Origin of the sequence: Psychrobacter maritimus (genome assembly GCF_904846345.1) — a bacterium.
Taxonomy (GTDB): Bacteria; Pseudomonadota; Gammaproteobacteria; order Pseudomonadales; family Moraxellaceae; genus Psychrobacter; species Psychrobacter maritimus.
The window spans coordinates 403,700-461,370 of record NZ_CAJHAJ010000001.1; the positions used below are offsets into that span (position 1 = coordinate 403,700).

Here is a 57,671-nt window from a genome sequence, read left to right on the forward strand (position 1 = left end):
AAAGCCGATATTATACGCTCTTAGTGCGTAAGCTATCAAAGCGTACGAATTATTCATAAAACACTGAGCATCATAAGCGATTTTAGCGCAGCAAGGCCCAAACCCCACATCCAATTAGCGATGACAATACTTACAACCCTTAGGAGTCTTCCGTGGCAAGTTTTTCTACTAACGAATTTAAAGCTGGTCTCAAAGTCATGCTCGATGGCAACCCTTGTGCCATTCTTGAAAACGAGTTCGTCAAACCTGGTAAAGGCCAAGCTTTTAACCGCGTTAAGCTGCGCAACCTTCGTAGCGGCAAGGTATTAGAGCAAACGTTTAAATCAGGCGAGAGCTTGGAAGCGGCTGATGTGCTAGACACTGAAATGAACTATCTATACAACGATGGTGAATTTTGGCACTTTATGCACCCTGAAAGTTTTGAGCAGTTACAAGCTGACAAAACCGCGATTGGTGATGCGATAAAATGGCTAAAAGACAACAGTAACGCCCTTTGCACCATTACCTTATTTAATGGTGTGCCATTATCTGTAACGCCGCCTAACTTTGTTGAGTTGCAAATCACTGAAACTGATCCTGGTCTCCGCGGTGATACGTCAGGCGGCGGCGGTAAACCTGCCAAGCTAGAGACAGGCGCGGTGGTACGCGTGCCATTATTTGTTCAGCAAGGTGAAGTGGTTCGTGTTGATACGCGTACCGGCGATTACCAAACGCGCGTTAGCTAAGCGTTTTTATGCCTGACATGTTTTATTAAATAAAAAAAGCTTAACCGCTCATAAGTGGTTAAGCTTTTTTAGTGCTGAATGCTTTAACATCTATTCTTTTTTAGAATGCTCTACCCTTAAATATTATTCTTCCATCGACTGTTTATGCATCAGCCAGTACTGCACTAGAGCATTAAGTTGCTCTTGTTTAAATGGTTTGGTGCAATAGTCCTGCATCCCCACATCAAGGTACTTTTTGCGCTCGCCATCCATCGCATTGGCGGTCAAGGCGATGATAGGTGGCAGTGCTTGTGGGTCATAAAGCTCATGCAGCTTAATGGTTGCCTGTACGCCATCCATAATGGGCATATGATGGTCCATCAAAATGACATCATAGAGCTCAGGATTTAAAGCAAAAATCTCAATCGCTTGTTGCCCATCCCCAACATGAGTGACGGTATGACCGCTATTATTAAGCGCTTTTTTGGCAATCATGGCATTAACGCTGTCATCTTCGACTAACAAGATATGTCCGACAAGCTCATGACTTGGCGTTGCCATGGTAAAGTCATTTTCGTCTTGCCATGTCTCGTAACGGGCCTCATCGATAGTCGGTAACGGCAGTAATACAGTAAAGGTTGTGCCGATACCGACGGCGCTGTCCACTTCAATATAGCCGCCCATCAAGTCTACCAACGACTTGCAGACAGACAAACCAAGTCCCGTACCGCCATACAGGCGATGCGTATATTTATTGGCTTGATCATAAGCGTCAAATATCGCTTCTAACGATTCAGGTTTAATGCCGACACCCGTATCTGTGACCTCAATACAAAGCGTCATATCTTGATGATTGACCACACCACTATTATCGGTATCATAATGAGAAGCCTGTTCTTCCTGGTTTTCTAATACGTGGTTTTCTAATACCTGACTTCCTAAATAACTATCTTCATAACAGCCAGAGTTATAACCGCCCTGTCTATCATCACAAGGATTGTTTTCCATGTGCTTAACGTCAATCGTCACTCGACCGCCTTCGCGGGTAAATTTGATGGCATTATTGACCAGATTAACCATGATTTGCTTAAGTCGTACGGGGTCGCCTTTGACATACGGCGATAATGACTCGGTGTAATGGTAATCTAGAATCAAGCCACGCTGACGGGCTTTGACCGCAAACAAACTCACCACTTCATTACATAAACTCGATAAGTTCATCGGAATAGAATCGATAGTCATCTTGCCCGATTCAACTTTTGATAAATCCAAAATACCGTTAATAATCGCCAGCAAATGCTCATTTGAGACTTTGATATTATCAATATACTCTTGCTGCTCAGCGCTCAGCTCGGTTTCGCTTAACATCTCAACCATACCGATAATACCATTCATCGGCGTGCGTATTTCATGGCTCATATTGGCCAAAAACTCAGACTTCATCTCATTGGCATGTTTGGCATGACGCTGCTGGTTTTGTAGCTGCAAGGCATCGGCGGCCATCATCGCAAACTGTGCCAATAGCTCGGCGTGCTTGTCCGTAAACTCATGATGCGGCTGTACATCCATCAAACATAAAGAGCCTAAACGGTATGTTTTACCGTCCTCATTCATGATAATGGGCGCGCCAGCATAAAAACGCAGATGCGGCGATTCTGTGACTAAAGGGTTTTGATTAAAGCGGCTGTCAGCTGCTAAATCAGGGACGACAAAAACCTCATCTGAGAGTACAGTATAATTGCAAATCGCCACTTCACGCGTTGTCGTACAAACACCGCCAAGCCCATGACCTGATTTTAAGTATTGGGTGTCTTCATCCATAAAAGTGATGGTGACTATCGGCATATTAAAAAACAGTTTGGCAAGCTCTGTTAAGCGCGCAAAAGCAGGTTCCTCATTATTATTCATTACCTGATATTTTTTGAGTCGATTAATACGCTCAGCGTCATCTGCTGCGATGGGATAATCGTTCTTTGGCAAGTTGGATGTAGACAAGATGGACTCCATTAATTCATATCAGACGCTTGGCTTAACCGCTGCCTGCTTGAGCAATAATTGTAATGCCTCGCTGACCATCAGCATCGCCACTACCGAGGTGACGACTACCGCCGAGCCATAACCGCCGCAGTGCAAGCCACCTGTTTGACAGCTTTTATCGACGCGCGGTGGTTCTGTTGAGTAGACGCACTTAATACCGAATTTTTCTTTCAGCGTGCTATTGATGCCTTTTTCGTGGCGCAGCTTATTGCGCAGCTTAGCCAATAGCGGGTCTTGATAACTGTCACGTAAATCACTTACCTTAATCTGGCTTGGGTCTATTTTACCGCCTGCCCCGCCCGCACAAACCAATTTTAACTTGTTAAAGCGACAATGTAATGAAATCGCAAGCTTGGCATTCATATCATCAACACAGTCTAAAATCACAATCGGATTGTTTTGCGCCGCCGCTTTCGCTTGTGCGCGACTGGGCAATAACTCAGCGACGTTCTCAGGGGTCAAAAAATCATCTATCAAATGTAGCGTGACTTTTGGATTAATCTCACGGATACGGGTCGCCATCGCTGCAATCTTACTTTGCCCAAAGGTACTGTCTAACGCCGGCAGCTGGCGATTGACGTTAGAAGCCACCAACACATCTAAATCAATCAAAGTAATGGTGCCCACTGCTGTACGCGCCAATGCTTCTGCTGCCCACGAACCTACTCCACCGACACCAATCACATAAACATGCGCTGCGGCAAAGGTATCGACTGCCGATGCGCCATAGAGAGTTTGCGTACCTTTAAAGCGGCGCTCGTATTGCTCATCTGCATCGTCCGCCATATCTGCGCTTGCAGAAGCAAGTTGCTGTTCATTATGATGTTCATTAGTAGCAATGATATCTAGATTAGCTAAAGTATCTGTTTGGGTTGTCGTTTGCTGCAATTGCGCCTCTTCAGTCATAACAAGTTAAAGCTCTTTTAAAAGGTGATTTATTATTCAATTATTTATTACTAAACTGGGTATTATTAAGCAGTTTCTTTATCATTATCAGGCTGGATAACGCCAATCAGCCTGCAAAGCGTTGCAACTGTTGTGCCACAATTGCTCAGCAAGAATCGCTGGCGGCACATCGAGTAGCTCACTTAAACTCAGTAATACCCATGGCAAATTGGCAGGGACATTTCTATTATGAGCGGGCGCATTACCCCATTCATTATCTGGGCTTTGCCCGAGCGCCGACTGACTATTGCCCGACTCTTGACACATGATGGGCGTCATATCTGGACAGTCCGTCTCAATCACCAAACACTCAATACCATAACTAGCGACAGCTGCTTGAATAGCGCGGCGTAGCTTTTTGGCGTTTGGATTGGTCACTTGACCGGTTACCCCAAGCTTAAAGCCCAGCTTTACAAATGCTTTCGCCTCTTGCTCACCACCACTAAAACTATGGGCGATACCGCCAAGCTCATGAGCATCATAGTCATGCGCTTTTAATAACGCCAATGCTTCAGCGTGCGCTTTACGAATATGCAGCATCACGGGTAACTTATGGCGCACAGCCATGTCTAATTGAGCATTAAAAAAATACTGTTGCTTTGCGAACATCTCAGGCTGTTTCATCTCATCAGTAAAAGTATCGAAACCAATCTCACCGATGGCCAATGGACGCTTTTTATCCAGCATCTGCGCCATACTCTCTAGGTGCGCCTCAGTATGCTGCTCAATATAAAATGGATGTAAACCTAAGGCAATATGCGCCTTTAAATGGGGCTGTTGCGGCGTATCTGCTTGACCGGCAATAGACGATGGATACCGCTCATTGATTAAGCGCTCAGTATCATACAAGCGCTGAAAATGACGCTGCAAATACCCTACCAACACCAGATGGCGTATCCCTTGCTGATACGCTTGCTGTATCTGCTCGTCTCTATCAGCATCAAATACCGGTGCATCAAAATGAGTATGGGTATCGATTAAAGGAAGAGTCGTAGGTAATTCCTTATTAGCGTTAAATGATGCGCCAATGACCGTCATCAATAAACTCCAAATTTCTTAATGGTTAAAGCAATTTATTTCAATAGCATTTTTTATCGGCAATAAAGCCATTATTAATCACCGCTTCTATTTTAGCGCTGATTCATCTTCTTTAGTGAATTTATTAGCAACTTTATTATTCACTTCATTTTCAGCGTTAGCCGCTAGTTTGCTATCTGCTTTGAGACTACTACGGCGCGGGATAAGCAATAGCGCTAAGCCAACTGCCCCTAAACGCAACCACTTCTTTTTACGATTATTGCTATTGCTATTAATATTACTACTGTTAAGATTGCGCATCATTTTCACCAAAGTATTTTTACAAAGACATCAAGACACTTTCACCAAGACACTTTCACCAAGACATACTATACGTTTGTTAATCGCTGTTTATGCATACTAGATTTATTAAAACAGGCGTCATTCAAAAGAAAGGTCATAAAAATTACTAATGAAAGCAATAAGTTATTATCCTAGGTTGCATTATACGCGCATCATAGAGGCGCTATGTATATCTGTGTTATGAATACGCAAACTAATGTACGGCGTCACTATCGTGCCGTACATTTAAGTATGCTTGTTATTGAGTATGAGCTTAAGAACTGAAGCTATTGGGGCTATCGAGGCTTAGGACAGTATCTGAAAACTTATCTATTATGAGCGTTTAGCGCTTTAACGGATAAGTTGTGATACCGCTGCTGCTTGGGCTATCTACTTTGGTAAAGCCTTGAGAAGTCGTTTTTGGCGTTTGGTCACGTTTAGGCACCAGTGGGTTAAGTGGCATCAATTCATAGTCGGCACTGATATTGCCATTCCAACCTTCTGTACCACTAAGGGGTAACTGTTTAATCGTGCCGTTTTTATCGATAACCAGTTGCAGGACGCGCATCTGATTGTATTTACGCTCGGTCACACTGGCCACAGCCCCGCCATCACGTAAGATAGTCGGCTGTAAAAATATGATTAAGTTACTCTTCTGGTTACTGTCGTTATCAGAGCGGAACAGTCGACCAAACAAGGGCATATTACCCAAGCCCGGTACTTTTTGCTGGCGCGTGGTGGTGTTATCGCGCATCAAACCACCTAAGGCGATGGTTTGCTGATCGTCGGCTAAAATCGTGGTATTAATCAGGCTTTTATTAGTAATAAGACCGCTGGCATTGCCGGCGCTGCCCGGTACAACTGAGGAGACTTCTTGCGAAACCTCCAAACGTACGGTGCCATTATCACCAATATGAGGAATGACGTTTAGGTTGATACCGATATCTTGCCGGTCGATGGTCTGGAAAGGGTTGGTCGAAGAATCGCTGCCTGTGGTATAAGAGCCGGTGACAAAAGGCACGTTTTGACCAACTAAAATGCTCGCCTTTTCATTATCCAAGGTCAGAATCGAGGGCATCGACAGTAGATTGGCACTGGTCGATGAGTCAAGTGCCTGTAAGATAGCGCCATAAAACTGAGTATTGCCTTGGCTGTCTTTTTTACTATCGCCGATTCCAATCAAAGCACCCGCAATCGAGCCTGCTGCCGCACTGATACCTGCTCCACCCGATAAGGCGGCTGCTGCAAGCGAAACCGCACTCGCGCCAACGTTATTAAAGTTGACGACGCCATAACCACTATTGGCATTACCGAGCGCCCATTGCACGCCAAGTTGGGTAGCATCATCGCCTGACACTTCGACAATTGCCGCTTGAATCAAGACCTGAGCACGGCGGCTATCAAGCTGATTGACAGCGTCTTCAATCTCAAACATCAGCTCTGGCGCGGCATTAACGATGACAGCATTTTGGGTTTCATCGGCGATAATACTAAAAGGTCGACCACCGATACCAGTACTTGTGCCACCCGAGCTGCTAGTCGATAAAGCGGCCGCACCGCTATTGCCAGTAGTATTGTTGCTAGCACCATTACCCACACTTGTATTAGCACCGCTATTGAGTGTTGAGCCAGTACCACTGGCACCGTTTAAAGAGGCAGACTCTAAGGTTGACGTCGCACCAGAGCTATTAATAGATTGACTGGCAAGTAAGCCGCGCAGCATCTCTGCAATATGACCGGCGCTGGCATACTTTAAGCGAAAGACCCGCAAACCACTTAAACGTCTGGTTGGCGTAGTATCAAGCTGATTGACCATTTCTTGTACTTTAGCAATCATCTCCGGACTGCCTTTGACCAATAATCTATCGCTAGACGTATCGGCGATGACTTTTAGCTGATTATTACCACCTTGGGCCTGCCCGCTACCCGCGCTTGTGACCAAAGCACTGATCAGCTCCATCATGCGTTCAGCATCGACATGACGTAGCGGTATCACTTGCAAACTGTCATTAACGTTGCTGTCTAAATCACGGATAAGCGCCGTCAACTGATTAAGACTATCAGCGCGATCAGACAATACCAAAGCATTGACGCCCGGTACCGCTGCTGCATGAGCTGACTGCGGCATCAGTGGTCGAATCACGCCGAGCACTTCTGCTGCTTGGGTATTAGTCAAATAAATCACCCGAGTCGCTAGCGCTTCACCGACGCTATTACCCTGTAAATCTACCGCAACACCAGATTGTTTGGCGACGTTATCAGGCACCAGCTTAATCGTCGTACCCGAGTCGATAGCAGCAATACCATTGACCTGCATGACACTTAAGAACAGCTGATAAATCTCGTCACGCGACAATGCTTTGTTAGAAATGACGGTAACATTACCATTGATACGCGGATCAAGGACAAAGTTTTGATCGGTAATGGTCGCCACTTCATTAATAAAAGCTTTGATATCGGCATCTTGTAGATTGACCTTCCAGCTTTCTGCACTCACTAGCCCCGTACTCGCTGCCCATAGCGGAATAGCTAGGCACAGCGGACGGCACAGACGCATCAAACGCTGCAAAATATGGTGTAAAGGCGTGACCGAGAAATTTTGAGAACTGACCATATTGATAATTACCTACAGTGATGTCGCGGATATACTAAGTTTCATGAGTGCTAAGTGTCGTGTTCTAAGTGTCGTGTTCTAAGTGTCGTGTTCTAAGTGTCGTGTTCTAAATACAATATGTGCTGAATGTAATATGAACTGAAGCTGAATTGGATAGCTAATTAACGTTCTTTAGCGACTTGCCAACTATAAGAACAAGCAAGTCTATATCTAAAAAATCAGCGCTAAATTCTAAGCTAGAACTGCTGGCGAATGGTAATCACTTGATCGCCACGCTGTACTTCTATTTGTGCTTCACCGGCTTGCTTTACTTGCTGTAAGACGCTGGCATCTTGCCCGGGGTTACTGCCCACGCTTTGACCATTAACGGTCAGTACCTTATCACCAGGTTCCAGCCCTAACCGATTACGCAATTTAGCCGGCATAGCGGCTGTGACCTGATAGCTCTCACCTGACGCCATGACGCCCATTCGACTTAAATAACTGGCGGGATTGGATTGTAATTCGGTAACGGCTTCATCAATTGCTGACTTTGGCTCGCCCTCGCTGCTTGCTTCCCCGTTTGGCCCCGTTTCAGGATTAACTTGGTCTGGTGATGGTGTATTAGGCGAGTTAGGCAACATAGCATTCTCTGGCAAACGCTGATTACTCACCGCACCCGCAAGCATAGCGCTTTGGTCGAGCGGCATAGCTTCTGCCATTCTGATGACGGTTTCTTTATCATAAGCATCAGCGATAATGACTTCATTCCAATCGACAGCAACCAGCGTATAGTCACTGTCTTTTAAGGTGTCACCGATACGGTAGTTTTTCACTTCACCATTGACATCCAATAGGGCCGAAGAAAGACTCTCTGGTATCGCAATAAGTACGCCCTTTAGCCCAATATTAGGCGGCGGTTGTACTGCGGCAGCGATAGGATCAGGGTCAGCAAAAATGGCAAATAAACCACTATAATCGGTATTTGAGTTCGCTGTATTCTGTAAAGGCGCAAGCGGTAACGCGGGCGCTAATGGAGCAGCTAGCAGCAGCCACAGTAACCGCGCTGCTGTCCAACATAACCAAATAATGGCCAATAATAACAACCACGCTGAAAAGCGATTGAGCGTATTGATAATAGGTTTTATTCGGCTAGAGATATCGGTAGCATTCATCATCTAGCGCGCCCCCAAGCCATTGAGCAGCGGCTGCCGCACACTAACCACAGGTGTATCTTGCGGTGCTTGTCCTTTATATTCTGGCATATTTTCTAATAGACGCTGGGTTAAGCTGACGTCTAACATATTATCGCCATCGATATACAGATCGCCCAAGCGCTTATCTTGATTGTTTACCAGATTGATATGCAGCAGATTTTTATTGTTCTTTTGCTCGGCACTGAGCTCAGCACGCAGCGCTGGCATGGTGATATAAAAAACCTTACCACCGCTAGGGTAGCCTACTTCTCCGCCCACCCAAGTCAGCTGACCACTTGCCTCACTAAAGCCGGTCGCCTTGGTAGCTGAGCCACTATTATTCGGACCACTATTATTCGAACCACCAATAGTCGAACCATTAGCTGAATTACTTGCAGCAGACTGACGTTTTAATGAGACGTTATTAACCTGAATCGGCGCATTAGGCAACTGCCAATCGACCACACTCGCCAAAGTTTCAGGGGCAATTTTACCGCTCATGTTTTGAATTTGCCATGAGCTGGTGCCTACTTTAACCTGACCATTTAAACGGGTTTGCTCTGAGCTGATATCAACTTCAGCCCCTAGTTTGCCTAATAATAAATGCCACGGCTGCCACGACCATTCAGCGGCGCCTGTAAGCGGTGTTGCTGACACGGGCAGCTGCCAAATCGCCGAGCCTTGCCATAAGTTGCCCGACACATGTTGTACATACGGCGTATCTGGGGCGTATTTTTCAAGTAGCCATGCCGCTGGCATTTGCAAGACGGCAAATAGCGCAAATAGGATAAAGCCAAATAGCCACCAGAGCTTGCGGGGACGCTTGTAAGACGATGTGGATACTTGAGGCACAGTTACCTAACTCTTATATAAGACAAAAACGTCATTATCATAGCAAACAATGGCATACAGATGACAGAAAAAAAGCCAGTATCTTTGCACCAAAATACTGGTGCTAAAGATACTGGCTTTTATCTATCCACTTGCTTATTAAGCAATCATTATCAATGACGCATGAAAGCAAAGTAAAATCAGAGAATCGTAAAGGCGTTTAACTGATTAAATAGCAAAATCTTCCAATTTACGACCTGCGGCTAGGGCGTCTACCAACCAAGTTGGTTTGCGTCCACGACCGGTCCAGGTTTCTTCGTTATTAGTGGTATTGCGATACTTAATGCTGCGTTTTTTCTCAAGTTTCTCGCCCGCTTGTAAAATCTCTTCAATGCTGGCTTCACTTTCTTCAGCAATTTTTTCAAACTGCATATAAGCATCATATAAACGCTGATGTTGTTTTTGGGCAATAAGTTGTTGGGCATTTTCGGTAATGGCGCGTAGCTCATCAACGTTGAGGTTATTTAAATCAATCACGTTATTTCTGCTCATCATAATCTCCACTTTTATATCAAGGTTATAAATCAAATAGCATGATTGCTAATGACTTATGAATAATAAAAATCGTAAGTAGCAGTAATATAAACAAAAATATAATCCATCACAAGTATTGATTGGTATTCAATGATAAAGGGCTACGCATAAATACCATTAAAGCAAAAACGGTTTTAAACGTTAGTTGGTTTTATAGTAGTATTTATAATGTTGTTTATATTTTTAATCATCAACATTCACAAAAGCCAATAGCATAAAAAAAGAGCCTGTATTCACAGGCTCTTCATTTTTTAATCAACATTCTTTATTCATGTATAAATTAGAACGGAATATCATCATCTACAGGACCATCAGGCATCGCTGTCGGCTTCGACTGTGCTGGTGCTTGAGCGGGCTTATTAAATTGATTTTGCGCTGGCGCATTTTGATTATTAAAGCTGTTTTGATTGCTGTTTTGGTTATTGCCTTGTGACATACCTTGAGAAGCTAGAGCGCCGCCTTGGTTATAGCCACTTTGCTGGTTATTGGCTGGTTGACCATAATTATTTTGGTTAGCTTGACCCTGATTTTGATTTGAGCTTTGACCGCCTTGATTGCTATAGCCGCCGCCCTGATTACCGTAACCACCCTGACTTTGACCTGAGTTTTGACCACCAAAACTACCAGCGTCACCACTACCACCGGTCGCGCCGTCTAGCATTTGCATTTGCTCAGCACGAATCTCAGTAATATAACGGTCTTGGCCATTGGGATCTTGATATTTACGCGTACGCAAGCTGCCTTCGATATAGACCTTGCTACCTTTACGAAGATACTGTGCCGCGATTTCACCTAAACGATTAAACAATGAAATGCGATGCCATTCCGTTGCTTCTCTTTTTTCACCGCTTTGCTTGTCAGTCCACTGCTCTGAGGTCGCAACCGAAATATTGGTCACGCTACCGCCGTTACTGAATTGACGTGCCTCGGGGTCTGCTCCAAGGTTACCGATGATGATAACTTTATTAACTCCGCGCATAATGTTGTCCTTTTATTGACAAATTGTTTTATGAATATTTTAATAACTATTAAATGAAACTGATTAATAATATCAGTAATATGAATTTACTTTAACCAATTTTTGTTTAAATATCTAGGGGGCTTTGTGCCAGATGCGACAGCTCTTGTCGCGAAGAATCGGTCAGCTGGGTTTTGTCTAATTTTAAATAAGCGACCTGCTCTTTTGCCATCACGACCAACTCATCAACGCCTTCTACCGCCAGCATTTGCCGTGACCAATCTTGAATATTGATATCTTTAGGAATGGTAACGGTGGTACTCGATAAATAAGGCGGCTGTGCAATCGGGATAATCAGCAGTAACGCCGCGGCCATAATGGCGGCCAATATACCCCACGCCAATAGATTAGGCTGGGTCAATAACAAACCACCCATTGCCCCACCGACAAAAGCACCAAAAAATTGACTTGATGAATTCAGTCCCATTGCCGTCGCTTTATTGGCAACTGGGGCACGCTTCGATATCCACGATGGGATGGTCGCTTCGAGCAAGTTAAAGCCCATAAAATACAGCAATAAGCCTAAAATAATACCCACGCCGACCTGACTACCAATGGCCAACAACGCTAGAGCAGCGGTCATTAACGCAATTGCGCCCAAAAATACTTGGCGCATTTTGCGTTTCTTTTCAGCGATAATGATAAAAGGTATCGCGACGGCAAAACCGATAAACAATAACGGCAAATAAACCAAACCTTGCTGGCGTACCGATAAGCCCAATACCTCATTAAGCTGATGCGGCAAGATAACAAAGATGGCTGTCATCGTTAAATGTAGGGCAAAAATACCAATATGCAAACGGTTTAAATCGCCAATCTTTAGCACTGTCGCTAACTGCTGACCAATCGATTTATTATCAAGGTTGTGCTTGAGTACCCGTAGTGGTGTCGGCACGAACAATAACAATAACATCGCCAAAACAGCGAAACCTGCGGTCAACCAAAATAACCCTGATATACCAAGCGAGCCGACCAATAAAGGACCAAAAGCAAACGCCAGCATAATGGAAGTAGCAATGGTCAAACCCATGGTCGCCATCGCTTTGGTGCGCATCTCTTCGCGCGTAACGTCTGCTAACAGCGCCATCAATACCGCCGAAACCGCGCCACTACCTGCCAGCGCCCGACCGATAATAACCTCGTAAATATCTGTGGCATTGGCAGCGATGATACCGCCAAGCGCAAATAATATCAGACCCAAAAAGATAATCGGCTTACGCGGAAACTTATCAGCGGCAAGGCTCATCGGTATCTGAAAAATAGCCTGCCCTAGCCCATAAATACCGACCGCCAAGCCAATCAGAAACGGTGTCGCATGCGCATAATTATCACCATACACAGAAAATACTGGCACAATCATAAACAAGCCAATCATCCGCAAGGCAAATATACCACCGACCCCGAGGATTGCCCGTTTTTCTACGCTATTCATACTTGCCTCACTGGTTCATCATTGCTGTTTAATCACTGCAGCTCTGCTTGTATTATTACGACGCTTCAAGGCTTTAGCCTACAAATTAAGCCCCCTAGTATAAGACATTCGCCGTCTGGATGCCGAAACTTTTATCTAGCTGCCGCAGCCGCAGTGGTAGCACCTACTCACGCTTTTTATAGAGCCGATAATTAGAGCCGATAATTTTGTTACCAAGTGCATCTAATGGGTCATTACACCTTGAATAATCCTGCTGTCATGACAATAAAGTAAGACGTTGAGAACGTTGTGCTCTGAAAAATGGTCTGAAAAAACTTTATGACAAATCTTTTTATAAAACGACGTTATTCTGTCAAATCTATAACAAACCACTCATATTAGTGACCCTTTATTTAGATTACCTTTATCCATTTCAAGTATTAAAGGTATTCTACAAGAGATAACCATTACTATTGCTTTATGAAAACCACATACTTTTATAAAGCCATATTAATTTGAATAGCATTTTTAAAATTATCTACGCTTTCAATGAATCATTTAACTCATATTCATTGACCCTTTTAAATTTTTAAAAAATACCATTTTAGCAAATAGGAAACCTATCACCGATGGCACACGAGTATATTAAGGTTCGCGGCGCACGCACTCATAATCTAAAAAATATCGATTTAGACATTCCACGCGATAAATTTGTGGTAATTACCGGTTTATCAGGTTCTGGTAAATCTTCATTGGCGTTTGATACGCTTTATGCTGAAGGGCAACGCCGTTATGTTGAAAGTCTTTCGGCTTATGCGCGTCAGTTCCTCTCGCAAATGGAAAAGCCCGATGTCGATAGTATCGAAGGCTTGTCACCGGCGATTGCCATCGAGCAAAAATCAACCAACCATAACCCACGCTCAACGGTTGGTACGATTACCGAAATTTATGACTATCTGCGCCTGCTCTATGCGCGTATCGGTACTCCCTTTTGCCCAGAGCATGGCGAGCCAATGGTCGCGCAGTCGGTGACTGAAATGGTCGATCAAGTCATGGCGCTGCCTGATGATACCAAGATCATGATACTTGCACCGGTGATTCGCGAGCGTAAAGGCGAACATACGGTTTTACTTGAGCAACTGATTGGACAAGGATTTGTACGTGTGCGCGTCGATGGCGATGTCTACGATACTGACGAGCTACCAACGCTCGATAAAAAGAAAAAGCATACCATCGAAGTCGTCGTTGACCGCTTTAAAGTCCGTGATGATTTAGGTAACCGCGTCGCTGAAAGTCTAGAGACGGCGCTACGTCTAGGACAAGGTCTGGTCACGCTGCACTTTATGGATGGTAATCCAAAAGAAGGCGGTGACGAAAATCAAGTTATGTCTGCTAAGCACTCTTGCCCTGTTTGTGATCGCGCCGTGTCTGAGCTTGAACCGCGTATGTTTAGTTTTAACAATCCCTACGGTGCCTGCCCAAGCTGTGATGGTCTCGGTAAACGTCAGTATTTCTCAGCCGAAAAGCTGATTACCCATCATGAAAAATCGCTCAATCAAGGGGCGATTAATGGTTGGGATAAGCGTCATGCGTATTACTTTGGTCTGCTATCTACCGTCTGCAATCATTTCAAAATTGATATGGACGCACCGTGGCAAGAGCTACCAAAAGCGCAGCAAGATATCATCATGCAGGGCTCAGGTAAAGAGAAGCTTACCTTTAACTTTACCGATGAGCGCGGTCGCAAGACCAATAAGACGGTGCCATTTGAAGGTGTGCTGCCTTATTTAGAGCGCCGTTATGCCAAAACCCAAAGTAACCTTGTGCGTGACGAGTTGGCAAAATATTTAGCCGATACCACTTGTAACGTCTGTGATGGCGCGCGTCTCAATGAGATATCACGCAATGTCCGCGTAGACGATCAAACCATCGCCCAAATTGTTAAGCTGTCTATCGGTGACGCTGCTGACTATTATAAGACGCTAAAAATTGGCGGTCATAAAGGCGAAGTCGCAGAAAAAATCTTTAAAGAGATTAATGAGCGTCTAAATTTCTTAGTTAGCGTTGGGCTTGATTATCTATCCCTTGCCCGCTCTGCTGAGACGCTATCAGGTGGTGAAGCGCAGCGTATTCGTCTTGCCAGCCAAATTGGCGCAGGTCTGATGGGTGTGATGTATGTACTCGATGAGCCATCCATTGGTTTGCATCAGCGCGATAATGATCGTCTGCTAAAAACCCTAACGCGCTTGCGTGATTTGGGCAATACCGTACTGGTCGTTGAACATGATGAAGATGCGATTCGCCAAGCGGATCACGTTATCGATATCGGTGTCGGTGCAGGCGTCCATGGCGGCCATATCATCGCTCAAGGTACGGTCGATGACATCATGGCCAATAAAGAATCGCTGACTGGACAATATATGTCTGGTAAGAAGAAAATCGAGATTCCAAGCATTCGTCATAAAGCCAAAACGATCGATATGGAAGTCAAAGGTAAAGCCAAACCGAAACAAGTTCCGATGACCATCGAGCTCAAAGGTGCATCCGGTAACAACTTACATGATGTTGATTTGATCTTGCCAATCGGTATCATGACTTGTATCACTGGGGTTTCGGGTTCTGGTAAATCTACCCTCATCAACCGTACTTTGATGCCATTAGCCGCAACGCAATTAAATAATGCCTCAACACTTATCGCGGATAAGCATGACAGCATCACTGGTCTTGAGCATTTGGATAAAATGGTCGATATCGATCAAAGCCCGATTGGTCGTACGCCGCGCTCAAACCCAGCGACCTATACAGGCGTCTTTACGCCAGTCCGTGAGATGTTTGCACAAACGCAAGAAGCACGTGCTCGTGGTTATAAAGCGGGTCGCTTTAGCTTTAACGTCAAAGGCGGACGCTGTGAGATGTGCCAAGGCGATGGTCTTATCAAAGTTGAGATGCACTTTTTGCCAGATATGTATGTGCCGTGTGATACCTGTGAAGGCAAGCGCTATAACCGCGAGACCTTAGAGATTCATTATAAAGGTAAAAACATCGCCGACGTGCTTGATATGACCGTTGAAGATGCGACTGAGTTCTTCTCAGCCATTCCAGCGATTTATCGTCGCCTACAAGCCTTGATGGATGTCGGTCTGAGTTATATCCGCTTGGGTCAGTCTGCACCGACGCTATCTGGCGGTGAAGCGCAACGTGTGAAATTGGCGCGTGAGCTTGCCAAACGGGATACCGGACAGACGCTCTATATCTTGGATGAGCCAACCACTGGTTTGCATTTCCATGATATCGATAAGCTGCTCAATATCTTGCATACTCTACGCGATAAAGGCAATACCATCGTGGTCATCGAGCACAATCTTGACGTCATCAAAACAGCAGACTGGGTGATTGACCTTGGCCCTGAAGGCGGTAAAGGTGGCGGACTTATTATCGCGGAAGGTACGCCTGAGGAAGTGGCGGAAGTGAAAGGCTCGTTTACTGGTGAGTTCTTGAAGCCGATGCTTAAGCAAGGTATGAAAGAAGGGAGTTAATAGAACTTAGGTAACAATTAATGAAAGGCTACTCTTTAGGGAGTGGCCTTTTTTGTTGTGAGAAGGGATAAAGCAAAGTAAGATTCCAACGAAAAAAAATAACTGTGATTGTCGGCAGCTATTTATTGGAGTTAAAAGTTGCACTTAATCTATGGACTCTTAAACATTATTAATAGTAAAAGTAATATGATCAACGCAAGTATCTATATTTAAAAACTCAAATATCGCCTTAGCTTTCTCGGTAAAAGCTTTATCTTCCGACAAAAAATAATTGCAATAGCAGGCATACGCTAAATGCTGTCCATCACTATTTGCACTAACAAGCCTCCTATATTTTTTTTGGAATCCCTTGTCTCTTTTATAACCCAGTATATTTAACATCATGTATACATTCATGACCTTCTCGAATTTATAGAGATTTCTTCCATAGATTTTATTTGAAACTAAATAGAAATCAGATATATGAGAAGTATTACTGATATCAGCATACTTCTCATATATCTTTTCTAAGATTTTAGGAGATTTAATATTGTTTAAGATTTTTCCATCAATTTTTGTCACATCCTCTAATTTCCTAATACCGTTATGTCCATTATTACTGTTTAAATCTATGCCAGTATTACTCATATTTTCCAACATAGAGTTTTGAACAGCATCAAGATGACTACTTTGTTCCTTAAAATCTCGCTTAATAATTTCCTCTAGAAACTGATAATCAGCTTCAGAAATCTCACCTTCTACAGATTTAAATATTTCTAAGGTTTGTTCATGCAGGCTATTGAAATTTTCCCTAGATTCGTTAGCGTAATCAACGATACTATTGCTAGATTCATTTGAGAAAAGACTAAATATAAACTCCATATTATTTATGATCATTTTACTTGCTATCTCATCAATAAAGTCTCTAGAGAGGTATTCTTTATACACGATAAGTGGATTTATATATGGATTGATTATAACAGCACCAGTTATTTTAAAATTTTGATCGACCTCAAATATCATTCTTCTAGCTTTAAGATTTTCTAGTACTTGTAAAAACTTGTCTGGTTCACCTGAGCGTTCAATTTCGTTAAGTGTTTCATTAGAATAGATTACTTGATAGTCGTATCCTAGAAAAGACCCACCCTCAACTAAGGAAGGGTAACTAACAATCTTATCTAGTATATTTTGATCTAAATAAACAGTTGGTTTACCATTATAAATTTTATTAAAATACAATTGACAGAAATCCAAATTCTGAAATTTTGGCGTATTTTTAAGAGCTGGCATAATATTACCTCATAAATTAATCATGTACTAATGTTTGAATTTATATAATTATTACTAAATAAACTCCCTTTCAACATTCATCACTCTTGCATCTACTGTCCGCTCTATCTTCTCCTCGATTTGACTGCATTGCGACTCGACCTCACGTTTAGACAGTCCAACGATCACAAACGTCCACTCGCTAGCATCATGCCGATCACGCTCGCCGCTTTCACATACCGCGACGCTTGGCGTATTGCCAAAACGCGCATGCAAGCCGCCCATGCGTTGGCGCTTTTCTTTTAATGAGCTACATCCGGGTAGCGCAAAAGTCAGGGTTAAGATAGCGATATGCATTTTATTCTCCTTGCGACAGTGGTTTACGCTTTATAATAGTAGCAAATAAGCACGGCAAGTTATGCTATCGTTACCTTGCTGTCTCGATAGCCTATAACCGCTCACACTGTTTATAGTTATACCATTCACAAATCTCACAATAGCCAATATGCGTATCTAATCAATGACCTCTATCAGCTACGTACAGCAACAGCACATTACTCGATTATGCGTGCGCTGCGGATTACTCCTTATGCAATATGGCGCTGAGTCTGCCGTGGTGGTGGACTTATCCAAACGCTTAGGGCTTGCCTTGGGGATGAACAGCGTAGAATGTTCGCTAAACTTCAATGCCATTACCTTGACCACTATCTGTGATGAGCGCTGTATCACCACCACCAGAGACACGATCAATCAAAGCATCAATGTCAATTTATTGGTACAAATCCAGCAAATTGTCAATAAAACCGAAGCCCTCACAGATAATGATAATGACAAACTGAAGCCTGAGCTAACTCAACGCACGACCCTTGCGTTTGATGAGTTAGATAATAAGTCGGTGTATCCAACATGGCTGGTTGGCATATTTGTTGGGGCGTCTTGTGCTGCGTTTGCTTATCTAAACGGTGGCAGTTGGTCAATTACCGCCGTGACCTTTATCGCAGGTATGGTAGCGATGTTTACCCGTATTTATTTGGCCAAGCACCATTTTAATCCCTTTATCACCGTTATCGTGACGGCTTTTATCGCCTCTTTAATTGGGGCAACGACCTATTATTTTGATATTGGTAATAATGCCGATATCGCCGTTGCCTCGAGCGTGCTGTTACTGGTGCCAAGCTTTCCTTTGATTAATTCTTTCTCAGATATCTTGAAAGGCTATGTCAATATTGGCGTTGGGCGTGCCGTTTTTACCTATATGCTCACCTTGTCCGCTTGCGTTGGTATCGTCATGGCGCTGGTTTTACTTAGAATACAGCACTGGGGGTTTTAAGATGTGGTTCATTAAAACCGTGGTGTTGTCGTGCATTATTACCCTTGGTTGGACGCTGATGTTTAGCGTGCCCAAACGCTATATTCTGCCGTGCTTGCTGATGACCGCGTTTGGATTTGGGTTAAAAACAGCGCTTGTTTATCAACACATTCATTTGGTGGTTGCTAGCTTCTTTGGGGCGATGCTTGCCAGCTTCTTGGGCGTTTACTTTTCTAAAAAGTACACGCTACCGCCCAAAGCGTTAATTTCACCGAGCGTCATCTGTATGATGCCAGGTATCGCGGCCTACAAAGCAATGGTCAGTATGGTACAGATTGGCTATTTTGGCTTTTCCGACGAATTATTTAGCCAAATGATGGTGTATTTATTTGAGGCCTTGTTTGTGACCTCGGGATTGGTGCTAGGCTTATCCATTCCCGGACTGTTATTTTATAGACGGCGTGCCATAGTTTAGGCGGGTATAAGTGAGTGTAGATGGGCTTATGAGATGTCAGGCTATTTATGCCTAAATACTTTTATATACTGATGCTAGCTGGCATACCCTTATAATAAAAAACTTGTAAGATTAATTATCATACCCATTACAATAGAGTTCAAAATAACAGAATTAAAAAATAATAGACTGCAAAATTGCACTAATACGCATTAATACGTACTGAATAAAGAGACTTAACCATGACAAAACATTATGACTATATTTCCATTGGCGGCGGTAGCGGCGGCATTGCCTCGATCAATCGAGCAGCGAGCTATGGCAAAAAATGCGCCATTATCGAAGCCGACAAATTGGGCGGTACTTGCGTAAACTGGGGCTGCGTACCCAAAAAGGTGATGTGGTACGGCGCGCAAGTGGCTGAAGCCATCGAAAAGTATGCGCCAGATTATGGCTTTGATGTTGAATTAAAAGGCTTTGACTTTCAAAAGCTGGTACAAAGTCGCCAACAATATATCGAAAATATTCACCGCTCTTATGATAATAATTTGGCGAAAAATGGCGTTGAGGTGATAAAAGGCTTCGCCAAATTTGTCGATACCAATACAGTAGAGGTCAATGGCGAACTCATTACTGCTGACCATATTTTGATTGCGACGGGCGGTCACCCGATTCAACCCGATATCAAAGGCGCAGAATACGGCATCAATTCTGATGGTTTTTTTGCTTTGAATCATTTGCCAAAACGCGTGGCTATCGTCGGCGCAGGATATATCGCCGTTGAAATTGCAGGAGTAATGAATAGCTTAGGCGCTGAGGTACATCTTTATGTGCGTCAACACTCGCCGCTGCGCTCATTTGACCACACTATCGTGGAAACCTTACTGATAGAGATGGAGCAAGACGGCATTCAATTGCACACTAATACGACGCTAACTGAGGTTAATAAAAATGAAGATGGTAGTCTGACCTTATGCACCAAAGATGGTACCCTCGATACGGTAGATTGCTTGATTTGGGCCGTTGGTCGTGCGCCCTCCACCGACAATATTAATTTGCAAGTGACAGGGGTAGAGACGACCGAGTTTGGCAAAATTAAAGTCGATAAGTTTCAAAATACCAATGTTAAAGGGATTTATGCGGTCGGCGATATTATCGAAAACAGCATTGATTTGACGCCGGTGGCTATTGCCGCAGGTCGTCGCCTATCTGAGCGCTTATTTAATGATAAGACTAATGAGCATCTAAGTTATGATTTGATACCGACGGTCATCTTTACTCATCCCGCTATCGGTACGATTGGCTTGTCTGAAATCGACGCGGTTGAGCAATATGGCAAAGAAAATATTAAGTGCTATAAATCGACCTTTACCTCTATGTATAGTGCGGTGACCCAGCACCGTCAAAAATGCGTGATGAAGCTGGTATGCTTGGGTGAGGATGAAAAAGTGATTGGCCTGCATGGCATCGGCTATGGCGTCGATGAGATGATTCAAGGGTTTGCGGTGGCGATAAAGATGGGCGCTACTAAGGCTGATTTTGATGATACGGTCGCCATTCATCCTACGGGTTCAGAAGAGTTTGTGACGATGCGTTAGTTTTTATAGACTGGGCGATATTAATCACAGTCTTAGAAATTATAAAAAGGATGCTTATTAGGCATCCTTTTTTATTGTCCATATTCAGTAGACATGCTGATTTATTAGAAAATGCTAAACCTTCTAATTACCCAACACCCATTCATCATTGACTTGATAAACTTTAAAATTAGTCTTATTGGTACGGCTATTCCCTGCAATCGTTTGGGTAATATCAGCGGTACACATATAGGTATTGTCACCCTCGACGCTGTCACAGTTGATATTCTCGACGCGCTCAAGTTTTGGCATCATGCCTTCCATCATACCGCTCATGGCTTTTGCCATCTCATCATTGCCTGCATTTGCCATCGCATCATCTATCATGCTATTGGCTTGCGCATACTGCGCTTCGATTAACTCTTCGACTGTGCTTTCAGGAGGCGCGTTTGAACACGCCGCAAATAGAGGCGTCAATAAAGCGATTAGAGCCAATTTTTTAAAATTATTCATACCAGTCTCAATGTATCTGTAATGTTACTTCACTATACAGAATTATGTCTAAAAACCCAACTTAATTTTAGAAAGCCTACTTAACCTTATTATAAATAAATTTCGTAGGGAAATAAGATGTAAATATTAAAGTGCAGCTAATGCTTAATGCTGACAGTACAATCGCGATACTGCTATGATGCGCTTAATAATGACCGTTGCGAGATGCTTGTGTGGCAGATGTATGTTTCCATATTACCGATTGGTCTGGGCATTATGACCTTGGTCGCAAGCTTGATTTGCTTGTTTGCTTACTTGATGTCTGATGATAATGCCACGCGCTTGCCCGCTTTTAACTGGTTTAAGCGCTTGATTATCGTGGCATTTCTCCTATTGAGTGTCGGGCTATTTATGACCTTTGGACGTTTTTGGGGTTAATTGCTGTGGGGTTAATTACTTTGGATTCAGTTGAAATGAGGTTAGCTGAATTTAGGTTAATAAGCCTAATTGGCTTATGATTGACTCACGAGCTTTTCTAATTCTAGTAATTGTAAGTCTTGACGTTTGGGTTCGCCATTATTGCCATCGACGGGAAACGGCATACTATTGCCATTTAAATGATAACCGCGGCGCTGATAATAAGCCAAAAGCTCAGGACGATGACTTAAAATAGACATGGTCAGACGCGCAGGGTTTTTATCAGGCGTTGGCGTACTTGATTGTAAGTGCCGCTGCGCAAACGTCTCAGCCGCCTGTAATATTTGATGACCGACGCCATGTCCTTGTAGCTCAGGCAGGACGGCAAACATACCGATATAGGCTTTTTTATTACCAGCGTTCTTACTTATCTCAGCCTCGTCCTTTATATCGACCGCGATACAGCCTAATAACTCACCTATTTCTTTACCATCACGTTCACCTGTCGTGGTTTTTGGATAAATAAAAACGTAATGTTTTGGGTCAGCAATAACGGCTAACAGCTCGTCTTTGGTGGTGCGAATACCGCCGATTAAATCTGCTTCATTGGTCCAGCCTTCCGCTTGCCGATAACAGCGATTTAGCAATTGTTCAAGTGCATCAATATCACTTGCCTCAGCTTGACGTAAAAATACGGTTTGTTTATTTAATGGTTTTTTATTAAAGGCTTCTTTATTCAGTGTTTCTTTATTGATATGGTCTGTACTCATAACATCGGTTTTCCTTTTCCGTTTATTTATTATAAAAGCTATCGTATAAAAGGCTGACCTGAATAACCAAGCCAGCCTTTATAGTAAACCTTATGACCGTCTAAATGCTAGCGCGATAACGCCTGTGCCTGCTCGATAATATCAAAGCCTGCCTTTATTTGGGCGCGCGTTGGCGCATGACCACGGCGGAGTAGCTCAGAGAAGGCAATCAGCTCTTTGTCACGTCCAAGCGAACTTGCGGCACTGGCTCGCGTATCCTCCCCATCATCGTCAAAATAATATTCGATATAGTCAAGGTTATCAGGTGAGCCATATAAAATGCCATTATCAGGCGTGGCCGCATGGCCGCTATAGCGTAGGCTTTTGCCATACTGTCCTGTCCAAAAGAAAGGAATACGCTCCGCTAACGAATCGACATTATCCTCATTTAAGATAGCAGCTGCTGTGACCAAACCATGTTGCAACGCTACGCGCCAATGCTCGATACGCATGCGCCCCATTTGATTGGTGGCTTTGGCGATATCACCGAGTGCATAGACGCCGTCACGCAATTGCAAATGCTCATCAACTTGCACACCATCTGGCGCGTTTACCTCATTTAATAGCTCAATACGCGGTGCGACACCCGTTCCTAAAATCACCATATCGGCGGCAAGCGTGCTGCCATCTGATAGGGTAACGCTACTAACTTTAGCGCTTTTATTGTCAGTACTGTTTTCGCCAGCATTGATTTCATTAACGCCCGCACCAAAGGCAAATTTAACGCCTTTATCCTCATGCAGTTTGATTAAAGCATTACTAACGGCTTCAGAAACGATATTCGCCATCACACGGCGACTACGTCCAACGACAGTGATAGAGGCCGCCTTCCCTGCCTCCATTAACGCCGACGCTACTTCCATACCGATAAAGCCGGTGCCGACGATAACGACATGCTTATTATCACTGGCATTTTTAATTTCTTTGGCATCATCCATACTGCGTAGCGTATAAACGCCATCGAGCTCCGCACCTTTAAAAGGGGGTATTTTTGGCTCAGCGCCTGTCGCTACTACTAAGAAGTCCGCTGTTTGTTGCTCGCTTTTACCATCTGCACCTGTGATGACGATCGTGCGCTCATTAGGTAATATTTCGCTCACCGTTTGCTTTAAGCGCAAATCGATATCATTGTTACGTGCCCAGTTAGCACCACCAAGCATTAAATATTTCTCATCCATTTTACCCGCCAAAAACATTTTGGATAATAAAGGACGATTATAAGGGGCTTTATCGTCTTGGCTAATTAAGGTAATCTTGCCGCCATAACCGGTATGGCGCAGCTGATTGGCCGTCATAAAGCCCGCGCCGCCGCCGCCAACAATAATGGTATGGGTATCCATCATTTTGTCATTGGCCACGTGCTTATCTATCTTCGCGGCGGTATTGACGATTAAGCTATCGCCCTCATCGGTCAGCTCATACTGGGTCAAGCCGCGCATGGCGACCGGCTCTAATAACGTGCCATCGCGACTATCAAAGCTGCCATGATGCCACGGGCAAATAACGCGATTGCCACACCGTAACCCTGCGCCCAAATCTGCGCCAGCATGCGGACATTTACCATCAAAGGCGCTAAATTCGTCCTCATCACGCGTGATTAAAATGATACTATCGTCATCCTGTTTATAGGATTTCATGCCACCATTTGGAATGTCGGCTTTGCTAATGGTGACGGTATGAATCGTTGCATTGCTCATAAGTTATCCTTAACATTTAATATTGATCGTTATTGGTTCATGCTAAAAAATTCCTGCTGAAAACGTATTGATCTAGGCTGATTAAATCAATCAATACCGATAAAAACACGTGATTTAAAAAATCAGATACCTTGATAGTAGCAAGCCCATTTGACAGGCGCTGTTTATTTGTATGCTGCCTGCGTTGCAAAACGTAATTTTGACTTTTAAATCTTTAATGCCTTTTAAACCTTTAATACATATCTCGACCACTTTACGTTAAAACCTATAATCAAAAAAAGATGCCTTTATGACTTCTCAAGACGATTTAAATAACGACTCACTTAATAACGAAACGCTTGATGATAAGACATTTGATATCGCAAGCTTCGATATTAGCGCCGCTACTGACACGGCTAAATTACCGCAGCCAATGCAGCCACCTTTAGCACAAGCGACTTATAAAGCCCATGCCACAGATTTTGTGGTTAATGAGATATTGCCGCTCGACTTTACGGGCGAAGGTGAGCATTTATGGCTGCATATTGAAAAGCTGGGCATGAATACCGCTTATCTGGCTAAACTGCTATCAGAATGGGCAGAGATTCCACTACGCGATGTTGGTTACTCAGGGCTTAAAGATCGTCATGCGCTAACGACACAGTGGTTTAGCCTGCGGATACCTAAGAAGCAATTACCAGAGTCTGAATTTGCCCCAGTAGATATTAGCGCCAACGAATCGCTCACTATCCTTGCGCAGCATTGGCATAATAAAAAGCTCAATCGCGGTACGCATAGAGCCAATCAATTTATCATTACTTTACGAGATATCCAGTTTGCGGACTTAGAAGTTACAGCGTCCGAGCAGGATTTATCGGCTAAAGAAAGTGACAAAAGTGCTGTCGAGCAGCATTTAGCCAATATCAGCACAACGGGCGTGCCCAATTATTTTGGCCCGCAGCGCTTTGGTCGTAATGGCAATAATGTCAGAGAAGCATTGGCATTATTTGCCCGTCCAGCGCCAGAAAGTCGTCCGCAGCCCAAAAAGAGCAAACGCAAACAAGCGCCGCGTGAGCAAAACAGCATGGAGCTGTCTGCTGCGCGTAGCTTGATATTTAATGAGATATTGGCAGCGCGGGTGCGCGATGGCAGTTGGACTAATGGACTTGCAGGCGAAGTGTTTAATTTGGACGGGTCAGGCTCGATATTTACCAGCGAAGCAATTGATGAGACTTTACAAGCGCGACTTGCCAGCGGCGATATTCATCCGACTGCCGTGTTATGGGGCGTGGGTAATGATAAAGTCAGTGGCGCAGCAGCCGCTATCGAAAATGAGATTGTGCAAAACGATCCATTATTACATCAGCTAGCAGCAGGATTAGAGAAGCGCGATATCAAAGCACAACGACGCGCGCTAAGATTACCAATTGAAGGATTAAGTTGGGAGTGGCAGGACATAGATAATGAGCCTATATTGGTGCTGAGCTTTACCTTAACGACGGGTAGCTTTGCGACCAGTGTGCTTTCAAGTTTGGTACAGAACTTAAGCACCTCGTCAGCCACTAGCTAATGATTAGCTAGTCGCATAAAGGACGGCAATCTTATCTTTTTCTGCCGCTAGCACAGCATTGGCGCTGACCACTTGATTGCGACCACGATCTTTTGCCTCATATAAGGCTTTATCAGCAATGCAGATTAAGCGCTGACAAATATCGCTCGGCAGCTGCGCCTTTAATATTTCTGTGGCAGCACGTTTTCTTCTATGAGAGATTCTTTTTTGGGCGCGGGTTTTTTGCGAGCTTTCTTTTTGCGTACTGGCTTTGTTGGTGCTAGCTTTATTGATGCTGGTTTTGTCGGTACGGGCTTTATTAATATCGGCCTCTTGCCGACGAGATTTCTGCGTTTCCGCAAGCGGCTGCGTACTTTCTTCTAATGCCAAAGCCCTATATTCACTCTGAATACGGGCGCGCTCCTCATGGGTCAGGGTATAAACCCCTATACTGGCAGTAATATTAAAATCCGTTCCATCATCGCTCTTGATGACATGTTGCGCAATATCTTGGCGCAGCTGCTTCGCAATGGTCATGGCACTATCATGCTGGGTATCGGGTAGCACAATCAAAAACTCTTCGCCGCCATAGCGACTGACAATGCTCTCTTCTGATAGAGATTTTAGTAGGGTTTGAGCAACCTCAGACAGTACTTGGTCGCCAACGTCGTGACCATAGTTGTCATTGATATTTTTAAACCAATCTAAATCCAATAAAATCACGCTAAAATCTTGCTTATCTCCCATTGCGAGTAGCGCTTGCTGCATCTGCGTCAAACCATAACGGCGGCTTTTTAACTGGGTCAATTCATCTTGATTGGCATACTGCATAATCTCAGCTTTACTGTTATCCAATATCAATAGCAGCGTGCGAAACATATAAATGATAAAAATTGCCTTTGGCAGCGCCATATAAATATGGGTGGTGCGCCAAAAAAATGCTGAAGACAAACGCAGTTGATTAAAGGTCTCCCAACTCAGTATCCCATTTTTAAAAATAGACGCAGAAATGGCATTTTCAATTGATGTCATCTCGCTATAAGTAAGATAGCTATAGCCATCTAAAGGAAAAGAGCTCATCGTCATTTGACGTAGATTGGGTATCGTCAAGCCAAAATAGGGAACCAAAGTGACGAGGAAAATCAGGACGATATGACCCAAAAAGGCTTTCCAGACATAGCGGCGACGTATAAGCATCATCCCTAACATCGCGCCGCCAACGAGTGATACTCCCGCGACCAAACTACTGTGACCCATGACTAAAATGACCACGGCAATATAAAGGCTATAAAGCGTGACGATTATCGCTTGCCATTTATATAACGAATCCGTGTCTTTTCTAATCGGCGATAAGCGGCTGACCATCCAAGAAAAAAACAGGACCATCAAGGTGAGCCCAATCCATAAGGGATACAGCACATCCATATTTACGTAGGAGCCATAGATATCTTGGCGCCACCAGACAAATAAACACCATAGCCAATGCGATGACACTTCCAGCAAAATAAACAATGCCAGCAGCGATGCCCTATCAGCAGCTTGCCACTCAAAAATCACTCGCGAGAGTTTTCTGTAGCCTAGATGAGATATCGATACAGCCATAATGGGCTACCGCAGATAATGAAAGTTATTGAGCTAAAACCAAATAAGAAAGTAAAAAGTATGATTTATGTTAGATCTAAACTGACGCATTTAGTGTGGCAATTTTTCTTTTAATTATCAATCTGTTTAAGTGATTTATGCGTCAATATCTGACACCTCATTTTGGCCTATGTTTTTTAATAATGATTTTTAGTAATGATTTTTAATTATACGGTCAATTTACAATGTCGAGTCACAGGATCGACTTATCATTTTAAATAATAGTTTTGGTTTATACTTTTAACTAAGCCAATGTCGCAAACGACTGCCAAATACCTTGCTGTTCAGGGTTAAGGTTCGGCACGTCACCCAAACGTCGCCACGGCATATTACTGCCATGAAAGTCGCTACCGATAGACGCGGCAAGCTGGTGTTCAGCAATGCTGCGATCGACCATTCTACGGGTACTAACTGGTTCGCTATTCGCTGGTAATTCACAAGCATCACCGCCAAGCCGTGCAAACTCTTCAATCAGTTTACGTACACGGGTGGCCGAAAGCTGGTATCGCGTTGGGTGCGCCAATACCGCCTTGCCGCCGCAAGCATGAATCAGCTCGATACCATGCTGCATTGTTAATGCTTCAATCGCCACATAAGCCGGCTTATTGTCCGCCAAGTATTTATCAAAGGCTTTTTGTACGGTTTTTACGGCGCCGCGCTCAAACAACACTTGCCCAATATGCGCACGCCCTACCGCTTGTGGATTACCGCCTGCTTTATCGAGTACTGCTTGCCATAACTCGTCGTAATTAATATCTAATAGCTCACTGAGTTTTTCAGTGATACGTTGACCGCGCGTGGCACGGCTGTCTTGCAATTGTTGCAAGGTGGCGTGCATTTTTTCACGATCGGTAAAATCAAGTCCAAGGACATGGATGATTTTATTGGTGGATTTATTTTTACCGTAGCCGCCGCTTAGCGTGTGCTCGCAGCTAATCTCAACCCCATTGATTAACTGTATATCGCAAGCCTCAGCCGCCGCGCGTGCCTCATCGATACCCATTAAAGTATCATGATCAGTCAGCGCCAGTACATTAATACCAGCGTTATGAGCCCGCTGTACCACCTCGGTCGGCGCATAGGTGCCATCAGAGCAAGTACTGTGGCAATGTAAGTCGATTTTCATAAAGCTGGCCTTAAGGTTTTGAATGTGTTGTTCATTTAAATATACTGGCGATACTAACTATATTATCAGTAAAACGAGCTGAAAACGGCGAAGGCATGGCATAGCAACAGCATATCAATAACATATCGAGGGCATATCGGACGATTATCAGGTTGATTGCTTTTTTTTGCGGCAGTAGACGTGTAAACTACCCCATACGTTTTTTGTTGGACATCCTATTTGCTATGAAAGCCTTATTAGACTTCATTCCGTTGATCGCTTTTTTTATTGCCGCGCGTTACAGTGGTATTTTAGCGGCGGCAGGCGCCTTGCTCGTTGCCACTATTATTATTTATGCCATCCATTTTGTGCGGCAAAAAGGCAAATTTGATAAACAGCAGTGGGTCGTTTTATTATTAACCATCGTTTTTTGCGGTGGTACGCTGCTATTGCGTGACGACATCTATTTGCGTTGGAAATCACCTATTATCAACGGTATCTTTGCCTTAACGCTATTGGTCAGTGCGGCGATTAATAAACCACTGATGCAACTGGCCATGAAAGAGGTGTTTTCACTCACGCTAAGTGGCTGGAAGAAACTGACCGTCGCTTGGGCATTGTTTTTTGCCTTTATGGGCGTTCTGCATTATATCACGGCATTCACTATGTCTGATGAGGCTTGGATTAACTTCAAAACCTACGGCTGGATTCCGATTATGTTGGTATTCGTGGTTGCCCAATTTGCGTTGTTGAAAAATCATCTCAATCCAGCGTTAACCGACAAAACCACTAAATAAAAGCTGATTTAATTATAAGACCTAGTTTAATCATAAAAGCTGGTTTAATCATAATATATGATTTAAAAGTATAATGAGACATATCATCATTATTTTTTATTCTGGTTATTAGCGCTTTATTCATACTATTTACTTGAGGAAGTCCCATGTCCTTATTTGCCATTATTGGTCACGATGTTGCTGGTAGCAGCGCCCAACGTCAGGTGACGCGCGCCGAACACGTTGCCCGCCTGCAAGTATTACAAAGCGAGCAGCGACTCATTATCGCGGGTCCAACGCCCATTGAACACGGTAAAAGCGAGATGTCAGGCAGCCTGATTATTGCTGACTTTGACTCCCTCGATGCCGCGCAAGCATGGGCGAGCGCTGAGCCTTATTTACGCGATGGCGTCTATAGCCATGTAGATATCAAGCCGTTTGTTCAGACCTTGCCTGCACCTACTGACAGCGCAGCAGATAAACCAGCCAATAAGGTAGCAGCATCGTGATTGAGCGGGCATTGTCATTAAATAATTCTGTTTCTAATCACGTTACTCATCATACCAGTGAGCGCGCTTTTGGCCGCGTCGCTAACGTCAGCATTGCGAGCCTATTGTTGCTTGCCAGTCTATCGGTACAAGCAGCACCAACTGTGACCAATGCTGATCCTGCGGCAGGAACGGCTACGCTAGCGCCTAACGCTGTATTAGCACCCAATAATGTTAGTCAACTAGCGCTACCAAATACTGCCTCAAATACGGTGTCTACTATAGCACCGAACCCAACTGCGAGTGCTCAGCCTACAACCAATATTAACGATACCTTAGCCGCGCAGCTACAACCGTCTAATAAAGCGCTCTCTGAGGCCAATCAAGAATTGCTTAGCCGTAATGCCCAGCTTCAGCGTCAAGTCAATGACTTACAAACGCAAGTAAACGTTTTAGTATATGAAAGCAAAGGTCAATTGTTTTTATATGGCGCATTTACGGTGTTAATTAGCTTGTTGGTTGGGATTTTTATTTCGTGGTTGGTATTTGTTCGCCGCGAGCGTTGGTAGCAAATCCTCTATAAATGTGATGCTTTATGTCCAAATTTGTGTCTAAACCTGAGTCTAAATCAGCTATATCTAAGCCTACCTCTTCCGCCGCGCATAAACCTTATAAAGCCACCAAACCCCCTAAAAAACCCGCACCGCCAAACGTGATTACCCCTGCTAAGATTGCATGGCAAACCGATGATGCTGGCAATCAAGTACCAGTATCAGGGGAGTTTGGCGATGTGTATTTCTCGCATGCTGATGGCTTGGCAGAATCGCGCCATGTATTTTTAGCCCATAACCAATTACCCGAGCGCCTAGCAAACCTTGCCGATAAGCAATGCTTTACGATTGCTGAATTGGGCTTTGGTACGGGCTTGAATTTTTTGGCGACATGGCAGCTTTGGCGACAGCTTCGTGCTAAAAAGCCGCATTTAACAAGCGCGCGCTTACACTTTATCACCACTGAAAAATACCCCATTCCACTTAACGACTTAACGCAGATACTCGCTTTATGGGCACAGCGCGCCCCCGAACTTGCTAAATTGATTGAGCAACTTTTAGCCAACTACCCGCCGCTTATTGCGGGCTGTCATCGACTAAATTTTATTGACGATAATATCACGCTTGATATTTGGTTAGGCGATGCGGGCGATAGTTTGGCAAGCTTAGATACTGAGACCGCTATCAAGCGCCCTTATATTGATGCTTGGTTTCTAGATGGTTTCGCGCCTTCTTGTAATGAGACTTTGTGGGCAGAGTCGATATTTACCCAGATGCAGCGCTTATCTCGTCCTAGCACGACCGCCGCCACTTATAGCTGTGCTGGTATCGTCAAACGTGGGTTACAAACTCATGGCTTCGAGATTAATAAGGTGAAAGGTTTTGGGCGCAAGCGTGAAATGCTGACGGCAGTTATGGCTGACAACGCTAATTCTTTAGCACTAAATGACGATAGTAATGCTTCAATTTACCCAAACCTTCCTAGCCATACAGTGGTGATTGGCGCGGGTGTTGCGGGACTACTCACCGCTTGGACGCTGGCCAATCGCGGTATGACAGTGACCATCATAGATAAAGTCGCGCCGCTTGCTGGCGCCTCTGGCAATCCACGTGCCCTCCTCGCGCCGAACATGACACCCATTCATCATGTTTATGAGCACCTGCACTCTATTGGTTATCTATATAGCGGCAGGCTGTATCGTTATTTTAATCAGCAAGCAGAGCTGCAGCAAACGCCGCTCATACTTGAGCAAACAGGTACTTTAGATTTGCTGATAAAAACCAATATCGGCACGGCGCAAATTGCCGATTATCCCAATCAGATGGCAACTACGATTACGACTGCAGAAGCACTGCGGTTAAGCGGCTTAAAAGCTAAAGACTTAGCAGACAATTTATATTTACCACAATCTGGTTTGGTCAATACACAAGCGCTAAAAACGCTCATTCTTAAACACCTAAATATCAGTTATCAGCAGCTTAGCGTGACCGATATCAAAGAGACTGCAGATAAAGTTATGGTGACTGGTGATAAAGAAAGTGGCAGTAATAATAATCAAAGCTCTATTACTATCTGCGCTGACAATGTGGTGATTTGCGCCGCCTATGAAAGCCATCAATTAGATAAACGTATCGTTGAATGCCGTACCATCCGCGGGCAGTTATCTTGGTTTACGCCCACTGCTGAGCAGGTCGCTGGTCTGCCTAAATTACCGCTCAAATATAGCGGTTATTGCGCGCCCTTTATTGGCCAAAGTGGTGATGCCGAAGTGAATAATATTAGCGACCATCAGCCGCAGTTTTTACTGGGTGCCAGCTTTGTAGATGCTGACGCCAGTATTGATATCCGTAGTGAAGAAAATCAGCAGAATTATGACAAATTGCTTGAGGACATTCCTGAATTAAGCAATGTCTTGCCAAACGATACCAGCGCATGGCAAGCGCGCGCCGGTGTACGCACGCAAACGATTGACTATCATCCCTTGGTCGGACGACTTGCGCAAAGCCGCCGCATTTGGACGCTCTCCGCGATGGGGGCAAAAGGTTATGCACTAGCACCGATATGCGCCGAAGCATTAGCAGATATGATGTTAGGCTGCTTTGCGCCTTTATCTGCCGTTACCTTAGCGCGATTATCACCCAATCGGGCGCGATTGCATAAAGCGTAAAAGGTAATAATTTAACGTTACGCTAGGGCGTGTCCTCATTTTAAAAATGGTGATAAAAATGAGATAAATTGTAGCCAAATAAGGAAAATAGTGCCGTTAATATCGGGATATTACCAAGCTATTTGACGAAGTTTGGCAAAATTTAGCCATTTTTAGACCATTTAGATGTCCATCGATTGAATTGAGGACACGTCCTAACCTTTATCACTATTTATACAGATGCTATTTTATGCAAATGCTCTCAAAGCTAAGGCATGTATTTATAACAGTATAGAAGCCGACTTGAAAAATAATGCTAGACTAGCCTTAAAGCTTAAAATACTTAAATAACCATTATAAATGGATAGCTGTCTATTATGAAAACCGATATTTTTACCTTGGCAAAATCATCACTTAAAGCGCTTTCTATTGCGTTCTTAAGCCTATCACTGCTGAATGCTTGCCAAAAGACGCCAGAAGCTGAAACCGTTAATGAAACTGCTGCTGAAGCAACCACCCAAACGAAGCCAGTAAGCTCTAATATTAATGCGCCTAAAGTTGCTGATGAAGATACTGACAAGTCTGCTGTTAATGCAGAAGCAGATATGAGCTTAACTGAATTGGAAAACGAGCTTGGAGCAGCGGACACTTCAGCAAATAATGCCGCGATAGCGCCCAATCCAGAACAAGCCATCAAAGGCGCGCAAATCACTGATGTTAATTATCGCAGTGCCAGCGGTGAGACGTTATTTGTCATCTTTGAAACCTCAGAAAAAGGCGTGCTTAACGCTATAATCACCTTACCAAACAAACCAAAAATGACCTTGAGTGCGCCAGAAGGCCAAGGCAATAACCCTACTTATCGCTCAAACGATGGCAGTATTCAGCTGGTCAGTCATGGCGGTGGTAGCAGCATTGATCTTATTCAAAACAATAAAACAACGAGCTTTGAGGCCATTAGTGTAGAAGCAGAAGTCATCACCGAATAATGTTATCAATAAAAACTTGGCTTAGAATCTGTTAAAGACAATAAAACCCGCAATAAAAAGGCGGCAAATATTTATAATATTTGCCGCCTTTTTGCTCTGCTTTACCTTTAGCCAAAACCAGTGGTCTTGCCAAACAGACTGACCAGCCAGCTCATCATCGCCCATAAGCCCCAGCCGATAACCACAATAACGATTAATCCCAATAGGTCAGGAATGTGCAGATATAACCAAGCAACGACAGGGTTGCGCCAAAAGAACGCAAAGCGGCTTTGCTGCTGCTTATCTTCCAAGGATTGATGCAAAAACGGTCGATCCATATGCATGGTTTCGGTGATGCCGTATTCATCATGTAGATGCTCGTGCACGATGCTCAGTGTCTTGCGACTAGGGCGAATAAAAATATCGAGCACTGTACCTATACCCGGTACGATGCCAACCACCATATCAATCAGCGCTAGTCTAACCGCTGGGGTCATTTTATGCGCAGGGACGCCCAACTGCCGACCTAATACAAAAGCATAACTGGTCAACGCCAATCCTGCCAAATCACCCGCCAGCGGAATGGTCGACAGCGCCGCATCAGCACCCATGCCTTGCTTGGTAAAGGGCACCCGTACGAGCGAATCCATAGTATTAGCAAACTTAGCCAGTTTACGCTCGGTCGCGATAACCTGCTCACGCGTTAACCCATGCTCAGCAAGCTTTGCCTGATAATCGATAACAGGCGCATTAATAGCAACACCCTTTTTCGCTTTTGACTTTGAGAGCTTCTTAAAGTTATCCATTAAAAGTCGTCCATAGGCAAGCGATTGCGATAAGAGCAAAGACGTAACGTCCTACCCATATATTGGCCAAAAACGCCTGAAAACATGCCAAAGCTTGACGACTGGCACAAGCGCTGTTTTGCTTGGCAAACATCATCGCCACTAATGCCAAACCAAATACCGGTATCACACCTACACTGGTTGGCGCAAAGTAATGCCACATAACCGCACCCATAATAAGTAAAAATACGGTTTGTAGCAGCGAGATGATAATCACATCGTGGCGACCAAATAATATCGCCGTTGATTTGACGCCAATTTTTAAATCATCCTCACGATCCGCCATAGCGTACTGGGTATCATAAGCCACTGTCCAGCACATATAAGCAATAAACAATAACCAACACCAGATATCAGGCGCGCCTTGTATCGCGACATAGGCCATCGGTATCGCCCACCCAAACGCGGCAGCTAAAAAGACTTGTGGCAAATGGGTAAAACGCTTCATAAATGGATAAATAAACGCCAATATAACGGCGCCAAGCGACCAGTAAAAAACGGCAATAGGTAAAAAGAACAGCAAACTGGCACTAAGTAATACCAATATTAAGAAGGCACCAATGGCTTCTTTAGCAGATAAGCGCCCGTCCGCTAATGGACGGCCTTTGGTGCGGCTGATATGACCATCGACCTTGCGGTCAGCAAAGTCATTGATTGCACAGCCTGCCGCCCGCATAAAAATCGCGCCCAGCGCAAAAAGTACAAATACCTTTAGACTCGGCAAACCTGCCGTTGCCCCTTGCTGCTGCGCCTGACCCATCGCCGCCAGCATTACACCCCAAAGCGTCGGCCAGAGTAATAGCTCTATACCTACGGGTTTATCAAAGCGCGTTAATTGCAGGTAGGCTTGTAATTTGTCGTTAAATGTCATGGTTTTTTATTATCATCTATAGGAATTTTATATACTTTTTTGCAGGCTATGGAATCGGATGAACGAATTAGTGAACTACTGAATTTGTTGCCATAAGTTGTTGGCTTCAATGAGCGACAACTCAGGATATTGCTTACGTAATGCCTTAATGGATGCCATCTTATTATTTTGGCTAAGCTTTGCTTGCTGCCGTAAGTAGTCCATTTGTTCTTTTGGATTCCTAAGCGCTTTTAGGTGAGCTTTGAGCTGTAAAACTTCTGTTCGCAACGCAATATTCATCAGTAATAAGCCTGCACCAATGACCCAAATTATAATCGTTGACATCCTTTTCTCCTGAATCCATTACTATTAAATCCACCACTTCTAAATCTTTGTATTCTAAACACTCAAACTGACTCACTGAGCCCATTCATTATCATAAATAATAGCCATCAAACAAAATAACCATCAAAACGTACTGCTTCGTTATGCCAGCTCTCGCTTGGTTGTTGATTTGCAAGTAACGGCGCAAGCTGCGGACGCTTGACGACGACGCGGCCTTGTCTTGCACCCTGACTGACCACCGCTTGCGCACTTTGTAGCAATTGCAGCTCTTGTTCTGATGTTGGCGGACTAGCCAATTGGTGCAAGGCTTGCATATGCTTGCCAACTTTTGCGCCTTTACCCGTTTTGCTATCTTGATAGCTGTCTTCTGGAAACATAGGATCCAGATATATTACATCAACTACTTTCGCATCATTTTCTTTAATATCATCTATCGCATTAGCTTGTAGCATTGTAAAATAACTAAGCGCATCGACATTAATAATCTGTAATCGGCTCATCAGCTTTTGCCAATTTGGCAGCGTACTCATACGCTGCTGTTCAGCTAACAACAATAACGCCATCAGGGGCTGCTGCTCAAGCATAGTAACTTGAGCGCCAGTACTGGCTAATATTAGGCTGTCATGCCCAAAGCCTGCGGTCGCATCAATGACCGTGCTATCCGATGTAATTTTAGCAGCTTGTAATAATAACTCAGACTTACGCCCTGCACTCACCACCCGCCGTTGTAGCTTATCCCATTCAGGTGCGACACTGAGACCATCACTCAGCCATGAAAGTTTGTTTTTCTCATCTAACAAAAGAATAGGTTGAATAGAGGTTTCGCTTAATTGCTGGCGACGTTTTTGATTGAGCTTTTCGGGAAACAGCTCAATATCTAAAATAATGGGTAGCGCATGCTCAGCGATGAGCGCCTTCAAGTTCTCGACTTGACCTGCCTGCGCCTCGCTAACATAAAATAGCTGGCAGTTAATATGAGCGGTCGGTATTTGCTTCACAGTGGTCATATTAACCGCCATTCCTTTCTAGTGTTCAAAAGTACAGGTATTAGCATCAAAAATTATTCCACTATAAATCTTAGCCAGCCATTTGATAACCAAAGCCCCAAGCGGCGACCAATACGATGACGCCCGTGATAATGCGTAGCCATGCAAAGATTTTGAAGTCACGACGGCTAACCCAAGCAACCAATAGGCGAATACAAAGTAAGGCTACAATAAACGATACCACGGTGCCAATACCTAACACTAACCAATCTTCACTACTGGTCAATACATCACCATGTTTTAGCAAATCCAACAATGCCGCACCGACAATGACTGGAATACCTAAAAAGAAGGAAAACTCCGCTGAAGCCTTACGCGATACGCCAAGCCACAGTGCACCAATAATAGTGGCACCTGAGCGTGATGTTCCTGGTATTAAGGCCAGACACTGCATCAAACCAATCATCAATGCCGTTTTTAGGCTGACGTCTTCTGCTTCTTGCGCGATAATCGTTTTAGGGCGATTTTCTACATAAAATATCAGCAAACCGCCAACAATCAGCATAATTGCCACGACGATAGGGTTAAACAAATACGTCTTAATTTCATCAGCGAAGGTAAAACCAACAATCATCACCGGAATGGTCGCGACAATTAAGCTTAAACCCAACTGTCTTGGATTACTCATACCGTCCGCTTTACCGGTCAGCAGCCCCAAGAGTGCTTGCCATAGTCTGCCCCAGTAATCATAAATGACTGCTAAGATAGCGCCAAGCTGGACTACCACCACAAACAAATCAACCTTTTCTTTGGTCCAAAAGCCCATCAAATCCGCAGATAAAATCAAATATCCCGTACTAGAGATGGGTAAAAACTCAGTGATACCTTCAACGATACCCATGATGACCGCTTGGATTAATAACAGTATATCCACAGTTGCTTCCCTAAAAAGACAGCGCTATCGGCTGTCCTATATGATCGTTGCTTTTATAATCGTTTGTATTTTTGTGACTCAAGGTATTTAGTGATTAACGATATTTTATGCTATAAAGCAAAAACTACGCCTTACCTTGCTCTTTCAGTGTTTTCCATGCTTGGTTGCGCAGATATCTTGGTAACGCATTGGCAGCATCGGTACCGCCAACATTCATGAATTGAGCGATACCCAATTGTCCAATCACCACCGCATCTGGCCAGACATCTTCATGGCATACTTGTCCATCATGTGCTTTTAATAGCGGCGCACCATTACCGACGATAGGCAAATTAAGCACTGTTTGGCTATCATAATCAAGCAGCTGCTCTGTGCTATCGCTATCAGTAGCCAAGACTGGCTGCATGATAGAATTGTCTGCTACATCGCCTAAAATTGAGTATTGGCCAAAATAAACTTGCTGCATACGCGCATCAAGCGCGCTATAAACTTGAGTCAAACCGTACTTTTTATACGCACATTGGGCAATTGCTTGTAGGCTTGAGACACCCACACAAGGAATGTCATGTGCGACAGATAGGGCTTGCACCACCGCCGTATTGATTCGTATACCACTAAATGCACCCGGGCCACGGTTGAATATCAATGCTTTTATATCAGCAAGACGCAGATTAGCCTCGGACAATGCCGCATCAATCATCGGCAGAATTTGCTGGGTCTGCTGGCGTTTACCCGTTTCAGTATGGCTCGACAGCACTTGCCCATTGGCATCTAAAATTGCGATCGAACACTGATCAAATACGGTATCCATTGCTAAAAACATCATCACCTCGGCTTATTCGCTTGGCATCATAAAACAGCGCCTATCATAGCATTTAGGATAAGCGAATTTTATTAATTTCTACCTTTTTCCTACTTTATTAATAAGAACTTGTCTAAATAAGAGAGACCTAAAAAAACCTCAAAGCCTATATAGATTTGAGGTTTTTGTTAAAAGCACTTGCTAATAGTGACTGCTAATACAGTCAGCCATTATTTAAAAGCGTGTTTTAAATTTTTTCGGGCCTTGATTTTGCAACTCTTGCATCTGCTTTTGCATCTCTTCAGTGCTAGGCATATTGTTTGGATCAAGTCCCATCTGCTTTGCCATTTGCTGTGGGTTCACATCTTTAACACCACCTTGCTGACCGCCACCGCCGAATAATGGACCACCGCCGCCACCCGCTCCAGCGCCGCCGCCCATCAATCCTTGCATCGATTTCATCATTTTACTGATGCCTTCTGGCTTAGAAATCATCTTCATCATTTTTGCCATTTGCTTGTGCTGCTTGAGCAAACGATTGACGTCTTGAATCTCACGACCTGAGCCTGCCGCAATACGGCGCTTACGGCTTGGATTGATTTTATCTGGGTTTTTACGCTCAAATGGCGTCATTGAATTAATCAAGGCTTCCATCTCACGTACTTTTTCTTCTGGCTTGGCTTCTTCGACGGCTTTTTGCATATCAGAGCCGCCCATACCTGGCATCTTATCTAAAAAGCCTGCCATGCCGCCCATGCTTTTCATTTGCTGGAACTGGGTCAATAGATCTTCAAGGTCGAACTCGCCGCCCTTTTGCATCTTTTTCGCCATTTTTTCGGCTTTATCACGGTCGATCTTTTGCTCGACTTCTTCAACTAAACTTAAGACGTCACCCATACCAAGAATACGCTGAGCGATACGTTCAGGATGGAACAGCTCTAGCGCGTCTAGTTTTTCACCGCGACCTAAAAACTTAATCGGCTTACCGGTAATAGCGCGCACAGACAATGCCGCGCCGCCACGAGCATCACCGTCAGTCTTGGTTAAAATAACGCCCGTTAATGGCAGCGCATCGTTAAAGGCTTTGGCGGTATTGGCCGCATCTTGACCGGTCATCGCATCAACGACAAATAGCGTCTCAGATGGATTGACCGCCGCAGTTAACGCTTTGATTTCCTCCATCATCGCTTCGTCGATAGCCAGACGACCGGCAGTATCAATAATCAAAATATCTTGATATTGAATTTTCGCTTCTTCGATAGCACGTAGCGCGATATCAATTGGGTTTTCGTCGCTAGTTGAATTGACGAATTTGGCATTTACTTGCCCTGCTACTTGCTCAAGCTGGGCAATTGCTGCTGGGCGATAAACGTCAGCAGAAACTAGCATCACCTTTTTCTTATGGCGCTCTTGTAAAAATTTCGCCAATTTACCAGCCGTGGTGGTTTTACCTGCACCTTGCAAACCCGCTAATAAATAAACAACAGGCGGTTTACCAGTCATTTCAAGCTGCTGATTGGCGCTGCCCATCATTTCGGTCAGCTCATCGTGGACGATTTTTACAAACGCTTGTCCTGGCGCCAATTCTTTCAGCACTTCCGCACCAAGCGCTTGCTCTTTTACCCGCTTCACAAAATCACGGGTGACCGGTAGCGCGACGTCGGCTTCTAACAGCGCCATACGCACTTCGCGCAAGGTGTCTTTAATATTATCTTCGGTCAACTGCCCAGTGCCGACGATGTTACGCAGGCTCGACGATAAGCGTTCTGTTAAAGTATCAAACATAAATGACTCTCAATTAAAATAATTCTTAGTAAAAAAACTGTGACAACAATACGTCGTTAAACTTGGTTCAGCGTTAATTGCTGATAACTATTATTCAGATGTGCTATAGCATATGAGGTAGCGTTTTTATAAAAATCATTATAAAAAGCAGCACAGTATCAATACTATAGCATTAAGGCGCTGCAAAGCTTATAGTCGTTTTGCAAATGACAGTTTTCAAATGTAGGGTTAAATAAAGCTGACTATTTAATTTTATAGCTAATAAATACTAAATTTTAGCGCTACTGTCCTACAAGTGCTTATAATCAATCCGTAAGATGGCGCTCAATTGCTTGCCATTTTATGATAAATTGGATGATTATTCTAATCATTCTGATAATACCATTTTAGCATTCAATTGAGCGGCGATTTTGCGCTCATCATGAGATGAGGTTTTTTATCTTGCAACTTGCATTTTTACTGGCTGGCATGGTTTATATTTTGGTCAGCATCTACATTGGTTGGGCGCTGATTCAGGACAAACCTATCCACAAAGGCGTGAGCTTAGGTTTATTGGTTGTCGGTATGCTGGCACATGCAGCATTACTTTATCCGCATGTGGTCACGCTATACGGGCTAAATTTCAATCTATTTAACATCATTAGCCTGATCAGTTTATTTTTCTTATTTTTCTATGTTATTTTTAGCTTATACCGCCCTATCGTTAGTCTTGGCATTTTAGCAGCACCGACGGCATTGGTCGGGATGATTGTCGGTTATATCGGCCGCGCGCCTTATCGTCCCATCACGGATATCAGTGTCGGGCTTGAAGCACATATCCTACTATCGCTTGCCGCCTATTGTGTGCTGCTGATGGCAGCGCTGCAAGCGCTATTTTTACGCTTGCAAATACGCGAGCTGAAACACCAATCGATTCATCGCTTTTGGGTAAATAAACTGCCGTCGCTACAGAGCATGGAAAGTCTATTGTTCGACATGCTCTTGGTCGGCTTTGTCTTGCTAAGTATCGCGCTAGGGATTGGTTTTGTTTATGTAGAAGACTTGATGGCGCAGCACCTTGCCCATAAAACGGTATTTAGCGTGCTATCTTGGCTGCTATTTGGCGCATTATTATTAGGCAATTGGCGTGCAGGCTGGCGTGGTAAACGTGCTGCCAACATGACTATTTATGCATTTATTCTATTAGCAATTGGCTTTGTCGGTAGCAAGTTTGTGTTAGAGATGCTGTTATAAATTCAATTTTGCAGCAGCATTCTAATGAAAAAAAGGCCACCAGTATTAAATACTAATACTGGCGGCCTTTTTTTGCGCTCTTATTTCGGTTTAAAACCGTTTTAACATAAAGCTAATTAAAAACCACGGTCTTATTACCCGCCACAATCACGCGGTTTTGCACATGCCAATTCACCGCGCGCGCCAAGACATTGCGCTCGATATCACGGCCAATAGCACGTAACTCTGTCACCCCTTGGCGATGAGTCACACGATGGACGTCTTGCTCAATGATAGGCCCTTGATCAAGCTCGGCTGTAACATAGTGCGCGGTCGCTCCGATAAGCTTGACGCCTTTCTCATAAGCCTGACGATAAGGATCAGCACCGACAAACGCGGGCAAAAATGAATGGTGAATATTGATGACTTGCATCGGCCAACGTTTAACAAAATCAGATGATAAAATCTGCATATAACGCGCTAATACCAGCAAATCATTGCCTGCCATCAAGGTATGAATCCGCTCTTCCGCCTCGGCTTTGTTATCCTTAGTAACTGGCACATAATGAAAGGTTATGCCAAAGTTTTCTACCGCTTGGCGCAAATCTTCATGGTTACTAACGACAGACGTAATCTCGCAATCGAGCAAGCCGCGCTGATGCCGCCACAGTAAATCTAACAAGGCATGGTCGAACTTTGACACTAAGATGCCAACCTTGGTTTTAATCGCATTGTTATGTAAGCGCCACGCCATATTATGGCGCTTAGCCACCGTATGACCGAAGCTGGCTTCAAAGTTATCCATAATCTCGCTCAAGCCTGCTAATGCAAACTCCAAACGCATAAAATATTGCCCGCCTTCGTGAGCAGTTGAATACTGATCGAGCGTAATAATATTACCGCCATAACGATGAATAAACTCAGATACGGCTTGTACAATGCCCGCTTGATCGCGGCATTTAATCAATAGCGTCGCGGTATCAATAGCCGCCGCAACTGGTATGTTTTGAGAATTTTTGCTCGACTTTATGCTTGCTGTAGCAGTCGTGGTATTGTCTGACATAATGCGCCCAATTAAAAATGAAACGTGCTGCTTACTTTGAATATGCATAGCAGCATAGGAAATCGACTATTCTAATCGCTTTTGCAGAACTTTGCTGATTGAGTTGCTTGTATTTGGTTATTGAGATTATGAATACAAAAACCCCCAACGCGGGGTTGGGGGTTTTGTAAAATGCTAATTAAAAAATTACTGCGCTTTTATTCAACTTTTAGGGTTTTAGAAAAACCGAATCCATTGTTACTTACATCAACAGTTGAACCTAGTTCAAATGCTTTACCAAAATCTATAATATAAGAATTAAAGCCTGCAGTTGGTGCGTTGGCTGAAGTCTCACCATTGATAGAAACACTGTAATTTGGTGAATAAGGTGATAAAGCAACCTTAGTACGCGATGTATTCTCATTAATAGTTACACTCATACTATTGGTACAAGTCGCTCCACCATCACCAAATGGGCTAGTATTATTAATCCAAGGAGTTATCAGAGTTGACCCATTTACTGATAAATCATCTACTGAAGTTGGTAACTGATAATTAATACTTTGGGTGTTCTCACTACCATTTAAGAAAGTAGAAGCGTCAAAGCGCACTTTTACCCAGTTCGAATAGCGCAATGGATAGCGAATCTCAAAATCAGCACGACCTTCATTATTAGTAACGAAGGTATAACTGTCATCCGATACTGTTCCACCAATAATAGCGACTGGGTTAATCGCTTCCAGTGTACCATTAGCATTTTTATCTTCATTCAGGATAATGTCAGTATCTTTATCTAGAGTATAATTATAGTTTGCATCTTCTGTAGGATACCATCCAGACTTTAGAGGTACTGGAGTCTTCTCAGAGAAAGATCTTGGTTCAGGCGTTGTCACACTAATGAGCTTACCATTCTCATCAAACTCCTTAATATCAGCCGCTTGATAAGTTACGGTACTATCTAATAAACAATATTTTCCTTGTGCGTATTCAGTAGCATAAGACTTAACCGAAACTTCCTGATTCGGTACAGCACGTCCTGAGCCATCCATGACAGATATTGAGCCACGTATCGTATAATAGATATCATCAGATGATAATTTATTACTGAATGCTAAAGTAGTATATACCGCTTCTTCTGAGACGGTGATATTAGCAGTCTTGATACCAATACCTGCATTGTCTTCTAATAAACGTGCATTAATAATCACGCCACCAATAGGAGAGCTAGCATTAGCCTGATAAATAACACGTGCCTCACCTCTACTGTTTGTTACTGCTGTGGCAGCAGATAAGCGACCTGCCGATGAGTCTGAGGCGCGACTAAATACCACCGTTTGCCCTTCTACTGGTACATCATTTTTATCTTTAACCGTAGCAATAACTTCAGTGCTACCACCTGGAGTAATAACAGATCTAACTGCTTGGAATAGCATTCTAGCAGGTGTGGTAGCTCGGAATCGCGTATCAACAGTAGCTCTATAACGTGGTTCACCATTTTGCAATGTATCGCCCAATATAGTCGCTTGTAAAGCAGTAATGCCAGCAAGCTGCGATGTTAAAGTAACTGGTATCGTAATAATATTGCCATTTATATTAGCGGCGTCAATGGTTTTTGTAACAATAACTTTGTTGCTAGCAGCACTACCATCTGCAAATTCACCAAGCGTCGTTTGTACTTCGACTTGCTTACCAATCAGACCTTCCGCTTGTACCGCTGTATCACGACGTATCTGGATATTTATGGTTTGTGGGGTGTTTACATCATAAACGTTTTTAACATCAATAAAGCTGATACCTGCTTGTGAGACTTTGACCAAATCAATACTGCTTAAGCTACGTTGATTATTTATCTTATTTTCACCGAAAGCACGGGCATACACACGTAGGTTACCATTACTATCAAACGATAAGGCATCCTCACTGATATTAAAACTCGCTTTACCATCCGCATCGGTAATTGCTGTAGCAGTAGTAGCTATAATATTACCGTCTTCACCTATCAACTCCATACCAGAATTGGCAATAGCATGTCCAGCGCCATCTACCAGAGTGGTACTAATAGTAGTTATTTCCCCATCTTTCAGCTTAGTCTCTGTAGCAGCAAGGGTAATTTCAGTACCTACTGCTGACAAGCTAAGAGATTTTTCTTCACGTACTTGCATACTGACTTTACCATCTGCACCGTACTGTGGCGTAACGATTTTAGCATTAATCACTACACTATGATTTAGACGGGCATTGACCGTATTGGCAGCTAAGATAACACCAACATCGATCTGACCATTAGCATCCGTCGTTACCATACTTGGAGTCGTTAAAGCTGCGCCGCTTGCTTCTAGATTCTCAATACTAAACTGTACAGGCACCCCTGCTAGAACACCACCACTACTGTCAGTCACACGGAATATCGCATTCGTTTGGTCACCACCAGTATTTAATGTGGATTTATCAGAGGATGCTATGAGCTGATAACTATCGACTGTTGCGTTATCTACAGCAACGATATAGTTTTGCTCTAATTTAACGTTTTCTACGGTCGTCGTAGTTGCTGTTAAACGAATACCTGCTTGTAATATAGCTTGGTTGACACTCGCACCTGCTTCAAGCTTAAGGTCAAAAGTTGCCACGCCATCGCTATTAGTGTTAATAGTACCGTTAGAAACGCTAACCCCAGTTTTTATAGGATCGTCTACATTTAAACGAACAGCACGATTAGCAATAGCACCATCTTTATTTTCTAAACGAACGAATACCTTAAATGTATCACCTTTGGTATTAACAACTTTATTTGCCCCAATACTAAGACTTTCCTTGGTACCACTTGGATCTGGGGTAACTGTAGTCACTGAACTGGCTTGGGTTACTATATTACCATTAGCATCAGCTGCTGATAATCCAATAGAAAAGCTGTTGGCGTTTTTCGCAATCTCTGCTTTCTGTGCATCAGTTAAGTTATTAGGTACAGCGACAGTAAAGACAGCTTTACCCGAATTATCAGTAGTTTGACTATTACCTGATACTAGTGTGACGCCTTGGCTGGCAATAGCTGCTGGCAGCGCCAAGAATACTTTTTGGCCCGCAACAACTTTTGGCTCTACTGATTTGTCTGCAACAGTCACTTCAATTTGAGTTTCTCCACCATTTAGATTCAGTGGGTTTGTCTGTTTAGCAATCAAAGAGATTGCAGCAGTCATAGACTGTACTTTGATTTTAACTTGCTGCTGCTTGCCTGTTAGCGTCTCTGTCAAGGTGGCGGTTAATACTTCCTTGCTAAGCGCTTCTTTTTCCGCATCAGTTAAACTACCTGGGACCACAACATTAAAGTTAACTAAGCCATTTTCATCTGTAGTAGCAATGATATTTGACGAACCATTCTGCGCATTTACTATTAGAAGACTTGCTAGTGATTTGTTTTCAAATATTAATTTGACTGGCTGGCTAGTTATTTGTTCATCAGTTGACTGGTTGTTAAGCTGGGCTTGTATCGTAACATTACTACCTACATTGTTAAGAATGTAGCCAGCTTGATTGTCAATGTTATTAGTTGCATTAAGAATACTTAAGTCAACTTTAGGAGTCGTGATATTAACTTGACTGATTTCAGAGTAGGTAATGCCTTTTTCGACATAGGACAGCTGATAGTTAATACCAGTAAGCTTAAGCTTAGCTCGCTCTTCTGCTGTTAAGGTGTTGGGAATACTAACTATAAAGGTTGTCTCACCATTAAAATCAGTTATTGCCGATTCTGTATTGATGGTAACGCCATAGTCAATCGCTACTTTACCCAACTGAATAGCAACTGCTTGTCCTGTAACAGGTAATTGCTTATCTTTGGTCGATAGCTTGACACTAATAGTGCCTTTACCACCAAGCTCGCTAATAGTTGGTGTTTCGATAGATGCAAATTGGATGGCGCTTAACGGTTGCTCCACCTGAATAGTTTGAATAATTTTAGACTGAGTACCATCTTGATCAGTTACGATAGCAGTATAACTAATGCCTGTCTTGATAAGTTGATCACGTTGGGCTTGGGTTAGACTTTGGCTAATACCAATATTAAATTCTGCTATACCACTACCGTTAGTAGTTTGCTGATTACCTTGAATAGTAACACCTGTACTCGAACCTTCATTAAGAACTAGTTTTACGGTTCTGCCATCTGCAGCGCTACCATTTTTACGTTTGGCTGCAATTTGCAATTTAAATTGATTTTCTAAGATATTCACGGTAGTAGGAATACTTTGGGCAGTTAACGTGATATCACTTTGACCAATCTCTGAACCAATAACAATTGGGCTGCTACTCGCTATACTACTAGCACCAGAAGCTTCAACTGCTTTCACAGCTAATGCAAAATTACTGGCTTTTTCTAATGCTGCTTTCTGTGCTTCACTCAGGCCTGCAGGCACACGTACCACGTAGCTTACAACACCTTTGTCATTAGTAGTCTGTTCAGTACTACCATCAATAGTTAGTAAGCCTTTACTTGTCAAAGCAGTTGGTAGAGTCGCTGAAACTAATTGATTGGCTACTGCTCCACCATTTTGGTTATTTACCCTAAAGCTAATAACTGCACTACCACCAGAGCTTGAGATTTGTTTCTTATCACTTCCTTCAAAACTAACAATATTTTGTGCGAGCGGTATTTCAACTAAGCTTTCAAACGTTTTGGCTGTTACAGAATTATTAGGTTCTGACAGAGTAGCAGTATAGCTAATGCCGTTTTCAGCAAGTGCCTTTCGCTCAGCGTCGCTTAATCCTGGCGCTATAGACAAAGTAACAGTAGCTTGACCTTTACCATCTAGCGTTAACTGATTACTTGCTAAGCTTACGCCCGTAGGCGCATTATTCAGTTTGAAAGCGACTTTAGCGCCTTCAATTTTGGTAGGAACAGCCGCACTGATAGCAGCAGCCGTGAGCGTAAGACTTTGTGTATCACCATAAGCACTAAGTTTATTTGAATTTCCTGTAACCTTTAAATTATAGTCAGAAACAGGCAACCCCACCTTTAAGCTATCAGTTACGCTTTTGCTTGCCCCACTCTTTTCTCGAATATTAAGAGTATAAGTAATACCTTTTAATAGTTTTTCGCGTGCAGCTTCTGATAGATTCTCATCTATTTTAATATTAAAATTTACAATACCTTTACTATCAGTTACTTGACTAGCAGGACTAATAGATACGCCTTCTAAAGGTATAATTCCTAAACCTACTGTTACATCAGGAGCCAAAGTACCTTTTTCATCTTTGACTTCAACACTAAATATACCCGTATCACCAAAAGGATTTAAAATATCATTAGAGACAGAGCTCGTCTTGATATTAGGCCTCACACTAAGCTTACTCACTATTACCTGAGTCCCATCTCCACTACCTTTTTTACTGACAGAAACCTTAAGTTCTTGCGGTGCAATAGCCGTACCATCAGCTTTCTTAGCGCTAGCTATTAATGTAAAGCCGCTTTTTATCAGCGCCACTTTATCAGCAACTGCTTGTGGATTTAGCTTTAATGCATATACAGCGTTACCATCACTGTCAGTAGTTTGGGTACTCTGACCTTCAATAGTGATACCGTTATTTTCAGAATCCACTACCTTTAGAGTCACAGCTTTACCAACCATTGCTCCACCAGATATCTTCTCAACAGCTTTAACAGTTACATTAAAGCTTGTTTGTTCATCAGACAGCTCAATGATAGTAGGCATTGTACTAAGTTTTTGAATAAAGAATTCAGGCTCAACGTCTGGCACTTGTTCAGCGCCACCAGTATTACCATTACCACCAGTACCACCACCTGTACCAGGTTGAGTAACACCCAAATCAGGTGGAGGAGCGATAGAATCTACCGTGTCACCATCACCGCCACAGCCTGCTAATGCTAGTGCGCAGGTTAAAGAAGTAAGCTGAAATAACTTAGAAGTCAGAGGTAGTGAGCTATATGACATTTTTGAACTCCGCGGCGAACGCAATTTGTTTGAGTAAATACACATAATCATTACATGGCTTCATATTTGATGAGTAATGATACATGAACTTACAATAATAACAGTTGTATTAACAGATTGTATTAAATATATAACCGCAACTTTACTGACTTTTGTCATAACTTACAACTAAAAAATGAATCTTTACTATTAAATAATCAATCACATAGCGCGCGCAATTCAGGGTATAATAGCTATCGTTTAAAGCGGCGATTATTATAAAAATATTTGAGTATTCTTTACTTTTATGGTATAAATGTCGGCTTTAAAATTTTCTGAATTGGTTTGCCTGTTATTTGCCTTTAGATGACAGTAATATCAGCTCAACCTTAATAATAGTTTTGTTTGGTGCAAAGCTGCCGCTTGCTGTGTCCATGCCGCAAAAACGTGCAACTTGCCCAGACTGGTATGAGAATCCCTCATACCTCATAGATTAGGAGTTCGCCATGTCTAGAGTTTGCCAAGTGACTGGAAAGCGCCCTATGGTGGGTAATAATGTTTCGCACGCAAACAACAAAACCCGTCGTCGCTTTCTACCAAACCTTCATAACCATCGTTTTTGGGTAGAGTCTGAAAATCGTTTTGTACGTCTACGTGTGTCTACCAAAGGTATGCGCACTATCGACAAACTTGGTATCGACAAAGTGTTAGCGGATCTACGCGCACAAGGTCAAAAAGTTTAAGTAAAAACTGGCAGTCTATCTTAGCGATGATTGTCGCTATTTGGACTGCTCTGAAGCTAGCGATTGATTGGCTGATAAAGCCAGCATCGTTAGCGACTTAATCCTTTAGACCCATACCCATCGTTTGAAGACCCCTCATTTACAGGAAAGCTATCATGAGAGATAAAATTAAGTTAGTATCAACTGCTGGTACTGGGTATTACTATACCACTACCAAAAACAAGCGCACTATGCCTGGCAAAATGGAAATCAAAAAGTTTGATCCAAAAGTACGCCAGCATGTGATCTTTAAAGAAGCTAAAATCAAATAATTGCTGTTTTTTATAAAATGTATTTTTTATAAATATGTTCTATAAATAAATTATTTGAACAAAAAAAGGGTTTATCAAATGATAAACCCTTTTTTATTGCCAATTTTTTGACCATTTATTCGCTTTAACCAGCGATTAACTAACTATAATGCGTTGGCTCTTTATCATAGACATGGGCATGCCACTGGCTCATCTGCTTTTGCATAATTACTTGAATCGCGGCATGAATCATATGCTGACCAATCGCCTGCGTATCACTGCCAAGTATTTCTTTGAGCTTTTCAGAAAAATCAATGGTCATAAGTGGCGCTTCATCTTGTTCAGCGTCACGTAATAATAAGCGACCATCATCCGCTTCTACCAGCTCAAGCGTGGTTTCTTTGGCGAATCCTGCAAACTGATCGCTATTATCACTATCTACTTCTATGTCATTATCAATATCGTATGGCATTCATTTATTCCTTATTATCCCGTTTTACACCTGTAAAAATGCGGTCATGTTATTCATTAAAGCGCTCGTCTTACAGTCATGCGGGCAAAACTATCTTACTCATACAATGGACGCTTTACGCCTACAATTCAAGGGCTGACGTCCAAGTCTTTTGCATAAATGCACTTTATCCGTGCCTTTATCGGTGCTCATGCGCCAAAAATTGATGCTTAACGCCAATAGCGCAATTTTGCCAAGGTAAATAAGAAGGCGACGAACATACCAAGATAATAGGTCAGCTTAAGCTCAAGCGTAGGGTCACGGTATTTGAACGGTAAAGCAACGGTGGCAGTGGCGGTCGGTATTATCAGCAGCATAAGCAGCCAATTTTCAAAGACGTGTAGCCAGCCTTGCAGCCCGGTACCGTGACGCAGGTAGGATAAACCTAATAGCAAACAGGCTATAATCAGCGCAATAAATAAACCGTTTGGAAGGTCTTTTGGGAAAATGATATCGGTGATTTTCTTAGAAGATGTGGCCATACTAGCAAGTGTCCAGTCACGTCATAAAGCGCGACTTATTAATGAGGAGAAATCGATAAATGTGATAAAGGCAAAGTTTTAAATCATAAAAACATCAGTATTATGAGGCACTTATATTAGCTATAAGTACCCATTAGCCAAAGGATCGATATACAAGAGGTTAAATAACCCAAACTAATGGCATTCCAGCTTGCTATATGTAAGCCTTTAACCTTATTCAAAATGCGCGAACCTACCCAGAAAAACAGCGGAATACCAATCATAAAGGCTGGCACTATTACCGCCGCATGGCGTAACACCTCTCCCACATCCTCACCAATCAGCAAGCGAAAGCCGTAACCGGCAAGACTTAATATCAAGGCAAAAGCAGCCATGCCAATGGTAATACCCTTGGGCACTAAGCTAGGTGATGGCAAGCTAGGTGATTGCGAGCCAGCTTGCTGCGACTCAGTCTCTTTAACAGATTGAGACGGTACTGGGGCGTTAACGGGCTTTTGCTTATCCATATTTCACCTTTGCATGACTTGTTATTGGTCATGATTCTATGATTATCACTCTATAGTTATCATTCATTCTGATGGCTACAAAGGGTGATTAGTAGCCATTTGCCAAGGCCAACTCTGCGCGCATGGCATCGATAGCCGCTTTATAATCTTCTTGGTTAAAGATAGCGGAACCGGCGACAAACATATCCGCACCTGCTTCGGCAATCGCACGGATATTACTGGCTTTGATGCCGCCATCGACTTCCAATCTGATGTCACGACCACTGGTAATGATACGTTGACGAACTTGGCGGACTTTGTCTAATGTGCCTTCGATAAATGACTGACCACCATAACCAGGATTCACACTCATGAGTAAGATTTGATCAACTTTATCCATGACATAATCTAAATAATGTAGCGGCGTCGCTGGATTTAATACCAAGCCACATTCAGCCCCACCATCTTTGATAAGCTGCAAAGAGCGGTCAATATGGGCGCTGGCTTCTGGATGAAAGGTGATTACACTCGCACCCGCCTCTAAAAACTGCTCAATCATACTATCGACTGGCGACACCATCAGGTGGACATCGATGGGCGCCTCAATACCATAGTCACGTAGCGCTTTACATATCATGCTACCAAAAGTCAGATTGGGCACATAATGGTTGTCCATTACGTCAAAATGGATGACATCCGCACCCGATTCTAATACACGCTCTACTTCTTCACCCAGTCTGGCAAAGTCAGCAGATAATATAGAAGGAGCGATTAGATACGGTTTAGAGGGGCTAATCATAGTTGAGCTACCTAATTGAGGTTTGTATAAAAGTTTAATAAAGAAGATTGTTAATAAATATTGTTAGCATTTAAATAACTGGTTTTAAAAGATTAGCTGTCAATAACTGACTATTAAATCAATAAAGCTAAATAACTAGCGCGGCTTATATTGGGTTTTGCAATAAGCGCGACCGACATCAAACGGGCGCTTGGCTTGATGCTTAGTTGCACGGTTGGTGACACGCTGACGCCATAAGCGAAAAGATGACGGTTTTAATGTTTGACGCATCAATTTAATGACCGCTGTCTCATCGAGAGCATAGCCATGTTGTATCGCTTCAAACGGCGTCCTGTCTTCCCACGCCATCTCTATCACCCGTGATAGTTGCACGGCATCAAGTTCTTTAGCGGCAGTTGCAGAAGATGATTTGTCGTTACTGGCAGCTGGCTTTAGATTGCTTTTTTGCGCAATACTATCTTGCTGCTTATTTTCTTGCTGCTTATCTTTGATAGCAGCAGCCATATCAGCTTGCATAACCGTAAGCAATGATTCGGCTTTTTGCGTTGTATTATTTGCACCCGCATTTGCCGACGCTATCAGACTGTTTATCATAAAACCTTACCTTTAAACACATTGATTATCCAACCAAGCTCTATTTTATACCAATAACTGCACTTGGTTAAATAATCAGCGTAACTGTCTGTCAAGTTATATAACGGGCTATCCGTTTAGTTAATAGGCGGTCATTATTTAACCGGCTTAACCCATCTGCGCCATACGCCAGTGATGTTCAATATGATCATCAATCACTGTCTGAATAAAGTAATAGCTGTGGTCGTGGCTAGCAAGATAGCGCAATGTCAGCGGCTGCTGTGCCTTATTACAAGCTTCTTGGAGCTTAGAGGTTTGCAGTTGCCCTTCTGCTAAGAAGTTATCAGCACCCCCTTGATCGACCAAAATATTGGTGTATTGCTGCCCAACTTCCATAATCAGCTGTGCAGCATCTGCTTGCGCCCATAATGATTTATCATCATCACCAAAGTATTCTGTATAAGCGGCCTGCCCCCACGCTGACTCACTGGCTGCACAAACAGGCGATAAGGCGGAGACACTGACAAACTTACTTGGGAACTTAAAGCCCAACAATAACGCGCCGTGACCGCCCATTGAGTGCCCAGTGATACCAATACTATCAATCGGAAACTCAGAGCGCAGCAAATCGTATAATTCATCAACGATATAGCTTTGCATATTAAAGTGTTCTGACCACGGTGCTTGCGTCGCATCAACATAGTAGCTTGCGCCCTGCCCGACAAAATAACGCTCATCGTTTGGCACATCGTGACCTTCACTGCTTCTAGGAGACGTATCAGGCGCAATAAAAATCATGCCAAGCTCACTGCATTTTTGTTGAAAATGGGCTTTATGAGTGACGTTATCAGCATTACAGGTCAAGCCTGAGAGATATAAAAGCGCGGGACAGCGGCGACCGGCAAGCGCTTCATCTGGCAGATAAATACTAAACGTCATCTGCGTTTTGGTCGACGTCGACTCGTGGCTGTAGTAATGCTGCTCTCCATCGAAACAGCGATTGACACTTTTTTGGGTCAACTGGCTACTGGCTGAAAAACTATGGTTATAAGCATTATTCATGAGTAATATCCTCTGTATCTAAGATAAAATAAGCGTTGAGAGTTAATCGGTCATTCGTGATTAATAGTTAATAGTGAGAAATTCGTGTTTAGCATTTAGCAATTAATGTTTAATCAATAGCAGCAGGAGCAATATTTACCGGCACATTTGCAGCAGTATCAGCATTGGTACTATTGCTCATGCTAGCAAGCGACGGCCGTGTTTTATCAAACAAGGCTTGCTCAAATGCTGGCAAGGCGGTTTCCATTAAGCTACCAATGACCATTTGCGGCTCTGATGGCTCAAAACCCATATAAAGCTCACGCTCTTGTACCCGGTAAGCGGCGTCTTTAAAGGCATCAGAAAAGCTGGTGTTTTCACGCAAACTTTCGGCAAAGAATGCTTGACCAAAATAGGTCATCTCAGCGGTATTGGTACAGCCAAACGACATCTTATCAGCAGCTGAGGCGGTAATCACCACCGTCGTTGGAGAGGCCAATTCATCGATAAATGAGCCTGAATAGCACGCGGACACCACGATGACACGCCAACGAATACCGGAAGCATCCAACGCCTCACGCAGCCAAGTAGCGTCCAAATTGTCCATCGCTAGCGGCGGATTTGATAGATGAATAAAATCTTGATCGCCATGCGATGATAAGGTCATAAATAGCACATCTTCATCGGCATTCATCTGCTGACCGATGGTTTTTAAACCGCGCAAGATACTGGTCTTAGTCGCAATGGGTTCATCCAACCAAGTGTAATTATTATTGATCAATGCCAGTGAATGCCCGCTGGTACCAAAGCGCACATCGAACAGCTCACGGACTTTATTAATCTCAGAGCGAAAGACGTTTTGATCTGAAAATCCTGCCACGCCCATAAAATACCAGTCGCTTTTACCCGGTATACTGGGGTCAATGCGGTCTAGGGCTTGCTGCAGCAATCTTGGCTGCTCGTATAAGGCCGCCTCTTCTAGTACCGGTTCAACAGGGATTTGCTTAAATATCGGCTGGTCAGCGACATTGCGCTGCCAAATGGTCAATAATGCCACTGCCCCTATGATGACAATAATGCGCTCCCACCAAGGGACTCGCAAGCGCCGAGAGAAAATCCATAACAAAGCCAATGTTTGCCATAAAAACAGCACTAAAAACAATATCGGTAAAAGTGAATAGCTCCAATTTGGTAGCCAGCCATAGCTGCCAAAAAACTGCACAAGGCTTTGCAGTAGCGCAGATAAGGTATCGGCGACTAACCACAGCACCACAGGCACAAAAACCAGCGCTTGATTACCGGCGCGGCGTGCCAAAATAATGCCGCCCAACAGAATAATCATCGGCCAAATTAAATAGCTGACCAATCCTTGCTCATTAAAGACGCTACCATTCTCTGCCGCCAACCACGAAAAAAGCACATTACTACCCAGTGCTAATAAGGCGAAGACCGCAAACTGGATAAAGGTGGGTTTTACCCAAGAAAACGCCCGCGTTGACCCTACTAGCATCCATAAGGTTGCAATAATATTGGCAGCGAAATTGAGCGAGAAGCGCTGAAGCGAGACAGTTTTTAACGACGCAAGTGACAAAGACTTAGACCTCTAGCCAGTCGAGAGAAATAACGCAAATCAATGATAATGTATTTTGCTGCGCACAACGTTTAATAGGCTGTTTAATATGATTAACCTACGTTTTTTAGAGAGCTTATTGGCAGCAATTTTATATCTGATTTACGATAAAATGGGTATAGGACGCGAAAAGCGCAACGAAATCGTTTAGCGCGCTAATCTGTCACAATTGTAACGGATTGTCGGTCAAGAGCATAAGGCTGATTTGTAAAAATCGCTTGAAGATTCCTCTAAAAACCTATTAAAAAAGGAGGCCTTAGCATTAAGACCTCCTTTTTTATCAAAACCTTCTATCAAACCTTAAACATTATCTCATCAATAGCTCATTGACGCGCTTTAGATAGGCAGCAGGATCATCTAACTGACCACCATCCGCCAATAATGCTTGGTCAAAAATCACTTGCGCAAGCTTGTCAAAATCGCCGTCAGACTGCTCGCTACTCTCAAGCTTTTTAATCAGCGGGTGATCAGGGTTGACCTCAAGCGTCGGCTTGCTTTCTGGTACATCTTGACCCATTTGCTTGAGCATTTGAATCATTTGTGGCGACAGCTCACCTTCACCAACCACCAAACAAGCTGGACTATCGACCAAACGTGTTGAAACTTTAACATCTTTGGCGCGCTCGCCTAGAGCCGTCTTTAACTTATCAACAACAGGCTTCATGGCCTCCACAGCTTTTTCCGCTTCAGCTTTTTCCGCTTCGTCTTGCAAGTCGCCCAAATCAACCGCACCTTTAGCGATATTTTGTAGCGGTGTCTCATCAAATGAGGTTAAGAAGTTCATCGCCCATTCATCGACACGACTGGTCATCAAAATAACTTCGATGCCTTTTTTCTTAAATAGCTCTAATTGAGGACTGTTTTTTGCCGCCGCCAAATTATCAGCCGTTAGATAATAGATGGCTTTTTGACCGTCTTTCATGCGCGCTTTATAGTCTTCAAAGCTGGTCGCAACCTTATCGTCGGTGCTTGTAGCATAACGCAGCAATTTAGCAATACGCTCTTGATTGCCCATGTCTTCGCCAAGACCTTCTTTGATAACATCGCCAAATTCGCTATAGAACTGCGCAAATTTTTCTTGCTTATCGGCATCTTCGCTATTAGCAAGACTTGCTAGCAAGGTTAAAATACGACGCGCGTTACCATCACGGATAGATTTTACATCACGCGATTCTTGTAAGATTTCACGGCTGACGTTAAGTGGCAAGTCCGCTGAATCGATGACCCCTTTAACAAAACGCAGGTACATCGGCAATAACTGCTCAGCTTCATCCATGATAAAGACGCGTTTGACATACAGCTTTAGACCATGCTGCTGCTCACGCGTATATAAATCTACCGGCGCTTTTTTAGGAATATAAAGCAGCTGGGTATATTGCACGCGTCCTTCAACACGGTTATGCGTCCACGTCAGCGGCGCATCCATGTCATAAGTGATGTTTTTATAAAAATCGACATACTCATCATCTTCAATTTCAGATGCTGAACGTGTCCAAAGCGCGCTGGCTTTGTTGATGGTCTCCCATTCGTCAGTCAGTACCATTTGTCCATTGGCAGGCGTGTCACTTCCTTCCTCAACCTCATCTTCTTGCCAAACTTCTTTACGCATCTGAATCGGCAAGCTGATATGGTCTGAGTATTTATTGACCAAACGCTTGATTTTGCCGCGGTCTAAATAATTGTCTTCGCCTGCCGCATACTCTTCTTTTAGATGCAAAGTGATGGCGGTGCCGCGCGTGGCTTTAGTGATAGGCTCAACGGTAAAGCTACCGGTGCCATCTGACACCCAGCGCACGCCTTTATCGGCAGTCTCGCCCGCTTTGCGTGATTCAACGCTGATGGTGTCAGCAACGATAAAGCCTGAATAGAAACCAACGCCAAACTGGCCGATTAATTGACCGTCTTGTTTTTGCGAGTCAGACAATTTATCTAGAAAAGCCTTGGTGCCAGATTTAGCAATCGTCCCTAAGTTCTCAATCGCATCCGCTTCATTCATACCAATACCATTATCGGTAAAGGTAATGGTTTTAGCATCTTCATCAATATCAATACGGATTTTTAACTCGCCATCGTCCTCATAAAGACTGTCATCATTGGTCGCTTCAAAGCGCAATTTATCGCAAGCATCAGAGGCGTTTGAGACCAACTCACGCACAAAAATATCGGCGTTAGAATAGAGCGAATGGGTTACTAAATGCAGCAGCTGCGCCACTTCTGCTTCAAAGGTATGTTTTTTTAATTCAGGGGTGTCTTTATTAACATCAAGGTCATTAGCGTTTTTATTGTCCGCTTGGGTCTGTTCACTCATAAAAACTCCTATTATTGTTACCAAAAATGCTGTTGCCAGCACATATAAATCGCAAATTTTCAAATACCAACAGTGTCGCCAATCTGCTTAATAAGACTGGACTTTAAATACTGTTAGGCTGCTTAATCAGATAGGGGCACGGGCGAAAATTTCAAGCTCGAACAAGCCAAAAATAGTTATTAGTCATAAAAAAACCGCCCTAGTTTCCTAGAGCGGTACTTTTAAATCAATTGTTATAATTTGCAGTCTATAGACAGCTAGGCAAATCGCGTGCGGGATCAGACTCGCGCGCTGCCATCGCATCTTCCACAGTCAATCCTAATGCCTTGGCAACACCTTCACCATAAGCAGGGTCACACCAGTTGCAGTTACGGATATGACGATACTTAATAAAGTCTAACGCATCACCCATCGCTCTTGCGGTATTATCAAACAGTGCCTGCTTTTGCTCATCGTTCATCAGATTGAATAAAGCACGTGGCTGACTGAAGTAATCATTTGAGTCTTCACGGAAATCATAGTGATCCGCATAGCCATCAATCTTGAGTGGCGGCTCAGCATACTGAGGTTGATCTTGCCATTGGCTAAAGCTGTTTGGCGTGTAATGTGGTCGACCGCCGTAGTTGTCGCCTATTCTACCTTCACCATCGCGG

General features: G+C 43.4%; 50 protein-coding genes (1 of these 50 cut by a window edge). 15 read left to right on the forward strand and 35 right to left on the reverse strand.

What is annotated here, in order from left to right; translation table 11 throughout:
• Nucleotides 1-152 precede the first annotated feature (152 nt).
• Nucleotides 153-725 (forward strand): elongation factor P, encoded by a 573-nt coding sequence (gene efp, locus JMX50_RS01600; protein WP_201563216.1) that lies wholly within the window; start codon nucleotides 153-155, stop codon nucleotides 723-725.
• Nucleotides 726-848: 123 nt separating this feature from the next.
• Here the strand turns inward: efp and JMX50_RS01605 are convergent, their stop codons facing one another.
• The 10 genes from JMX50_RS01605 to JMX50_RS01650 form a co-directional block, all read right to left on the reverse strand.
• Nucleotides 849-2,699 carry an ATP-binding protein gene (locus tag JMX50_RS01605; protein WP_227670853.1) on the reverse strand — a complete coding sequence of 617 codons (1,851 nt, stop codon included), beginning with the start codon at nucleotides 2,697-2,699 and terminating at the stop codon, nucleotides 849-851.
• A gap of 21 nt (nucleotides 2,700-2,720) precedes the next feature.
• On the reverse strand, nucleotides 2,721-3,527 hold the full coding sequence (locus JMX50_RS01610) for a ThiF family adenylyltransferase (protein ID WP_413786807.1): 807 nt from the start codon (nucleotides 3,525-3,527) through the stop codon (nucleotides 2,721-2,723).
• 207 nt (nucleotides 3,528-3,734) lie between these two features.
• Complete coding sequence (locus tag JMX50_RS01615; protein ID WP_201628186.1) at nucleotides 3,735-4,724, reverse strand: TatD family hydrolase; 990 nt, start codon at nucleotides 4,722-4,724, stop codon at nucleotides 3,735-3,737.
• Between the two features lie 87 nt (nucleotides 4,725-4,811).
• On the reverse strand, nucleotides 4,812-5,024 hold the full coding sequence (locus JMX50_RS01620; RefSeq protein ID WP_201628187.1) for a hypothetical protein: 213 nt from the start codon (nucleotides 5,022-5,024) through the stop codon (nucleotides 4,812-4,814).
• A gap of 364 nt (nucleotides 5,025-5,388) precedes the next feature.
• Nucleotides 5,389-7,659: a type II secretion system secretin GspD gene (gspD, locus tag JMX50_RS01625; protein WP_201628188.1), complete on the reverse strand. Its 2,271-nt coding sequence runs from the start codon at nucleotides 7,657-7,659 to the stop codon at nucleotides 5,389-5,391.
• A 236-nt stretch (nucleotides 7,660-7,895) separates the two neighbouring features.
• Nucleotides 7,896-8,816: a type II secretion system protein N gene (locus JMX50_RS01630; protein ID WP_227670854.1), complete on the reverse strand. Its 921-nt coding sequence runs from the start codon at nucleotides 8,814-8,816 to the stop codon at nucleotides 7,896-7,898.
• Nucleotides 8,817-9,686, reverse strand: a complete 870-nt coding sequence (gene gspN, locus JMX50_RS01635; protein ID WP_201628189.1) for a type II secretion system protein N — start codon at nucleotides 9,684-9,686, stop codon at nucleotides 8,817-8,819. It abuts the gene before it with no gap.
• Nucleotides 9,687-9,893: 207 nt separating this feature from the next.
• Nucleotides 9,894-10,217: an H-NS family nucleoid-associated regulatory protein gene (locus JMX50_RS01640; RefSeq protein WP_201628190.1), complete on the reverse strand. Its 324-nt coding sequence runs from the start codon at nucleotides 10,215-10,217 to the stop codon at nucleotides 9,894-9,896.
• 322 nt (nucleotides 10,218-10,539) lie between these two features.
• Nucleotides 10,540-11,238, reverse strand: coding sequence for a single-stranded DNA-binding protein (ssb, locus tag JMX50_RS01645; RefSeq protein WP_201628191.1), 699 nt, complete (start codon nucleotides 11,236-11,238; stop codon nucleotides 10,540-10,542).
• Nucleotides 11,239-11,344: 106 nt separating this feature from the next.
• Nucleotides 11,345-12,709: an MFS transporter gene (locus tag JMX50_RS01650; RefSeq protein ID WP_201628192.1), complete on the reverse strand. Its 1,365-nt coding sequence runs from the start codon at nucleotides 12,707-12,709 to the stop codon at nucleotides 11,345-11,347.
• A gap of 608 nt (nucleotides 12,710-13,317) precedes the next feature.
• Here JMX50_RS01650 and uvrA point away from each other — a divergent pair.
• Nucleotides 13,318-16,224 (forward strand): excinuclease ABC subunit UvrA, encoded by a 2,907-nt coding sequence (gene uvrA / locus JMX50_RS01655; RefSeq protein WP_201628193.1) that lies wholly within the window; start codon nucleotides 13,318-13,320, stop codon nucleotides 16,222-16,224.
• 159 nt (nucleotides 16,225-16,383) lie between these two features.
• Here uvrA and JMX50_RS01660 read toward each other — a convergent pair whose 3' ends face one another.
• Complete coding sequence (locus tag JMX50_RS01660; protein WP_201628194.1) at nucleotides 16,384-17,493, reverse strand: hypothetical protein; 1,110 nt, start codon at nucleotides 17,491-17,493, stop codon at nucleotides 16,384-16,386.
• Nucleotides 17,494-17,547: 54 nt separating this feature from the next.
• Nucleotides 17,548-17,829 carry a DUF503 domain-containing protein gene (locus JMX50_RS01665; RefSeq protein WP_011514283.1) on the reverse strand — a complete coding sequence of 94 codons (282 nt, stop codon included), beginning with the start codon at nucleotides 17,827-17,829 and terminating at the stop codon, nucleotides 17,548-17,550.
• Nucleotides 17,830-17,992: 163 nt separating this feature from the next.
• Here JMX50_RS01665 and JMX50_RS01670 point away from each other — a divergent pair, with 163 nt between their 5' ends.
• The 3 genes from JMX50_RS01670 (at nucleotide 17,993) to gorA (ending at nucleotide 20,833) form a co-directional block, all read left to right on the forward strand.
• The gene (locus tag JMX50_RS01670) at nucleotides 17,993-18,802 is read left to right on the forward strand and encodes a threonine/serine ThrE exporter family protein (RefSeq protein WP_201628195.1); all 810 of its coding nucleotides are present in this window, start codon (nucleotides 17,993-17,995) and stop codon (nucleotides 18,800-18,802) included.
• A gap of 1 nt (nucleotide 18,803) precedes the next feature.
• A complete protein-coding gene (locus JMX50_RS01675) occupies nucleotides 18,804-19,256 on the forward strand; it encodes a threonine/serine exporter family protein (protein ID WP_011280954.1) in 453 nt (150 codons plus the stop codon).
• A gap of 221 nt (nucleotides 19,257-19,477) precedes the next feature.
• Nucleotides 19,478-20,833 (forward strand): glutathione-disulfide reductase, encoded by a 1,356-nt coding sequence (gorA, locus tag JMX50_RS01680; protein WP_201628196.1) that lies wholly within the window; start codon nucleotides 19,478-19,480, stop codon nucleotides 20,831-20,833.
• Between the two features lie 123 nt (nucleotides 20,834-20,956).
• Here gorA and JMX50_RS01685 read toward each other — a convergent pair whose 3' ends face one another.
• Entirely contained in the window at nucleotides 20,957-21,325 is a 369-nt protein-coding gene (locus JMX50_RS01685; protein ID WP_201628197.1) for a hypothetical protein, read from the reverse strand.
• 147 nt (nucleotides 21,326-21,472) lie between these two features.
• Here JMX50_RS01685 and JMX50_RS01690 point away from each other — a divergent pair, with 147 nt between their 5' ends.
• Entirely contained in the window at nucleotides 21,473-21,742 is a 270-nt protein-coding gene (locus tag JMX50_RS01690; RefSeq protein WP_227670855.1) for a hypothetical protein, read from the forward strand.
• Between the two features lie 74 nt (nucleotides 21,743-21,816).
• On the opposite strand, the gene JMX50_RS01695 is transcribed toward JMX50_RS01690, so the two are convergent.
• The gene (locus JMX50_RS01695; RefSeq protein WP_201628198.1) at nucleotides 21,817-22,491 is read right to left on the reverse strand and encodes a GNAT family N-acetyltransferase; all 675 of its coding nucleotides are present in this window, start codon (nucleotides 22,489-22,491) and stop codon (nucleotides 21,817-21,819) included.
• A 107-nt stretch (nucleotides 22,492-22,598) separates the two neighbouring features.
• On the reverse strand, nucleotides 22,599-24,227 hold the full coding sequence (locus JMX50_RS01700) for an FAD-dependent oxidoreductase (RefSeq protein WP_201628199.1): 1,629 nt from the start codon (nucleotides 24,225-24,227) through the stop codon (nucleotides 22,599-22,601).
• 289 nt (nucleotides 24,228-24,516) lie between these two features.
• Here JMX50_RS01700 and truD point away from each other — a divergent pair, with 289 nt between their 5' ends.
• Nucleotides 24,517-25,776 (forward strand): tRNA pseudouridine(13) synthase TruD, encoded by a 1,260-nt coding sequence (gene truD / locus JMX50_RS01705; protein ID WP_201628200.1) that lies wholly within the window; start codon nucleotides 24,517-24,519, stop codon nucleotides 25,774-25,776.
• A gap of 3 nt (nucleotides 25,777-25,779) precedes the next feature.
• On the opposite strand, the gene JMX50_RS01710 is transcribed toward truD, so the two are convergent.
• Both JMX50_RS01710 and JMX50_RS01715 read right to left on the reverse strand, forming a co-directional pair.
• Nucleotides 25,780-27,357, reverse strand: a complete 1,578-nt coding sequence (locus JMX50_RS01710; protein WP_201628201.1) for a sensor domain-containing diguanylate cyclase — start codon at nucleotides 27,355-27,357, stop codon at nucleotides 25,780-25,782.
• Between the two features lie 283 nt (nucleotides 27,358-27,640).
• The gene (locus JMX50_RS01715; RefSeq protein WP_201628202.1) at nucleotides 27,641-28,522 is read right to left on the reverse strand and encodes a PHP domain-containing protein; all 882 of its coding nucleotides are present in this window, start codon (nucleotides 28,520-28,522) and stop codon (nucleotides 27,641-27,643) included.
• 224 nt (nucleotides 28,523-28,746) lie between these two features.
• On the opposite strand from JMX50_RS01715, the gene ispZ reads away from it, so the two are divergent.
• The 5 genes from ispZ to JMX50_RS01740 all read left to right on the forward strand — a co-directional run bounded on the left by ispZ (nucleotide 28,747) and on the right by JMX50_RS01740 (nucleotide 33,452).
• Complete coding sequence (gene ispZ, locus JMX50_RS01720) at nucleotides 28,747-29,298, forward strand: septation protein IspZ (RefSeq protein ID WP_201563255.1); 552 nt, start codon at nucleotides 28,747-28,749, stop codon at nucleotides 29,296-29,298.
• A 146-nt stretch (nucleotides 29,299-29,444) separates the two neighbouring features.
• Nucleotides 29,445-29,786 carry a YciI family protein gene (locus JMX50_RS01725; RefSeq protein ID WP_201563257.1) on the forward strand — a complete coding sequence of 114 codons (342 nt, stop codon included), beginning with the start codon at nucleotides 29,445-29,447 and terminating at the stop codon, nucleotides 29,784-29,786.
• Nucleotides 29,783-30,334, forward strand: a complete 552-nt coding sequence (locus JMX50_RS01730; RefSeq protein ID WP_227670856.1) for a hypothetical protein — start codon at nucleotides 29,783-29,785, stop codon at nucleotides 30,332-30,334. Before JMX50_RS01725 ends, JMX50_RS01730 begins: the two co-directional genes overlap by 4 nt.
• A gap of 26 nt (nucleotides 30,335-30,360) precedes the next feature.
• Complete coding sequence (gene mnmD / locus JMX50_RS01735) at nucleotides 30,361-32,484, forward strand: tRNA (5-methylaminomethyl-2-thiouridine)(34)-methyltransferase MnmD (RefSeq protein ID WP_201628203.1); 2,124 nt, start codon at nucleotides 30,361-30,363, stop codon at nucleotides 32,482-32,484.
• 356 nt (nucleotides 32,485-32,840) lie between these two features.
• Nucleotides 32,841-33,452 carry a hypothetical protein gene (locus JMX50_RS01740; RefSeq protein WP_201628204.1) on the forward strand — a complete coding sequence of 204 codons (612 nt, stop codon included), beginning with the start codon at nucleotides 32,841-32,843 and terminating at the stop codon, nucleotides 33,450-33,452.
• A 107-nt stretch (nucleotides 33,453-33,559) separates the two neighbouring features.
• On the opposite strand, the gene JMX50_RS01745 is transcribed toward JMX50_RS01740, so the two are convergent.
• From JMX50_RS01745 to ffh, 7 genes are all read right to left on the reverse strand, one after another.
• Entirely contained in the window at nucleotides 33,560-34,237 is a 678-nt protein-coding gene (locus JMX50_RS01745; RefSeq protein ID WP_227670857.1) for a DUF4112 domain-containing protein, read from the reverse strand.
• Complete coding sequence (gene ubiA / locus JMX50_RS01750) at nucleotides 34,230-35,147, reverse strand: 4-hydroxybenzoate octaprenyltransferase (protein WP_201628205.1); 918 nt, start codon at nucleotides 35,145-35,147, stop codon at nucleotides 34,230-34,232. Before ubiA ends, JMX50_RS01745 begins: the two co-directional genes overlap by 8 nt.
• Nucleotides 35,148-35,222: 75 nt before the next feature.
• Nucleotides 35,223-35,471 carry a hypothetical protein gene (locus JMX50_RS01755; protein ID WP_068403940.1) on the reverse strand — a complete coding sequence of 83 codons (249 nt, stop codon included), beginning with the start codon at nucleotides 35,469-35,471 and terminating at the stop codon, nucleotides 35,223-35,225.
• 107 nt (nucleotides 35,472-35,578) lie between these two features.
• A complete protein-coding gene (locus tag JMX50_RS01760; protein WP_201628206.1) occupies nucleotides 35,579-36,478 on the reverse strand; it encodes a class I SAM-dependent methyltransferase in 900 nt (299 codons plus the stop codon).
• 70 nt (nucleotides 36,479-36,548) lie between these two features.
• Nucleotides 36,549-37,391: an undecaprenyl-diphosphate phosphatase gene (locus JMX50_RS01765; RefSeq protein WP_201628207.1), complete on the reverse strand. Its 843-nt coding sequence runs from the start codon at nucleotides 37,389-37,391 to the stop codon at nucleotides 36,549-36,551.
• A 124-nt stretch (nucleotides 37,392-37,515) separates the two neighbouring features.
• Nucleotides 37,516-38,214 (reverse strand): tRNA (adenosine(37)-N6)-threonylcarbamoyltransferase complex dimerization subunit type 1 TsaB, encoded by a 699-nt coding sequence (gene tsaB / locus JMX50_RS01770; protein ID WP_201628345.1) that lies wholly within the window; start codon nucleotides 38,212-38,214, stop codon nucleotides 37,516-37,518.
• A 213-nt stretch (nucleotides 38,215-38,427) separates the two neighbouring features.
• Complete coding sequence (gene ffh, locus JMX50_RS01775; protein WP_201628208.1) at nucleotides 38,428-39,978, reverse strand: signal recognition particle protein; 1,551 nt, start codon at nucleotides 39,976-39,978, stop codon at nucleotides 38,428-38,430.
• A 426-nt stretch (nucleotides 39,979-40,404) separates the two neighbouring features.
• Here ffh and JMX50_RS01780 point away from each other — a divergent pair, with 426 nt between their 5' ends.
• A complete protein-coding gene (locus tag JMX50_RS01780; protein ID WP_201563273.1) occupies nucleotides 40,405-41,211 on the forward strand; it encodes an inner membrane protein YpjD in 807 nt (268 codons plus the stop codon).
• 112 nt (nucleotides 41,212-41,323) lie between these two features.
• On the opposite strand, the gene purU is transcribed toward JMX50_RS01780, so the two are convergent.
• Nucleotides 41,324-42,253 carry a formyltetrahydrofolate deformylase gene (gene purU / locus JMX50_RS01785; protein WP_227670858.1) on the reverse strand — a complete coding sequence of 310 codons (930 nt, stop codon included), beginning with the start codon at nucleotides 42,251-42,253 and terminating at the stop codon, nucleotides 41,324-41,326.
• Between the two features lie 197 nt (nucleotides 42,254-42,450).
• Nucleotides 42,451-48,177 (reverse strand): Ig-like domain-containing protein, encoded by a 5,727-nt coding sequence (locus JMX50_RS01790; protein ID WP_201628209.1) that lies wholly within the window; start codon nucleotides 48,175-48,177, stop codon nucleotides 42,451-42,453.
• A gap of 485 nt (nucleotides 48,178-48,662) precedes the next feature.
• Here JMX50_RS01790 and rpmB point away from each other — a divergent pair, with 485 nt between their 5' ends.
• Nucleotides 48,663-48,899: a 50S ribosomal protein L28 gene (gene rpmB / locus JMX50_RS01795; protein WP_149488796.1), complete on the forward strand. Its 237-nt coding sequence runs from the start codon at nucleotides 48,663-48,665 to the stop codon at nucleotides 48,897-48,899.
• A gap of 155 nt (nucleotides 48,900-49,054) precedes the next feature.
• Entirely contained in the window at nucleotides 49,055-49,210 is a 156-nt protein-coding gene (rpmG, locus tag JMX50_RS01800) for a 50S ribosomal protein L33 (RefSeq protein ID WP_010201403.1), read from the forward strand.
• 139 nt (nucleotides 49,211-49,349) lie between these two features.
• Here rpmG and JMX50_RS01805 read toward each other — a convergent pair whose 3' ends face one another.
• From JMX50_RS01805 to JMX50_RS01845, 9 genes are all read right to left on the reverse strand, one after another.
• Complete coding sequence (locus tag JMX50_RS01805) at nucleotides 49,350-49,661, reverse strand: hypothetical protein (protein WP_201563278.1); 312 nt, start codon at nucleotides 49,659-49,661, stop codon at nucleotides 49,350-49,352.
• Nucleotides 49,662-49,870: 209 nt separating this feature from the next.
• Complete coding sequence (locus JMX50_RS01810) at nucleotides 49,871-50,182, reverse strand: hypothetical protein (RefSeq protein ID WP_183620456.1); 312 nt, start codon at nucleotides 50,180-50,182, stop codon at nucleotides 49,871-49,873.
• A gap of 116 nt (nucleotides 50,183-50,298) precedes the next feature.
• Complete coding sequence (locus JMX50_RS01815) at nucleotides 50,299-50,688, reverse strand: hypothetical protein (protein WP_227670859.1); 390 nt, start codon at nucleotides 50,686-50,688, stop codon at nucleotides 50,299-50,301.
• Nucleotides 50,689-50,776: 88 nt separating this feature from the next.
• Nucleotides 50,777-51,466, reverse strand: a complete 690-nt coding sequence (rpe, locus tag JMX50_RS01820; protein WP_183620440.1) for a ribulose-phosphate 3-epimerase — start codon at nucleotides 51,464-51,466, stop codon at nucleotides 50,777-50,779.
• A 135-nt stretch (nucleotides 51,467-51,601) separates the two neighbouring features.
• Entirely contained in the window at nucleotides 51,602-51,838 is a 237-nt protein-coding gene (locus JMX50_RS13165; RefSeq protein ID WP_227670876.1) for a TIGR03643 family protein, read from the reverse strand.
• A 369-nt stretch (nucleotides 51,839-52,207) separates the two neighbouring features.
• Nucleotides 52,208-53,101: an S-formylglutathione hydrolase gene (gene fghA / locus JMX50_RS01830; RefSeq protein ID WP_201628210.1), complete on the reverse strand. Its 894-nt coding sequence runs from the start codon at nucleotides 53,099-53,101 to the stop codon at nucleotides 52,208-52,210.
• A gap of 109 nt (nucleotides 53,102-53,210) precedes the next feature.
• Nucleotides 53,211-54,671 carry a C13 family peptidase gene (locus JMX50_RS01835; protein WP_201628211.1) on the reverse strand — a complete coding sequence of 487 codons (1,461 nt, stop codon included), beginning with the start codon at nucleotides 54,669-54,671 and terminating at the stop codon, nucleotides 53,211-53,213.
• Between the two features lie 346 nt (nucleotides 54,672-55,017).
• Nucleotides 55,018-57,018 carry a molecular chaperone HtpG gene (htpG, locus tag JMX50_RS01840; protein WP_201628212.1) on the reverse strand — a complete coding sequence of 667 codons (2,001 nt, stop codon included), beginning with the start codon at nucleotides 57,016-57,018 and terminating at the stop codon, nucleotides 55,018-55,020.
• A 247-nt stretch (nucleotides 57,019-57,265) separates the two neighbouring features.
• A protein-coding gene (locus JMX50_RS01845) for a catalase (RefSeq protein ID WP_201619139.1) crosses the window boundary here: on the reverse strand, nucleotides 57,266-57,671 show its final stretch. 1,115 nt of this gene lie beyond the right edge of the window; only the last 406 of its 1,521 coding nucleotides appear in the window; its start codon lies off the right edge, out of view — the gene reads right to left on this strand; the stop codon is at nucleotides 57,266-57,268.

What these genes read in the sequence shown, in the direction of transcription:
- JMX50_RS01755 (WP_068403940.1), bottom strand. Translation starts at nt 35,471, where the DNA reads ATGTCAACGATTATAATTTGGGTCATTGGTGCAGGCTTATTACTGATG.
- JMX50_RS01815 (WP_227670859.1), bottom strand. Translation starts at nt 50,688, where the DNA reads ATGGATAAGCAAAAGCCCGTTAACGCCCCAGTACCGTCTCAATCTGTT.
- ubiA (WP_201628205.1), bottom strand. Translation starts at nt 35,147, where the DNA reads ATGACATTTAACGACAAATTACAAGCCTACCTGCAATTAACGCGCTTT.
- JMX50_RS01725 (WP_201563257.1), top strand. Translation starts at nt 29,445, where the DNA reads ATGTCCTTATTTGCCATTATTGGTCACGATGTTGCTGGTAGCAGCGCC.
- JMX50_RS01810 (WP_183620456.1), bottom strand. Translation starts at nt 50,182, where the DNA reads ATGGCCACATCTTCTAAGAAAATCACCGATATCATTTTCCCAAAAGAC.
- JMX50_RS01760 (WP_201628206.1), bottom strand. Translation starts at nt 36,478, where the DNA reads ATGACCACTGTGAAGCAAATACCGACCGCTCATATTAACTGCCAGCTA.
- htpG (WP_201628212.1), bottom strand. Translation starts at nt 57,018, where the DNA reads ATGAGTGAACAGACCCAAGCGGACAATAAAAACGCTAATGACCTTGAT.
- JMX50_RS01740 (WP_201628204.1), top strand. Translation starts at nt 32,841, where the DNA reads ATGAAAACCGATATTTTTACCTTGGCAAAATCATCACTTAAAGCGCTT.
- JMX50_RS01805 (WP_201563278.1), bottom strand. Translation starts at nt 49,661, where the DNA reads ATGCCATACGATATTGATAATGACATAGAAGTAGATAGTGATAATAGC.
- rpmG (WP_010201403.1), top strand. Translation starts at nt 49,055, where the DNA reads ATGAGAGATAAAATTAAGTTAGTATCAACTGCTGGTACTGGGTATTAC.
- tsaB (WP_201628345.1), bottom strand. Translation starts at nt 38,214, where the DNA reads ATGTTTTTAGCAATGGATACCGTATTTGATCAGTGTTCGATCGCAATT.
- uvrA (WP_201628193.1), top strand. Translation starts at nt 13,318, where the DNA reads ATGGCACACGAGTATATTAAGGTTCGCGGCGCACGCACTCATAATCTA.
- ffh (WP_201628208.1), bottom strand. Translation starts at nt 39,978, where the DNA reads ATGTTTGATACTTTAACAGAACGCTTATCGTCGAGCCTGCGTAACATC.
- rpe (WP_183620440.1), bottom strand. Translation starts at nt 51,466, where the DNA reads ATGATTAGCCCCTCTAAACCGTATCTAATCGCTCCTTCTATATTATCT.
- JMX50_RS01630 (WP_227670854.1), bottom strand. Translation starts at nt 8,816, where the DNA reads ATGATGAATGCTACCGATATCTCTAGCCGAATAAAACCTATTATCAAT.
- JMX50_RS01675 (WP_011280954.1), top strand. Translation starts at nt 18,804, where the DNA reads ATGTGGTTCATTAAAACCGTGGTGTTGTCGTGCATTATTACCCTTGGT.
- purU (WP_227670858.1), bottom strand. Translation starts at nt 42,253, where the DNA reads ATGTCAGACAATACCACGACTGCTACAGCAAGCATAAAGTCGAGCAAA.
- JMX50_RS01665 (WP_011514283.1), bottom strand. Translation starts at nt 17,829, where the DNA reads ATGCATATCGCTATCTTAACCCTGACTTTTGCGCTACCCGGATGTAGC.
- fghA (WP_201628210.1), bottom strand. Translation starts at nt 53,101, where the DNA reads ATGAATAATGCTTATAACCATAGTTTTTCAGCCAGTAGCCAGTTGACC.
- JMX50_RS01710 (WP_201628201.1), bottom strand. Translation starts at nt 27,357, where the DNA reads ATGGCTGTATCGATATCTCATCTAGGCTACAGAAAACTCTCGCGAGTG.
- truD (WP_201628200.1), top strand. Translation starts at nt 24,517, where the DNA reads ATGACTTCTCAAGACGATTTAAATAACGACTCACTTAATAACGAAACG.
- JMX50_RS01620 (WP_201628187.1), bottom strand. Translation starts at nt 5,024, where the DNA reads ATGCGCAATCTTAACAGTAGTAATATTAATAGCAATAGCAATAATCGT.
- JMX50_RS01790 (WP_201628209.1), bottom strand. Translation starts at nt 48,177, where the DNA reads ATGTCATATAGCTCACTACCTCTGACTTCTAAGTTATTTCAGCTTACT.
- ssb (WP_201628191.1), bottom strand. Translation starts at nt 11,238, where the DNA reads ATGCGCGGAGTTAATAAAGTTATCATCATCGGTAACCTTGGAGCAGAC.
- rpmB (WP_149488796.1), top strand. Translation starts at nt 48,663, where the DNA reads ATGTCTAGAGTTTGCCAAGTGACTGGAAAGCGCCCTATGGTGGGTAAT.
- JMX50_RS01610 (WP_413786807.1), bottom strand. Translation starts at nt 3,527, where the DNA reads ATGGCGGACGATGCAGATGAGCAATACGAGCGCCGCTTTAAAGGTACG.
- JMX50_RS01650 (WP_201628192.1), bottom strand. Translation starts at nt 12,709, where the DNA reads ATGAATAGCGTAGAAAAACGGGCAATCCTCGGGGTCGGTGGTATATTT.
- JMX50_RS01660 (WP_201628194.1), bottom strand. Translation starts at nt 17,493, where the DNA reads ATGCCAGCTCTTAAAAATACGCCAAAATTTCAGAATTTGGATTTCTGT.
- JMX50_RS01640 (WP_201628190.1), bottom strand. Translation starts at nt 10,217, where the DNA reads ATGAGCAGAAATAACGTGATTGATTTAAATAACCTCAACGTTGATGAG.
- JMX50_RS01700 (WP_201628199.1), bottom strand. Translation starts at nt 24,227, where the DNA reads ATGAGCAATGCAACGATTCATACCGTCACCATTAGCAAAGCCGACATT.
- ispZ (WP_201563255.1), top strand. Translation starts at nt 28,747, where the DNA reads ATGAAAGCCTTATTAGACTTCATTCCGTTGATCGCTTTTTTTATTGCC.
- JMX50_RS01780 (WP_201563273.1), top strand. Translation starts at nt 40,405, where the DNA reads ATGAGGTTTTTTATCTTGCAACTTGCATTTTTACTGGCTGGCATGGTT.
- gorA (WP_201628196.1), top strand. Translation starts at nt 19,478, where the DNA reads ATGACAAAACATTATGACTATATTTCCATTGGCGGCGGTAGCGGCGGC.
- JMX50_RS01690 (WP_227670855.1), top strand. Translation starts at nt 21,473, where the DNA reads ATGCTGACAGTACAATCGCGATACTGCTATGATGCGCTTAATAATGAC.
- JMX50_RS01745 (WP_227670857.1), bottom strand. Translation starts at nt 34,237, where the DNA reads ATGGATAACTTTAAGAAGCTCTCAAAGTCAAAAGCGAAAAAGGGTGTT.
- gspD (WP_201628188.1), bottom strand. Translation starts at nt 7,659, where the DNA reads ATGGTCAGTTCTCAAAATTTCTCGGTCACGCCTTTACACCATATTTTG.
- JMX50_RS01615 (WP_201628186.1), bottom strand. Translation starts at nt 4,724, where the DNA reads ATGACGGTCATTGGCGCATCATTTAACGCTAATAAGGAATTACCTACG.
- mnmD (WP_201628203.1), top strand. Translation starts at nt 30,361, where the DNA reads ATGTCCAAATTTGTGTCTAAACCTGAGTCTAAATCAGCTATATCTAAG.
- JMX50_RS01715 (WP_201628202.1), bottom strand. Translation starts at nt 28,522, where the DNA reads ATGAAAATCGACTTACATTGCCACAGTACTTGCTCTGATGGCACCTAT.
- JMX50_RS01670 (WP_201628195.1), top strand. Translation starts at nt 17,993, where the DNA reads ATGACCTCTATCAGCTACGTACAGCAACAGCACATTACTCGATTATGC.
- JMX50_RS01685 (WP_201628197.1), bottom strand. Translation starts at nt 21,325, where the DNA reads ATGAATAATTTTAAAAAATTGGCTCTAATCGCTTTATTGACGCCTCTA.
- JMX50_RS01695 (WP_201628198.1), bottom strand. Translation starts at nt 22,491, where the DNA reads ATGAGTACAGACCATATCAATAAAGAAACACTGAATAAAGAAGCCTTT.